The 53499-nt window shown below is 69.3% G+C and carries 62 protein-coding genes, 2 tRNA genes and 1 pseudogene (2 of these 65 running past the window's edge); 28 read left to right on the top strand and 37 right to left on the bottom strand.

The window, feature by feature from the left end; translation table 11 throughout:
- Positions 1 to 873 carry the 3' portion of an ATP-binding protein gene (locus FLX07_RS03240; protein ID WP_142567879.1) on the top strand. 309 nt of this gene lie to the left of the window's left edge, so 873 of the gene's 1182 nt are visible here — the last part of the coding sequence; the start codon falls outside the window, past its left edge; the stop codon is at positions 871 to 873.
- A gap of 105 nt (positions 874 to 978) precedes the next feature.
- On the opposite strand, the gene FLX07_RS03235 is transcribed toward FLX07_RS03240, so the two are convergent.
- Positions 979 to 1809, bottom strand: coding sequence for a MauE/DoxX family redox-associated membrane protein (locus FLX07_RS03235; RefSeq protein ID WP_142567878.1), 831 nt, complete (start codon positions 1807 to 1809; stop codon positions 979 to 981).
- Between the two features lie 3 nt (positions 1810 to 1812).
- Positions 1813 to 2811 (bottom strand): hypothetical protein, encoded by a 999-nt coding sequence (locus tag FLX07_RS03230; RefSeq protein ID WP_142567877.1) that lies wholly within the window; start codon positions 2809 to 2811, stop codon positions 1813 to 1815.
- A gap of 287 nt (positions 2812 to 3098) precedes the next feature.
- On the opposite strand from FLX07_RS03230, the gene FLX07_RS03225 reads away from it, so the two are divergent.
- On the top strand, positions 3099 to 3599 hold the full coding sequence (locus FLX07_RS03225; RefSeq protein ID WP_142567876.1) for a SigE family RNA polymerase sigma factor: 501 nt from the start codon (positions 3099 to 3101) through the stop codon (positions 3597 to 3599).
- A 6-nt stretch (positions 3600 to 3605) separates the two neighbouring features.
- Here the strand turns inward: FLX07_RS03225 and FLX07_RS03220 are convergent, their stop codons facing one another.
- On the bottom strand, positions 3606 to 4622 hold the full coding sequence (locus FLX07_RS03220; RefSeq protein ID WP_167748095.1) for a thermonuclease family protein: 1017 nt from the start codon (positions 4620 to 4622) through the stop codon (positions 3606 to 3608).
- Between the two features lie 136 nt (positions 4623 to 4758).
- Positions 4759 to 5256 carry a MarR family winged helix-turn-helix transcriptional regulator gene (locus tag FLX07_RS03215; RefSeq protein WP_142567874.1) on the bottom strand — a complete coding sequence of 166 codons (498 nt, stop codon included), beginning with the start codon at positions 5254 to 5256 and terminating at the stop codon, positions 4759 to 4761.
- A gap of 98 nt (positions 5257 to 5354) precedes the next feature.
- Between FLX07_RS03215 and FLX07_RS03210 the strand changes: the two genes are divergently transcribed.
- The 3 genes from FLX07_RS03210 (at position 5355) to FLX07_RS03200 (ending at position 8145) form a co-directional block, all read left to right on the top strand.
- The gene (locus tag FLX07_RS03210; protein ID WP_142567873.1) at positions 5355 to 5918 is read left to right on the top strand and encodes a YceI family protein; all 564 of its coding nucleotides are present in this window, start codon (positions 5355 to 5357) and stop codon (positions 5916 to 5918) included.
- A 191-nt stretch (positions 5919 to 6109) separates the two neighbouring features.
- Positions 6110 to 6199: transfer RNA gene (locus tag FLX07_RS03205), tRNA-Ser, on the top strand.
- Between the two features lie 521 nt (positions 6200 to 6720).
- On the top strand, positions 6721 to 8145 hold the full coding sequence (locus FLX07_RS03200; protein WP_167748094.1) for a serine/threonine-protein kinase: 1425 nt from the start codon (positions 6721 to 6723) through the stop codon (positions 8143 to 8145).
- A gap of 250 nt (positions 8146 to 8395) precedes the next feature.
- Here the strand turns inward: FLX07_RS03200 and FLX07_RS03195 are convergent, their stop codons facing one another.
- On the bottom strand, positions 8396 to 8728 hold the full coding sequence (locus FLX07_RS03195; RefSeq protein WP_189104861.1) for a hypothetical protein: 333 nt from the start codon (positions 8726 to 8728) through the stop codon (positions 8396 to 8398).
- A 69-nt stretch (positions 8729 to 8797) separates the two neighbouring features.
- Positions 8798 to 9700 (bottom strand): alpha/beta fold hydrolase, encoded by a 903-nt coding sequence (locus tag FLX07_RS03190; RefSeq protein ID WP_142567871.1) that lies wholly within the window; start codon positions 9698 to 9700, stop codon positions 8798 to 8800.
- A 94-nt stretch (positions 9701 to 9794) separates the two neighbouring features.
- Between FLX07_RS03190 and FLX07_RS03185 the strand changes: the two genes are divergently transcribed.
- Complete coding sequence (locus tag FLX07_RS03185; protein ID WP_142567870.1) at positions 9795 to 10400, top strand: PadR family transcriptional regulator; 606 nt, start codon at positions 9795 to 9797, stop codon at positions 10398 to 10400.
- A gap of 184 nt (positions 10401 to 10584) precedes the next feature.
- Here the strand turns inward: FLX07_RS03185 and FLX07_RS03180 are convergent, their stop codons facing one another.
- From FLX07_RS03180 to FLX07_RS03170, 3 genes are all read right to left on the bottom strand, one after another.
- Positions 10585 to 11133, bottom strand: coding sequence for an N-acetyltransferase (locus FLX07_RS03180; RefSeq protein ID WP_142567869.1), 549 nt, complete (start codon positions 11131 to 11133; stop codon positions 10585 to 10587).
- A gap of 930 nt (positions 11134 to 12063) precedes the next feature.
- The gene (locus tag FLX07_RS03175) at positions 12064 to 12585 is read right to left on the bottom strand and encodes a GNAT family N-acetyltransferase (protein WP_208762046.1); all 522 of its coding nucleotides are present in this window, start codon (positions 12583 to 12585) and stop codon (positions 12064 to 12066) included.
- A gap of 155 nt (positions 12586 to 12740) precedes the next feature.
- The gene (locus tag FLX07_RS03170) at positions 12741 to 13172 is read right to left on the bottom strand and encodes an ester cyclase (RefSeq protein WP_223853770.1); all 432 of its coding nucleotides are present in this window, start codon (positions 13170 to 13172) and stop codon (positions 12741 to 12743) included.
- An 87-nt stretch (positions 13173 to 13259) separates the two neighbouring features.
- Here FLX07_RS03170 and FLX07_RS03165 point away from each other — a divergent pair, with 87 nt between their 5' ends.
- Complete coding sequence (locus tag FLX07_RS03165; RefSeq protein ID WP_142567867.1) at positions 13260 to 13892, top strand: TetR/AcrR family transcriptional regulator; 633 nt, start codon at positions 13260 to 13262, stop codon at positions 13890 to 13892.
- 216 nt (positions 13893 to 14108) lie between these two features.
- On the opposite strand, the gene FLX07_RS03160 is transcribed toward FLX07_RS03165, so the two are convergent.
- Complete coding sequence (locus tag FLX07_RS03160; protein WP_142567866.1) at positions 14109 to 14777, bottom strand: haloacid dehalogenase type II; 669 nt, start codon at positions 14775 to 14777, stop codon at positions 14109 to 14111.
- 217 nt (positions 14778 to 14994) lie between these two features.
- Between FLX07_RS03160 and FLX07_RS03155 the strand changes: the two genes are divergently transcribed.
- Positions 14995 to 15768, top strand: coding sequence for an SDR family NAD(P)-dependent oxidoreductase (locus tag FLX07_RS03155; RefSeq protein WP_229689464.1), 774 nt, complete (start codon positions 14995 to 14997; stop codon positions 15766 to 15768).
- 191 nt (positions 15769 to 15959) lie between these two features.
- Here the strand turns inward: FLX07_RS03155 and FLX07_RS03150 are convergent, their stop codons facing one another.
- Positions 15960 to 16820 carry a helix-turn-helix domain-containing protein gene (locus FLX07_RS03150; protein ID WP_142567864.1) on the bottom strand — a complete coding sequence of 287 codons (861 nt, stop codon included), beginning with the start codon at positions 16818 to 16820 and terminating at the stop codon, positions 15960 to 15962.
- A gap of 102 nt (positions 16821 to 16922) precedes the next feature.
- Between FLX07_RS03150 and FLX07_RS03145 the strand changes: the two genes are divergently transcribed.
- Positions 16923 to 17618 carry an SDR family NAD(P)-dependent oxidoreductase gene (locus tag FLX07_RS03145; protein WP_142567863.1) on the top strand — a complete coding sequence of 232 codons (696 nt, stop codon included), beginning with the start codon at positions 16923 to 16925 and terminating at the stop codon, positions 17616 to 17618.
- On the opposite strand, the gene FLX07_RS03140 is transcribed toward FLX07_RS03145, so the two are convergent.
- The 3 genes from FLX07_RS03140 to FLX07_RS03130 all read right to left on the bottom strand — a co-directional run bounded on the left by FLX07_RS03140 (position 17587) and on the right by FLX07_RS03130 (position 18940).
- A complete protein-coding gene (locus FLX07_RS03140) occupies positions 17587 to 18072 on the bottom strand; it encodes a hypothetical protein (RefSeq protein WP_142567862.1) in 486 nt (161 codons plus the stop codon). The genes FLX07_RS03145 and FLX07_RS03140 overlap by 32 nt on opposite strands.
- Before the next feature lie 77 nt (positions 18073 to 18149).
- Positions 18150 to 18518 (bottom strand): barstar family protein, encoded by a 369-nt coding sequence (locus FLX07_RS03135; protein WP_208762045.1) that lies wholly within the window; start codon positions 18516 to 18518, stop codon positions 18150 to 18152.
- Positions 18519 to 18526: 8 nt separating this feature from the next.
- The gene (locus FLX07_RS03130; protein WP_208762044.1) at positions 18527 to 18940 is read right to left on the bottom strand and encodes a ribonuclease domain-containing protein; all 414 of its coding nucleotides are present in this window, start codon (positions 18938 to 18940) and stop codon (positions 18527 to 18529) included.
- 396 nt (positions 18941 to 19336) lie between these two features.
- On the opposite strand from FLX07_RS03130, the gene FLX07_RS03125 reads away from it, so the two are divergent.
- Positions 19337 to 19864, top strand: a complete 528-nt coding sequence (locus FLX07_RS03125; protein ID WP_142567860.1) for a DUF4142 domain-containing protein — start codon at positions 19337 to 19339, stop codon at positions 19862 to 19864.
- A gap of 54 nt (positions 19865 to 19918) precedes the next feature.
- On the opposite strand, the gene FLX07_RS38255 is transcribed toward FLX07_RS03125, so the two are convergent.
- Positions 19919 to 20041, bottom strand: coding sequence for a hypothetical protein (locus FLX07_RS38255; protein WP_263407668.1), 123 nt, complete (start codon positions 20039 to 20041; stop codon positions 19919 to 19921).
- Positions 20042 to 20463: 422 nt separating this feature from the next.
- Here FLX07_RS38255 and FLX07_RS03120 point away from each other — a divergent pair.
- A tRNA-Arg gene (locus tag FLX07_RS03120) sits at positions 20464 to 20536 on the top strand.
- 61 nt (positions 20537 to 20597) lie between these two features.
- Here the strand turns inward: FLX07_RS03120 and FLX07_RS03115 are convergent.
- Positions 20598 to 21797, bottom strand: a complete 1200-nt coding sequence (locus tag FLX07_RS03115) for a tyrosine-type recombinase/integrase (protein WP_167748093.1) — start codon at positions 21795 to 21797, stop codon at positions 20598 to 20600.
- Between the two features lie 236 nt (positions 21798 to 22033).
- On the opposite strand from FLX07_RS03115, the gene FLX07_RS03110 reads away from it, so the two are divergent.
- Together FLX07_RS03110 and FLX07_RS03105 are read left to right on the top strand one after the other, a co-directional pair.
- Positions 22034 to 22354 (top strand): hypothetical protein, encoded by a 321-nt coding sequence (locus FLX07_RS03110; RefSeq protein WP_142567858.1) that lies wholly within the window; start codon positions 22034 to 22036, stop codon positions 22352 to 22354.
- Positions 22355 to 22567: 213 nt separating this feature from the next.
- Positions 22568 to 23032, top strand: a complete 465-nt coding sequence (locus FLX07_RS03105) for a hypothetical protein (protein WP_142567857.1) — start codon at positions 22568 to 22570, stop codon at positions 23030 to 23032.
- 186 nt (positions 23033 to 23218) lie between these two features.
- On the opposite strand, the gene FLX07_RS03100 is transcribed toward FLX07_RS03105, so the two are convergent.
- Both FLX07_RS03100 and FLX07_RS03095 read right to left on the bottom strand, forming a co-directional pair.
- Positions 23219 to 23740, bottom strand: a complete 522-nt coding sequence (locus FLX07_RS03100) for a hypothetical protein (RefSeq protein ID WP_142567856.1) — start codon at positions 23738 to 23740, stop codon at positions 23219 to 23221.
- A 236-nt stretch (positions 23741 to 23976) separates the two neighbouring features.
- On the bottom strand, positions 23977 to 24351 hold the full coding sequence (locus FLX07_RS03095) for a hypothetical protein (protein WP_208762043.1): 375 nt from the start codon (positions 24349 to 24351) through the stop codon (positions 23977 to 23979).
- 514 nt (positions 24352 to 24865) lie between these two features.
- Here FLX07_RS03095 and FLX07_RS03090 point away from each other — a divergent pair.
- Positions 24866 to 25597, top strand: a complete 732-nt coding sequence (locus FLX07_RS03090; protein ID WP_142567855.1) for a DUF6461 domain-containing protein — start codon at positions 24866 to 24868, stop codon at positions 25595 to 25597.
- 139 nt (positions 25598 to 25736) lie between these two features.
- Entirely contained in the window at positions 25737 to 26537 is an 801-nt protein-coding gene (locus tag FLX07_RS03085; RefSeq protein WP_142567854.1) for an alpha/beta fold hydrolase, read from the top strand.
- A gap of 36 nt (positions 26538 to 26573) precedes the next feature.
- Here the strand turns inward: FLX07_RS03085 and FLX07_RS03080 are convergent, their stop codons facing one another.
- From FLX07_RS03080 to FLX07_RS36260, 3 genes are all read right to left on the bottom strand, one after another.
- A complete protein-coding gene (locus FLX07_RS03080; RefSeq protein WP_142567853.1) occupies positions 26574 to 26813 on the bottom strand; it encodes a hypothetical protein in 240 nt (79 codons plus the stop codon).
- 89 nt (positions 26814 to 26902) lie between these two features.
- Positions 26903 to 27415, bottom strand: coding sequence for an SMI1/KNR4 family protein (locus tag FLX07_RS03075; RefSeq protein ID WP_167748092.1), 513 nt, complete (start codon positions 27413 to 27415; stop codon positions 26903 to 26905).
- A gap of 154 nt (positions 27416 to 27569) precedes the next feature.
- Positions 27570 to 27713, bottom strand: coding sequence for a hypothetical protein (locus tag FLX07_RS36260; RefSeq protein WP_167748091.1), 144 nt, complete (start codon positions 27711 to 27713; stop codon positions 27570 to 27572).
- A 271-nt stretch (positions 27714 to 27984) separates the two neighbouring features.
- On the opposite strand from FLX07_RS36260, the gene FLX07_RS03070 reads away from it, so the two are divergent.
- Genes FLX07_RS03070 through FLX07_RS03060 form a run of 3 tightly spaced genes read left to right on the top strand, consistent with a single transcriptional unit; the run spans position 27985 to position 30919 of the window.
- On the top strand, positions 27985 to 28830 hold the full coding sequence (locus tag FLX07_RS03070; RefSeq protein ID WP_142567851.1) for a peptidoglycan-binding domain-containing protein: 846 nt from the start codon (positions 27985 to 27987) through the stop codon (positions 28828 to 28830).
- A gap of 42 nt (positions 28831 to 28872) precedes the next feature.
- A complete protein-coding gene (locus FLX07_RS03065) occupies positions 28873 to 29769 on the top strand; it encodes a peptidase inhibitor family I36 protein (protein ID WP_142567850.1) in 897 nt (298 codons plus the stop codon).
- 34 nt (positions 29770 to 29803) lie between these two features.
- Positions 29804 to 30919 carry a SpoIID/LytB domain-containing protein gene (locus FLX07_RS03060; RefSeq protein WP_142567849.1) on the top strand — a complete coding sequence of 372 codons (1116 nt, stop codon included), beginning with the start codon at positions 29804 to 29806 and terminating at the stop codon, positions 30917 to 30919.
- Positions 30920 to 30981: 62 nt separating this feature from the next.
- Here the strand turns inward: FLX07_RS03060 and FLX07_RS03055 are convergent, their stop codons facing one another.
- Entirely contained in the window at positions 30982 to 32103 is a 1122-nt protein-coding gene (locus FLX07_RS03055) for an NBR1-Ig-like domain-containing protein (protein WP_223853028.1), read from the bottom strand.
- A gap of 181 nt (positions 32104 to 32284) precedes the next feature.
- On the opposite strand from FLX07_RS03055, the gene cpt reads away from it, so the two are divergent.
- Positions 32285 to 32821: a chloramphenicol phosphotransferase CPT gene (cpt, locus tag FLX07_RS03050; protein WP_142567847.1), complete on the top strand. Its 537-nt coding sequence runs from the start codon at positions 32285 to 32287 to the stop codon at positions 32819 to 32821.
- Between the two features lie 434 nt (positions 32822 to 33255).
- Here cpt and FLX07_RS38790 read toward each other — a convergent pair whose 3' ends face one another.
- Positions 33256 to 33408 carry a X2-like carbohydrate binding domain-containing protein gene (locus FLX07_RS38790; RefSeq protein WP_373292444.1) on the bottom strand — a complete coding sequence of 51 codons (153 nt, stop codon included), beginning with the start codon at positions 33406 to 33408 and terminating at the stop codon, positions 33256 to 33258.
- A 17-nt stretch (positions 33409 to 33425) separates the two neighbouring features.
- On the opposite strand from FLX07_RS38790, the pseudogene FLX07_RS37445 reads away from it, so the two are divergent.
- Positions 33426 to 33641, top strand: a pseudogene (locus tag FLX07_RS37445) (LacI family transcriptional regulator); the annotation flags it as partial.
- A 17-nt stretch (positions 33642 to 33658) separates the two neighbouring features.
- A complete protein-coding gene (locus FLX07_RS38250; RefSeq protein ID WP_263407593.1) occupies positions 33659 to 33790 on the top strand; it encodes a hypothetical protein in 132 nt (43 codons plus the stop codon).
- Positions 33791 to 33836: 46 nt separating this feature from the next.
- Here FLX07_RS38250 and trpD read toward each other — a convergent pair whose 3' ends face one another.
- On the bottom strand, positions 33837 to 34889 hold the full coding sequence (trpD, locus tag FLX07_RS03040) for an anthranilate phosphoribosyltransferase (RefSeq protein WP_142567846.1): 1053 nt from the start codon (positions 34887 to 34889) through the stop codon (positions 33837 to 33839).
- Between the two features lie 165 nt (positions 34890 to 35054).
- Here trpD and FLX07_RS03035 point away from each other — a divergent pair, with 165 nt between their 5' ends.
- On the top strand, positions 35055 to 36089 hold the full coding sequence (locus FLX07_RS03035) for a zinc-binding dehydrogenase (RefSeq protein ID WP_142567845.1): 1035 nt from the start codon (positions 35055 to 35057) through the stop codon (positions 36087 to 36089).
- A 73-nt stretch (positions 36090 to 36162) separates the two neighbouring features.
- Complete coding sequence (locus FLX07_RS03030; RefSeq protein ID WP_142567844.1) at positions 36163 to 36666, top strand: nucleotidyltransferase domain-containing protein; 504 nt, start codon at positions 36163 to 36165, stop codon at positions 36664 to 36666.
- A gap of 17 nt (positions 36667 to 36683) precedes the next feature.
- On the opposite strand, the gene FLX07_RS03025 is transcribed toward FLX07_RS03030, so the two are convergent.
- Both FLX07_RS03025 and FLX07_RS03020 read right to left on the bottom strand, forming a co-directional pair.
- On the bottom strand, positions 36684 to 37385 hold the full coding sequence (locus tag FLX07_RS03025) for a helix-turn-helix domain-containing protein (RefSeq protein WP_142567843.1): 702 nt from the start codon (positions 37383 to 37385) through the stop codon (positions 36684 to 36686).
- A gap of 122 nt (positions 37386 to 37507) precedes the next feature.
- A complete protein-coding gene (locus tag FLX07_RS03020) occupies positions 37508 to 37960 on the bottom strand; it encodes an Lrp/AsnC family transcriptional regulator (RefSeq protein WP_142567842.1) in 453 nt (150 codons plus the stop codon).
- Between the two features lie 109 nt (positions 37961 to 38069).
- On the opposite strand from FLX07_RS03020, the gene FLX07_RS03015 reads away from it, so the two are divergent.
- Together FLX07_RS03015 and FLX07_RS38245 are read left to right on the top strand one after the other, a co-directional pair.
- Positions 38070 to 38546, top strand: coding sequence for a DUF2000 domain-containing protein (locus tag FLX07_RS03015; RefSeq protein WP_223852902.1), 477 nt, complete (start codon positions 38070 to 38072; stop codon positions 38544 to 38546).
- 480 nt (positions 38547 to 39026) lie between these two features.
- Positions 39027 to 40457, top strand: coding sequence for a pectinesterase family protein (locus tag FLX07_RS38245; protein ID WP_208762042.1), 1431 nt, complete (start codon positions 39027 to 39029; stop codon positions 40455 to 40457).
- A 67-nt stretch (positions 40458 to 40524) separates the two neighbouring features.
- Here the strand turns inward: FLX07_RS38245 and FLX07_RS03005 are convergent, their stop codons facing one another.
- The 10 genes from FLX07_RS03005 to FLX07_RS02960 all read right to left on the bottom strand — a co-directional run bounded on the left by FLX07_RS03005 (position 40525) and on the right by FLX07_RS02960 (position 49162).
- Positions 40525 to 40920 carry an ACT domain-containing protein gene (locus tag FLX07_RS03005; RefSeq protein WP_142567841.1) on the bottom strand — a complete coding sequence of 132 codons (396 nt, stop codon included), beginning with the start codon at positions 40918 to 40920 and terminating at the stop codon, positions 40525 to 40527.
- A gap of 100 nt (positions 40921 to 41020) precedes the next feature.
- Positions 41021 to 41674 carry a DUF6461 domain-containing protein gene (locus tag FLX07_RS03000; RefSeq protein ID WP_142567840.1) on the bottom strand — a complete coding sequence of 218 codons (654 nt, stop codon included), beginning with the start codon at positions 41672 to 41674 and terminating at the stop codon, positions 41021 to 41023.
- A 187-nt stretch (positions 41675 to 41861) separates the two neighbouring features.
- Entirely contained in the window at positions 41862 to 43526 is a 1665-nt protein-coding gene (locus tag FLX07_RS02995; protein ID WP_142567839.1) for a sensor histidine kinase, read from the bottom strand.
- Between the two features lies 1 nt (position 43527).
- Positions 43528 to 44202 carry a response regulator gene (locus FLX07_RS02990; protein ID WP_142568106.1) on the bottom strand — a complete coding sequence of 225 codons (675 nt, stop codon included), beginning with the start codon at positions 44200 to 44202 and terminating at the stop codon, positions 43528 to 43530.
- A 22-nt stretch (positions 44203 to 44224) separates the two neighbouring features.
- A complete protein-coding gene (locus tag FLX07_RS02985) occupies positions 44225 to 45748 on the bottom strand; it encodes a serine hydrolase domain-containing protein (protein WP_142567838.1) in 1524 nt (507 codons plus the stop codon).
- Between the two features lie 147 nt (positions 45749 to 45895).
- On the bottom strand, positions 45896 to 46411 hold the full coding sequence (locus FLX07_RS02980) for a DnaJ family domain-containing protein (RefSeq protein WP_142567837.1): 516 nt from the start codon (positions 46409 to 46411) through the stop codon (positions 45896 to 45898).
- Between the two features lie 185 nt (positions 46412 to 46596).
- Positions 46597 to 47043 (bottom strand): hypothetical protein, encoded by a 447-nt coding sequence (locus FLX07_RS02975; RefSeq protein ID WP_142567836.1) that lies wholly within the window; start codon positions 47041 to 47043, stop codon positions 46597 to 46599.
- 58 nt (positions 47044 to 47101) lie between these two features.
- Positions 47102 to 47941: a CDP-alcohol phosphatidyltransferase family protein gene (locus tag FLX07_RS02970; RefSeq protein WP_229689463.1), complete on the bottom strand. Its 840-nt coding sequence runs from the start codon at positions 47939 to 47941 to the stop codon at positions 47102 to 47104.
- A 113-nt stretch (positions 47942 to 48054) separates the two neighbouring features.
- Positions 48055 to 48189, bottom strand: a complete 135-nt coding sequence (locus FLX07_RS38240; protein WP_263407592.1) for a hypothetical protein — start codon at positions 48187 to 48189, stop codon at positions 48055 to 48057.
- Between the two features lie 487 nt (positions 48190 to 48676).
- A complete protein-coding gene (locus FLX07_RS02960) occupies positions 48677 to 49162 on the bottom strand; it encodes an SRPBCC domain-containing protein (RefSeq protein ID WP_223852899.1) in 486 nt (161 codons plus the stop codon).
- A 169-nt stretch (positions 49163 to 49331) separates the two neighbouring features.
- On the opposite strand from FLX07_RS02960, the gene FLX07_RS02955 reads away from it, so the two are divergent.
- Positions 49332 to 49820 carry a DUF5946 family protein gene (locus FLX07_RS02955; RefSeq protein WP_142567832.1) on the top strand — a complete coding sequence of 163 codons (489 nt, stop codon included), beginning with the start codon at positions 49332 to 49334 and terminating at the stop codon, positions 49818 to 49820.
- Between the two features lie 203 nt (positions 49821 to 50023).
- Here the strand turns inward: FLX07_RS02955 and FLX07_RS02950 are convergent, their stop codons facing one another.
- Positions 50024 to 51127, bottom strand: coding sequence for a L,D-transpeptidase (locus FLX07_RS02950; protein ID WP_142567831.1), 1104 nt, complete (start codon positions 51125 to 51127; stop codon positions 50024 to 50026).
- A gap of 242 nt (positions 51128 to 51369) precedes the next feature.
- Here FLX07_RS02950 and FLX07_RS02945 point away from each other — a divergent pair, with 242 nt between their 5' ends.
- Both FLX07_RS02945 and FLX07_RS02940 read left to right on the top strand, forming a co-directional pair.
- Positions 51370 to 51978 carry a cupin domain-containing protein gene (locus FLX07_RS02945; RefSeq protein ID WP_167748114.1) on the top strand — a complete coding sequence of 203 codons (609 nt, stop codon included), beginning with the start codon at positions 51370 to 51372 and terminating at the stop codon, positions 51976 to 51978.
- Between the two features lie 195 nt (positions 51979 to 52173).
- Positions 52174 to 53499, top strand: the 5' portion of a protein-coding gene (locus FLX07_RS02940; RefSeq protein WP_229689462.1) for an aldehyde dehydrogenase family protein. The gene runs 105 nt beyond the window's last position; 1326 of the gene's 1431 nt are visible here — the first part of the coding sequence; it begins with the start codon at positions 52174 to 52176; its stop codon lies beyond the right edge, outside the window.

The following is a 53499-nucleotide window of genomic DNA, read 5'->3' as shown; positions in this document are numbered from 1 at the left end:
CGCGCCCCCGAGCGCATCGAGGAGTTCCTCGGCGTGCTCAAGGCGTTCGCGATGCGCGATCCCGCCGCGGCGAAGGGCACCTCGCACTGGTCGCCGGGCATCGACGTGCCCGCCGCGCGCGGCCGGGCCGACTCCGGCGACCTGGAGATCGACCTGACCGAGCTGTTCGTCGACGCCGCGGGCGTGGCGACGGACCTCGGCGTCGGCATCGCGCTGTTCATCGACGAGATGCAGGACGTGCAGGCGCCGGACGTCTCGGCCCTGTGCGCGGCCTGTCACGAGCTGTCGCAGAACGGCGGCCCGCTGATCGTCGTCGGCGCCGGCCTGCCCCACCTGCCGAGCGTGCTGTCGGCGAGCAAGAGCTACTCCGAGCGGCTGTTCCGCTACGCGCGCATCGACCGGCTCGACCGGGACGCCGCAGACCTGGCGCTCATCGCCCCCGCCGCTCGCGAGGACGTCGAGTTCACCCCCGACGCGCTCGACGCGTTGTACGAGGCGGCCGACGGCTACCCCTACTTCGTCCAGGCGTACGGCAAGGTCGCCTGGGATCTCGCCCCGCGCAGCCCGATCACGGCCGAGGACATCAAGGTGTCCGCCCCGGAGGCCGAGGAGGAGCTCGCGGTGGGCTTCTTCGGCAGCCGATACGAGCGGGCCACCCCCGCGGAGCGGGACTACATGCACGCCATGGCCCAGCTCGGCGACGACCCCGTGCCGACCGCCGAGGTGGCCGAGACGCTGGGCCGCAAGCCGTCGAGCCTGTCCCCGGCCCGTGACAGCCTGATCAAGAAGGGCCTGATCTACAGCGCCGAGCGCGGCGTGATCGGGTTCACCGTTCCGCATTTCGGGAGGTTCCTCCGCGCGCAGCCGCTGTGAGCGGCGCGCCCATCGACCTCTCTACGGCTTTCTAGAGGGGAAGCTAGAGAGCCGTAGAGAGCTGAAGTGAAAGTCCTCGATGCGGGAATCTACGCATGTATAGCGTCAGGCCGATACAGGCGTAGATTCCCGCAGAGAGGCATCGCCGTGATCGTCGGACCCGGCGATCCGGCCGTCGGCGCCGACCACGACGGCGCGTACGGCGGGACGCCGGCCGCCCAGATCCACGGCGAACACGACCTCCGCGTCGCCCCGGGCGGGGAAGACGAAGAAGCGCCAGCACAGTTCACGCCACATGTCGGACGGCTCGTCCGCCAGCAGCGACCCGGCGTGCGCCCGCCACTCCGCGCTGCCCCGCAGCCGCGACAGCGCCCGCGCGGGCGGCATCGGCCGCTGCTCGCACGGCACCCGGCGACGCAGGCGGGAGACGACCCCGTCGATCTCGGGTGAGCAGGCGAGCAGCAGGGCGAGGCCCCCGCCGATCCAGGGCGCCGTCTCCACCGTGACACGAGGTAGTCCGGTGACGCCGTCAGCCCCGACGAGGGCCGCCATCACGGTCAGCGCCGCGGCCCGGCCGATCGACCGCAGACCGACAGGGGCGTCGCTCACGTCTCCGAAGCAGCCGCACCCCGCGTCCGGCCGCCGCCTGCGCAGATCCCACAGGACATACGTCGCCAGGGCGAAGAACACGCCCGGCAGCCACCGGGCGACCGGGTGATCCACGACCAGCAGACCGGTCGCCAGCACGAACTCGACCAGGGAGCACGCGATCATGGCAGACCTGGCGAAGCGCTCGGGCATGAGCACCGCCGGGCCGAGCCGGGCCAGCGCGCCCGGCGACGTATCGCGCCCGACCGTGGCCAGCTTGGCGACGCCGCCCAGCGCCAGCGTCACCACGAGGATCGGCAGCGCGGCAGCCGCGATGGTCGAAAGCACCGGTCACCCCAATCCGACGCGGGCATTGAAGCAGCCCTTGGTCAAGTCTCCACCGAGCGCGACGTACGAGCACGCGGCGAGTTCCACGATCCTGCCGCGCGGGGACGTGCCGCATTCCAGGCATCGGTCGCAGAACCGGCCCGCGAGGCACCCGCACGCGACGATCGGGAGCGTGTTCGCCCGGCCGTCGCACACGTTCCGTACGCGCAGCAGCGAGCCCAGCGCGAGGTAGGGCAGGCCGGCGCAGGAGACGCCGGCGTCGTCGCAGCCGGTGTCCTCGCGTTCGAGCATGGGATAGGCGACGCCCTCCGTGATGCCCCCCTCGGCGAGGCCCGCGAGGTCCGGGAGGTCTGGGAGGTCCGGGAGGTCCGCGAGGTCCGCCCACACGGCGCTGCCCGAGACGCCCGCCGCGTCGCCGCCTCCGTACGCGACCGAGGGCGGGGGCACGGCCGCGGCCCGATAGGGCGGCTGCGAGGTCGCGGGGAGATGCGCGAACGACGTGCCCTGGTCGAGCAGCCCGATCGCGTCGAACAGGTAGCCCGGCTCCAGCTTGGGATGTCGCACCCGGATCCGCCCGGAGGAGCGGTAGGGCACGACGATGGAGCGTTCCCGCCGATGGGGCCCGCAGTCGAGCTCTACGGTGAGGTCGCGCCGGCCGCCGACCTCCCGGATGACGCCGGTGATCCGGGTGATGTCGGCCCAGATGCGCTCGGCGACCGTGCCGCCGCGCAGCGCCCGGACGACGACCCGGGCGCCGGCCGGCAGATCGGCGGGCGCCACCGCGCCCCCGCGCCACGCGGTCGCCCACGGCGCGATCACCAGGCGCCGCTGCTCGCCGTCGGCGGTCTCAAGGATGATCAGGTGCGGGCTCACGTCGAGGATGTCGCCGCTGACCACGTCGAACGGCTCCGTCTCCTCCGGCGATCGCGGCGCGGGCCCGGGGTCGCGGCCGAGAACAGCCGCCGCCAGCTTCCGCCTGCGCTCTCCGGCCCGGTATGGCATCGCCCCATCCACGCTCTCCAGCCTCACATGCCGGACGGGGATGGAGAGGCGGTTTTCCGGGCGATGGTGGCGTCCGGGAGCAATATTCCTCCTCTCGGTGCAAGGCGTTGCCACCTGTTGCGGGCAAACCACCGCCCGGCAGGACGTACGGCACGCGTGACGGGGACGCCACCGGCTTGCCCGCTCTTTGCCCAGGCAGGTGCGAAACCTGAATTTCGGTTCAGCCGGATCCGGGAGCGCGGCTGCGATTCTGGCACGAGATGCCTCTCTGGCCGGGTTGGTGATCCCTGATCGTGAACCATGAGGAGTTCCGCACGTACGTTCAGTCTCGCGGGGCGGCCCTGCTCCGCGTGGCCAACCAGTTGACCGGCAACCCCAGCGATGCCGAGGACCTCCTGCAGACCGCCCTCGCGCGTACGTACCTCGCGTGGGACCGCATCCGCGACCGGTCGTCGCTCGACGGCTACGTGCGGCGGGCGATGGTGAACATCAACATCTCCTGGTGGCGGCGGCGCAAGCTGGAGGAATACCCCTCCGAGGAGCTCCCCGACGTACCGGTGCAGCAGGACGCGCGGCACCGGTACGACGAGCTGGAGCAGGCGCTCGACCGTCTCCCCGCCCGGCAGCGCACGGCGATCGTGCTGCGCTACTACGAGGACATGACCGAGCCCGAGATCGCCAGGACCCTCGGGATCAGCGTGGGCACGGTCAAGAGCTCGGTCTCGCGCGGCATGGCCAAACTGCGCGGCGACCTGGTCATACCCGACGCTTGCAAGAGGGTCAACTGACCGTCTTTATTCGCAGACCTCGCCGTCGCTGTCGGCGTCGATGTACCAGTCGTACTCGGGGTCGGTCCCGCGGTAGTACGGGCCGTGTCCCGCGGCGTTCGCCTCCGCGCAGGTGCCGTACCTGGTGTCGGTCGAGCCGCCGGGGCTGGTGCTCGGGCTGGGGCTGGGAGTCGGAGAGGGGCTGACCGCGACCGATCCGGTGGTGTTTCCCTGCGGGATGGGCTCGGGGGAGTACGTCGTACCGGGCGGGGCCGGGGACGCGTCCGCCGGCTCGATCGGCGCCGGAGTCAGGGCGTCGCCGCCGGTCCCCGACGGGACCTGGACACCCGAACGCTTGTCGTAGGTGTCGGCCGCCCAGCAGCCCGACCACAGTCCCAGCTTGTCGGTCTGCGCGCGGACCTGCTCCCAGTATTGCCACTCGGTGTAGCTGTGCTCCGGGAAGGAGTTCACGGCCTGGGCGAGGCCGATCCTGACCATGTCGCCGTTGACGTAGACGCCCGTGGGCGACCACAGGTAGATAAGGATGCGTCCCTTCTCGGGCACCTGCTCGGCGGCCCGGACGTACGCGGGCTTGCCCGGCGGGAGCAGGGTCATCAGCCGGGCGAACGCCTCCTCGGACCAGCAGGCGCCCTTGCCGGGGGCGTCCGCCTCCAGCAGGCCGATCCGTACGGTCCGGCCGCTTTCGGTGACGACATCGGCGGTGTCGCCGTCCACGACCTTCTTGACGGTGACCTGGACGGTGTCCTTCGGCACGGACTTCGGCCGGGTCGTCTTCGTCGTCGGGGTTTTCGTTGTCTTGGGGGTCGCCTTGGGGGTGATCGTCTTGGTGACGGTGACCACCGGCTGGGGGCTCGGGCTCGTCGCGGCGGCTGTCTGCGTCTGCGTCTGAGTGGGCGTCGGGCTCGGGCTCGGGTTCGGGCTCGGTGAGGCCGCGGCCGCGGCGAACGCGGAGGTGGAAGCGGCGACGGGAACCGCGAGGGCCGCGGCGGCGAGGACGGCGAGTGCGTGCGAGGGGAAACGCACGGATGCTCCATTGGCTCGGGTACGGGGGGCTGCGTCGGCTGTCGGAGAGCCGTTACCTGAATTACGGAGTCCACCAGAAATCGATCGTTAACGCCACCCCGTCCGGTCAGTTCCCAGGAATCACGTTCGGTAGGTATCAGCCCGTCTTGGCCCGTGGTGCCCTGCTCACCTCCCGTACGCCCGCGGTCGCGCAGGGCCGTACGACGTCGCGGATCACGCGCAGCGCTCCGAGGAAATCGGCGAGCTGGTTTTCGGTCAGCAGCCCGGTGAACCAGGCCTCGATGTCCTCGATGTGCTGGGGGAGCAGCGCCCGCAGGCGTTCCGCCCCCGTCTCGCTCAGCACCGCGTAAGAGGCGCGGCGGTCACTGGCGCAGGCGCGCCGCTCGACAAGCCCGTCGCGTTCCAGGCGGTCGACCACGCGGGTGATCCCGCTCGTGGACAGCGAGGTCTGGGCGGCGAGGTCGCTCATCCGCAACTGCCGCTCGGGCGAACGGGCAAGGCGAAGCAGGGTCTCGAAGTCGACCTCGGAGAGTCCGGCGCCGGCCAGGGTCGCGCCGGTCTTGCTCGACAGTCCGGTGTAAACCTCCGCGAACAGGCCCATCGCCGTGAGCCGGGGGTCGTCGAATGGGTCCATGAGAGCAGTCTACGGCACGATAGTTGACGTGAGGAATATTTGTCGGGTAGACATTTGCTTAGTGAGACATCCGCACAGCAACAATCTGGGGAGTAGCCATGAGCATCCGTGAGTGGGAGGGCCTGAAGGTCCCGACGGCCGGCGAGTTCGCGCTGGACAAGGCGCACACGCGTGTCGGTTTCGTCGTCAAGCACATGATGGTCAGCAAGGTCCGCGGCCACTTCGCCGACTTCGAGGGCAAGATCGTCATCGCCGAGAACCCGCTGGAGTCCAGCGTGGACGTCGTCATCAAGGCGGGCACGATCGAGACCGGTGCGGCCGACCGCGACGGCCACCTGCGGAGCGACGACTTCCTGAGCACCGACAAGTTCCCCGAGGTCACCTTCCGCAGCAAGCGGGTGAGCAACCTGTCGGGCGACAAGTTCACGCTCGTCGGCGACCTCACGGTCCGTGACGTGACCAAGGAGGTCGAGCTCAAGGTCGAGTTCAACGGCGCCGCCACCAACCCCTGGGGTCAGGAGATCTTCGGGTTCGGCGCGGAGACCGAGATCGACCGCGAGGAGTACGGCCTGACCTGGAACCAGGCCCTGGAGACCGGCGGCGTCCTCGTCGCCAAGAAGGTCAAGATCGAGATCGAGGGCGAGGCCGTCCGTCAGGCGTAGCCTGTGCCGACGCTGAGGCGGGTTATCCACACTGCGTGCACAGTCCTTGTCCCTATCCTGTGGACAAGGACTGTGCATCGATCCAAACGCCCTGCGGATTGGATCCTCAACGTGATCCAGCGCGGCACTCGGCAATCCGCTTTGCCGCCTTGGACGATCGCCGGTACGCTGTGCTGAGCAACGCGCTACCAGGAGGCTTCGCCTAGTCAGGTCTATGGCGCCGCACTGCTAATGCGGTTTGGGTCTACAGCCCATCCGGGGTTCAAATCCCCGAGCCTCCGCAGTTCAAAGCCCCTCTCGCTGACTTCAGCGAGAGGGGCTTTTTTGATCTCCACAGGGCCTCTAGTTGCAGTTGGGCGTGTTCCGTGATCCTGGCGTCAGGCGTGCGAAGCAGGGTTTGTGTGCAGGCCGATGCGTCTGCCACGATCATGGGCAATTTTGGATCTTTGACCGGTGGGGACCCACCAAGGACAAACGTGCTGGCCTTCCTCTTCCGCGACGGGGACCAGATGCGTCGCGGTGGCCCTGCGGGGCAGTCCGGCAGCGGGCGATCTTGAGGTATGGAGAGGGCTCCGGATCGTTGACGTCATCCCTCTGGACGCGGACGGCTCGTGGGTCTGGAAGCCGGCACGGCTCCCCTCGACCGGCCCCGACGGTGGAAGCGGCGATCACACCGGCGGGTTCCTCTACGGAGCGGGATCGTATTGACCGGATCCCGTCCGCGTTAACGATCGTTTCGTGTCGGAAGAACCACCAGCTCCGGTAATGTCGCCTCCGTTTCCGCGTACCCGTGGAGGATGAATTGCAAGGGTCGCAGCAGCTTCGCGCGGATGATCCCCGTCAGGTCGGTGCGTACCGGATCGTCGGTCTGCTCGGTGAGGGCGGCCAGGGCGTGGTGTACCGGGGCGTGGGGGTGAACGCCGAGCTTGTCGCGGTCAAGTTGTTGCACGCGCGGTTCAGCGGGGACGCCAAGGCCCGAGCGCGATTCGCGGCTGAGCTGGCGCACGCCGGAAAAGTCGCCGCGTTCTGTACGGCACGCGTGCTGGACGCGGACGTGGAAGGCGACAGGCCCTACATCGTCAGCGAGTTCGTGGACGGTCCGGCGCTCTCCCAGGTGATCGCGGCCGGCCGGGCGCCTCAGGGGCCCGCACTGGAGAGGTTGGCGATCGCGACGGTGACCGCGCTCGCCGCCATCCACGAGGCCGGGATCGTGCACCGCGACTTCAAGCCCAGCAACGTCATCATGGGCGCCGATGGGCCACGCGTCATCGACTTCGGCATCGCGCGCGCCCTGGACGCGACCGGCACGTTGTCGAGTGCGATCGTCGGCACGCCCGCTTTCATGGCACCCGAGCAGGTCGAGGGGGGCGAGGTCGGCCCGGCCGCAGACGTCTTCGCCTGGGCGTGCACCATCGCCTACGCCGCCAACGGAGTCACGCCGTTCGGGCAGGACTCGATCCCCGCGGTGATGCACCGCATCCTGACCGGCGAGCCCGACCTCGGCCGGCTTGTGGGAGCGCTGCACGGCATCGTGACCGAATGCCTCGCCAAGGACCCTGCCGGGCGCCCCAGCGCACGCGCGATCCTGCTCCGCCTGCTCGGCGGGACGCAGTCCTCATCGACACCGGAGACGTTGCTCATCGCGGGTGCGCGGGCCTCGGCATCAGGCACCCTGCTTTCCGCTGAGCCCACCCGGCCGGTCGGGGAGCCGCCTACCCGGCAGGTCGCGCGACCGGCGGCGCCAGGCGGCGAGCGGGCCGGTGCGGGCCGCCGGGCGACGGCATACGCGGTCGCGGCCGCGGCCCTCTTCTTGGGCGCCGCGACGTTCCTTCCCTGGGGAAGGGTCGGCAAGCTGCTCGGGTCGATCACCCTGCCCATCGACAATGCCGACGTCGCCGGTCTCGCGACACAGTGGGGAGCCATCACCCTGGTCATGGCCGTGGCCGCGATGGCCGTCGCCGTCACCGACGCGCTCACCCGGCGTCTGTCCGCCGCCTGGGCGGTCGTGCCCGGCGGCGTCGCGGCCGCGTCGATGGCCGTGTTCTGGATTCGCCAGGACGACCTGCACTCCAAGCATCCCAGCGCGGGGATGTTGACGGCCGATGATCTGCGCGAACTCGGAACGAGCTTCCACGTCTCCATCTCCTACGGCTGGTACACGGCGATCGCGCTGGCCGCGGTCCTCGTGGTGCTGTCGCTGGTCTCCCTGCTGGTCCGCCGATCCTGACGACTCAGCCATGGGCGGCCTCGGTGACGGCCTCCCACTCCTCCCGTACCGTGACATCACACCCGATCTCTCCAATTATGATCATGTCTCTCGTGGCGTCGACCATCGAGGCGAGGCCGCCTCACGGCTGATGACCAAGTCGGAGGTCCAGAAGTATCGGCCGTTGAGGCATTCGCCCGTGTCCTGCCAGCGCTCCATGACCCTGCTGACAACTCCGAGGGTCATGAAGGTGGCGAAGCGGCGGGTGCCGTCAGGAAGCGTGATGGTCGCGTCGGCCTCCCTCTGCGGTTTCAGGGTCATGCTCTTCCCAGCGAGGGATCAGCATCTCGAAGCCAGGTTCGCTGGGATCGCCCAACGGCAGCGAAGAGATGAACGGGAGGAGGAGGTCGAGTAGGACCAGGAAGGGCGTCCAGACCTTGACGCGGCGGACGACGGCGAGCTGGACGACGAGCGCGAGCTGGCCGATGTAGAAGAGGAACGGACCGCCGTCGTGGACGGCGATGGAGACACCGGGGACGGCCTGGATCTGATCGGCGAGGACGCCCATACCGGCATGGTCGGCGGACAGGAAGCCGGCCGCCACAGCTCCCCCCACTCCTTCCGAGGGCAGCGAAGCCGGAGCGGTCGACAAGATGGTCCCGAGGCTCTGGCCTTAGGCGGCCGACGTGAAGAAACGCCGCAGTTCGGCCGCCACGATCTCCGGACGGCCGGCGGGGTTGCGCTTGCTCACATCTCCTGACGCGTCATGGTCGAGTCCGGGGAACTCGATCCGTTCGACGTGGGGAATGGTCTTCTCCAGACCGGACAGCGCGGGCTTGAGGAAGGGGAGTCCCTTACTTCCGCCGAGCAGGAGTACTTCAGCCTGTATGTCGGCGAAACGGTCCAGGGTGTCGGCCAGCTCGGCCATCAGCATGCCTTCGTAGTGCAGAGTCGGGGCGAGCATGCGCATGGTCGCATCGCCTGGCTTGGCATTCTTGTCCTCGCTCTTCGTCAGCAGGCCGGTCAGCCAGGTCAGTAGCCCTCGAGGCATGACGTTCATGATCGGCGGCCCAAGTCGAAGTCCGAGCATGCTGGTCACCAATGCGGCTGCCACCTTGCCTTCGGCCATCTCCCGGTCGAAGCGGTCGATCCACCCGGTCAACTGAGGGATGTCCTCCAGAAGCAGTGCCGGTTCGTACACGGCGACCTTGTGAATCGCCGGTAGCGTGCGTGCCGCCTGGAGCACGGCGACGCCGCTTGCGCTGACGCCGAAGACGTAGTGGGCACCCGTCTCCTTCAGAACCGCGTCGAGGTCTTCCACTTCCTTCCGCACGCTGTAGTCGTCCCCGTACGGCCCGCTCTGGCCGCGGCCGCGGCGGTCGGGCAGGTGGACGGTGAACGCGTCGGCCAGCTCTTCGGCCATGGTCACGTGATTCCTGGCCGTCTCCATGGAGCCGTGCAGCAGCACAACACCGGGTCCGCGCCCGATGGTGTGGAAGGCAATACGGGTGCCGTCGTCAGAGGTGACGAAGCTGGTGGCGAGCTCTGCCGCCTGCGGCCGTTCCTGGATGGTCATTGTGGAGTCCCTTGGGTCGCTGCGAACCGACTCTCCGGATAGTGTCACGGTAACTAGTTTCTAGTCAACTAGTGTCCGGTGTTAGTGTGGGGGAATGACCACTCCTCGTACCGGCTCGCCTCTCGCCCTGACCGTCCTGGCGCTGTTGCAGTACAAGCCGTTGCACCCCTACGGCATCCAGCGGCTGATCAAGCAGTGGGGAAAGGACAAGGTGGTCAACGTGGGCCAGCGAACGAGCCTCTACCGGACGATCGACCGCCTCGTCACCGCCGGCCTGATCGGTGTGCGAGAGACCGAGCGCGACCAGGCGTATCCCGAGCGAACCGTCTATGAGATCACCGATACGGGACGCGCGGTGGCCCGCGAGTGGCTGCTGGACATGCTGGCCATGCCCAAGCAGGAGTTTCCGGAGTTCCCGGCGGCGTTGTCCCATCTGCTGATGCTCGCCCCTCAGGAGATAGGCGATGCCTTGGATCGGCGTGTCAGAACGCTCAGCGAAGCACTGGCCGGGCTAGAGGCCGAAATAAGCGCTGAAACCGGACACGGACTCCCTCGCATCACCATGCTGGAAGCCGAATATCTGCGCGTCGTGACTGCGGCGGAACTGCAGTGGCTCCGCTCGGTCGTCGACGAACTGCGCAACGGTGAGCTGGCCTGGTCGGCCGCTGACCTCGTGGCCTTCGCGGAAAGCCCGGAGTGAAGTTGGCACCGAAAGCAGCACATACGACGGATCCACGCCTGTCGGCCAAGACATGCGGTCAGGCACGGTTCCGGCCTGGCACGAACGCCGCGATCGCCACGGCCGCCTGCTCGGCGAGCTCCTCCGCGACCGATGTGCACAGGTCGGAGGTGAACGCCGCTGTCGCGTGACCGGCTTCTCCTGCCTAACGAGCAGGAACTCGGTTGAGCACCATGGCGTCCACCACAGGCGCATCCGGCGCCGGTTGCACGGTGCCGGCCTTCCGCCAACCCCACCGCTCGTACCGGGCGTGTGCCGGCGCGGCCGGGTGCGCGAGCAACGTCGCCCACGGCTCGGACCGCCCGGCCAGGAACGTCTCCAAGAGCGCCTTGCCGTGCCCGCACCCCCGGTACGCCTTGCGCAGGACCAGCTCGATCACCGCGACCTTCTCCACGGTGATCACGTCGGTGGGCGGCTCGGACGTCTCGCCGCCCCACCAACCGCCCTCAGGGAAACAGAACCCGAAACAGAACCCCGCCAGCGCCTGGGTGCGGGCGTCGACGGCGGCCAGCAGCTCGAACCCCGGCCGGTATACCTGCCGCCCCGTCCGCTCCAGGAACCGCTCCCGCGAGTACAGCGGCCCCGAGTCGTAAGGCGGCTCGGCGTAGATTTCGGTGTAGGCGTCGGCGTACTCCTCCGACAGGGCGCGGGCTGCCTCCGGGCCTCGGTAGTGGACGAATTCCACATCACCCATGTGTCATGCCTCCGTGGTCGGGTGGGCGGGGGAAGCGCCGGCCGCTCCCGGTACTCCTCTACCGCTGGCGTGTGCGCGATCTCTACCGCTGGCACCGACGGTCGGCGCGGACGTGGGGGGACCGCTCGTCCTCCTGGTCGTAGGCGAGGAGTTCGGCAGGGGTGAGGAGCCGTGCCGATCGGCGGCCAAGGGCAGCAGGTCCTCCTATACCGCAGGTACCGCCCGGTCAGTGCCCCAGAACGAAATCCGCCGGTTGAATGACTTCCCAAGGTGGTGGAAGAAGGTGCCACCGAATTGCAAGTCCGCACATGAAAATCGCTCGATGTGCACCTCTCAGGACTAATCTTCTGGAAGTGGAAGGGCCTCCTACCTGCTGAAGGTGACGCCCGGCGCCGGTAGGAGGCCCGACCACCCCTTACGAGGTGCGGTGGGATTCGACCACGATCCAGATGATCCAAGAGATCATCCGGAGCGCTGCGAGTGCCGTCCGGAGCTTCCGCTCAGGGCCGCGCTCGTTCTCACCGTGACAGCGGCATGACATCGCTGACTCCTCTCCCCAGCCGGAGCGTTCGTCCGGCGGATCCGGTCCGGACGACCTCGGCGAGGGAGGCTTACCTCGATCGGGTGTGGTGCTGAGCTCCAACCTAGAAGGTGGCGTCAGGGACGTGCGATGCGGAGATTGCGGCGGATTGAGGAGAACCACCTTTAAGTGATGGATTCTTCCACTGGATGTGGAAATCCTTCATCGTGGATGTGCGTCGAGGCGCGTTGTCCTTCGCCGGCTGCCACAGGACCCGATCCCAGCTGTCGAGCTTCGGGGCCGTTCGGCCATGTCCTCGTGGCCCGCGACCAAGCTTCCGCGAGAGTGCGACGTTCGTCGTGACCTCGTTCCGGCGTACGGCGATCTTCAGGGCACGTGACGAAACGTGGTCAGAGCTCAAGCACCATAAGGATCTCGTCGCGATCATCGCCGGGGGCGAGCCGTAGCGCAGCGGGCCACCGGCCGATCTCTTTCCAGCCAAGCCGCCCATAGAAGTCTTCGAGCCCCACACCGCCCCGGGCGGCGAGGCGCAGTTGCTCGAGTCCCATCTCTTCGCGGGCCACCTGGCGCACCTGGCGCATCAGCGCAGCGCCGATGCCCCTGCCACGGAAGCTCGTGTGTGTTTGGACGTGATGAACCGTGCCCCAGTGAGCGATCAGCGGGTCGACGTTCCTGCGTACGTTCAGCCAGCCGGCGAGAGTCCCGCCGACGAGGGCCAGGAGTAACCGGCCGCGCTCCGGGTCGAGGCTGGCGATGAGCTGATCGGCCACAGGCGCCACCTCGTCAGAGGTGACAGGAGGGAAGGGAAAGCCGGCCGCGCCCCCGGCGTTGGTCACCGTCACCCAGCACTCGACCAACTCCTGCCGCAGGTCGGGAGACATCTCCCGTCCGTCGGTGATCTGCGTGAACACCGGAACACTCTTATTCATCACGGCCCAGCTTGACAGAGCCCTCCGACAGACTGGAGAAATGGTGCGTGCCCCTGGACAACCGGATCAGGGGAACGGCGCCGGCGCCGAGCTGGACAGCGCGGGCCGTGACCGGCTGAGGTGGCAGCCCGAGCAGGTCAAGAGCCCGATCTGGCGGTCACATCCTCGGGGCTGGCTGCGGGCGGAAATCCCGTACTGGCCCCCCACATCTCCGCGAACCGGCCGCCCTCGATGCGGAATATCTCGAACAGCATGGGCTGCGCGTCACCGTCCGGGGCCGTGATCCCCTCGACGGTCGAGCGGACGGCGGCCTTGTCGCCGTCGACCAGGATGTCCTGGGCGACGACACGTACGCCGGGAAACCTGGCGACGAGCGCGCGCCAGGCGTCTTTGCCCGCCTCGAATCCGGGTGTGCCGAGCGGATGGCTGAAGAAGCCGGGAGTGTGCAGGTCGGCGGCCTGGTCGAATCGCCGGCTGTTGAAGCACTCCTGCATCCGCCGCACCAGGGCGGTCGCGTCCTCGCGTGTGGTCATCGGCCTGGTCCCCTCGTGGCTGGTGGATCCGGTCATGATGAGCGGCGTACAGCCGTAACCGGTGCGACGCCCCGGTTGCGGCCATACTATGCGGTGCGGCGCCCCGATTATGCTGATATCGACATGTCCAGCCAGCCGCCTCAGCCGCCTCAGCCGGCCCCGGCGAGCCCGACGGCGGCTCACGGGAGCGACCGGGAGCTGCGGGCCGACGCGCGCCGCAATCGCGAGCGTGTCCTGCGAACCGCGCAGCAGTCGTTCGCGACGGAGGGTCTCGGTGTCTCGCTCGATGAGATCGCCCGCCGCGCGGGCGTTGGCCCCGGCACCGTGCACCGGCACTTCCCGACGAAGGAAGCGCTCTATCTCGCCGTCGCGACAGACCAGCTCAGGCAACTGGTGGCGGACGCACAGGCACTTGCCGCCACCAGCGATCCCGCGGCCCTGTTCACGCTGCTGTCCGCGATGATGGCCAGCGGCGCGGAGAACGTGGCGGTGAAGAGCGCGCTGGTGGCGGCCGAGTTCGACCTGCGTACCGCCGCCCCGGACGTCGCGGCGGATCTCACCCGCCATGTCGCGGACCTGCTGGATCGCGCACACGCGGCCGGCGCGGTACGCCCCGATCTCACCGTCGACGAGGTGATGGCATTGGTCGCCGGCGCCTTCGCCGCGATCCGCCACGCCGGCGCGGAAACCAGCCGCGAGCGCTCCGCGCACATCGCCCAGCTCATCCTCGACGGGCTACGACCCCGGCTCCGGTAAGCAGCACCTGGCTTGTCGTGTGACGCGCACGTCGTATTGATCCGGTGTCTTAAGGGCATGGCCGAACCTCCCAAGATCGGCGGCTGCGCAGGAACGGCCCGGCCAACTACCTGCGTATGCGCGCCGATGTCGACACCGCCCTGGTCAACTCCCGTCCGGAGTTCGCGGAACGGATTCGGCTGCTCCAGTCGGTCCGCGGCTCGTAGACGACCTCTGTCAAACGTCTACGGCCAGGATGCGATCGGCCACCGCGGAAAGGTCGGCACCGATGATGTCGGGCCGGCGTCCGATCGGATTCAGCACCATGCCGGGACGCGCGACGAACGCGGCGGCGCACCCCGCCGCCAGCGCGCCGGACACGTCCCACCAGTGAGCGGCCACCAGCCGCACCTCGCCGATGCCGACGTCGAACGCCTTCGCCACGGCCAGGTACGGCTCCGGGGCCGGCTTGAGTCGTTTCACCGAGTCGGCCGAGATGACGGCATCGAAGTGCCCCCGGATTCCGCTGCCGGTCACCTGTGCCTCGGCGATCGGTCCAGGCGAGTTCGTCAACGCCACCAGCGTGAGCGAGCTCTGCCGCAGCCTTCCCAGCGCGTCCGCCACCTCCGGGTGAGCCGGCAGCGAGGACATCAGGCTCACCACCTCCGTCACCTTCTGGGAGGTCACGGTCAGGCCCTGCCGTTCCGCCAGCATCGACAATGCGGCTTTCTGGGCGGTGCTGAAATCCACGTAGTCGCCGGTCAGCCCGCCCACGAAGGAGATCTGCAGCATCTGCGCGAACCATTGCGCGCGCAGACCCCCCAATCCCAGGCGGTCGAACGCGAGGTCAAGCGGTCGCAGGTCGAGCAGGGTCTCGTTCACGTCGAACGCGATGACCTTCACCATTGCCCTCCTCGCCGTCAGGCCGTCCATCCCGATCGGTCCCCCGGCTTCCGGCGTTCATGCGGCCGGGCGCTTCTTCGGACAGGCGGCCCCCTTGTACGGCACCTGGCGCCGGCCCTGTTCTCTTCGGGAAAGATCACCTGGTCGAGGACAGCTCGCCGGTCGTCGGGGTACGTCGTTCATCGGCCACGCAGATCTCGATCAACGAAAAGGGGCGGATGTGGGCTCTTCGTACGTTGTGACCGGGGGTGGCCGCGGCGTCGGACGTGCGCTCGTCGAGCGACTCCTTCACGACGGCAACAGCGTCGTCGTGATCGAATTCGACCCGTCGGCGCTGGAGTGGACCCGCACCCACCCGGCGGGTTCCCGGGTCATCGCGGTGGCCGGTGACGTCGCCGACGAGACCGTCACGGAGCGGGCCGCCGACCTGGCGCAGGCAGCGGGCCCGCTCGCCGGCTGGGTCAACAACGCCGCCGTGTTCCGCGAGGCCTCACTGGACTTCCCGTCCGCGCGCGAGGTCCTGGATCTCATAGGCGCGAATTTCAACCCGGCGGTCGTCGGATGCATGACCGCGATCCGCCGCTTCCTGAGCGCCGGTGCGGGCGGGGCGATCGTCAACGTCTCCTCCCACCAGGCGCAGCGGCCGGTGCGTGGCTCCCTGCCGTACGCGACGGCCAAGGCCGCTGTCGAAGGACTCACCCGTGCGCTCGCCGTCGACTACGGACCGCGCGGCGTCCGGGTCAACGCCGTCGCCCTCGGCTCGATCGGCACCGAACGCTATGAGGCGTTCCTCCGCAACCAGGAGCCCCCGGCGGCCGCACGCGTCGAGAACGAGATGAGCCTGCTGCACCCGGTCGGCAGGGTGGGACGCCCGGAGGAGGTGGCCGCGGCCGTCGCCTACCTGCTGTCCGACGAGGCGAGCTTCATCAACGGCGCGACCGTTCCGGTCGACGGAGGCCGGTCGATACTCGGACGCGACCCCGAAGAAGCCTGAAGGTTCGGCTCACCCGCGGTGATCAGCGGCCGAAGCCGGCGTCCCCGGCGCGGACGGCATCTCCGTGCCGGACGTCGGGTGCGGCCCACCTGCTCGCGGACCACGCCGCGACCGGCCTCGTCACCGTGACCGGCCTCGTCACCGCGATCCGTCCCGAGCTCGTACGCTCCGAGGGCGCGACGACGGGGCCGTCACCATCCGGGGGCCGTGACACCGGCAACGCGGGTGAGGTCGAGCTTGGTCTCGTCTTCGCTGCCGGGTACGGCCGTGTAGACGACGATCTTCAGGTCGGTGTCCGAGTCGGAGAGCACATCGCAGTCGACGGTGATGTCCCCGACCGCCGGGTGCCGGATCGTCTTGCGGTCCTCCGCGTGGGTGCCGACGGCGCCGGAGTGCCACAACCGGGCGAACCGCGGGTTGCCGTCCAGCTCCCGGCGGATCAGCCCGCTGAGGCGCGCGTCCCGGGGATAACGGCCGGAGGCGCGGCGCAGATCGGCGACGATGGCCCGATCGGTCGCCTCCGCGTTCTCCGAGACGACGGGCCACGCCGCGAGGCGCCCCCGATCGGACGGAACAGGAAAACGCGAGCGCACCAGATTCCGCTCCTCCGGCGCGAGCACGGAGGGGTCGCCGAGGAGCGCCGCCCAACTGCGGTTCCACCACACCAGCCGCCAGTCGGCGGCGAACACGGCGACCGGCGCGTCGCCCAGCCGGGTGAGCACCCGCTGCATCCCGGGCGGAATGTGTTCGTTGATCACATCGTCCGGGGGCGGCTGCAGCCCGGCGAGCCGATAGAGATGATCGCGCTCGGCGTGGTCGAGCCGCAGGGCCCGTGCCAGTGCGGCGGCGACCTGCGCCGACGGTGTGGTCGCCCGCCCCTGCTCCAGCCGTACGACGTAGTCCACCGACACGCCCGCGAGGTCGGCCAGCTCCTCGCGGCGCAGCCCGGCGGCACGGCGTACGCGGCCGGCGGGCAGGCCGACAGCCGCGGGGGACAGCCGGTCGCGCCAGGCGCGGATCGTCGCGCCGAGGCTCGTCTCGTCCGTCGTCATGCGCCCATTCTGCGTCGGTGGCGGGACGCCAGGGTGGTACTGCCTGTCCTACCGGCGAGCTCTCCCTGGCTGCCCGCGCCCGGAAGGCCGACGCTCGGAAGCATGACCATCACCTTCATCACCGGGGCCAACAAGGGCCTCGGATTCGAGACCGCCCGCCGCCTCGCCGACCTCGGACACACCGTCGTCCTCGGTGCCCGGGACCCCGAGCGAGGCCGGGCGGCTGCCGAGAAGCTCGGCGTACGCTTCGTGCGGATCGACGTCACCGACGCCGCGTCCGTGACCGCCGCGGCAACCGACGTCGCCGCGCACGAGGGCCGCGTCGACGTTTTGATCAACAACGCCGGGATCCTCGGCCCGCACGTGCCCGCCGACGAGTTGACCGCGGACCAGGCCCTTGAGGTCTTCCAGACGAACGTCGTGGGCATTGTCCGGGTGACCAGCGCCTTCCTGCCTCTGCTCCGCAGGTCGGCGCACCCGGCGATCGTCAACGTGAGCAGCGGCACGGGGTCGTTCGCGCTGACCCACGACCCGCAACGGGTGGAATCGACGGTCGTGGGGCCGCTGTACACGTCGTCGAAGGCCGCGGTGACGATGCTCACGACGCAGTACGCGAAGGCGTTGCCCGGAATCCGGATCAACGCCGCCGACCCCGGCTACACCGCGACCGACCTCAACGGGCACAGCGGCCCCCAGACCGTGACGGAGGGGACCGACGCGATCGTGACGCTCGCGACCGAGGGAGCCGACGGCGGAACGGGCCGGTTCATCGACCGCTTCGGCCCCGTTCCCTGGTGAGGCGATCAGGGCCGGAGCGGAGAAGGGAGCTATCGGATAAATGGATGTTGTTCGGTGATCCGTCCTCCCGGAAGGGCAGCAGGACTCCTGACGTGGGGACTCGCCACCACGACTCGCCCGGCGCGTACGGCACGCACTCCTCGGCGGCTTCGCCTCGCGACGCCAGATCATGCAGCAGCGTGTCCTTCGCGGGGGCCTCGATCATCCGGGGACGCATCGGTGCAGGCAGTGTGATGCGGGAGCCGGATGGTTCGATCGCGATGTGCCACACGACGTGGTGCCCCGAGAGCCCGATCTGGAGGTCGTCGTAGCACCACATGACGGGCTCTCCCTCCGGCTGTCCCGTGGTGCCGTCGGGTGGACCGAGTTCGGCGAGGAGTTCCGATCGATGCATGCCCAGTCTCAGGGGGCCGAGGGCTCCCCGTGCGGCGAAGTCGGTGATCGGATCGAGCATGGCCCCGTCCTCCCCTGTGGCCCGGGTGGGGATCGTACGGGCGATCAAGCAGGGCGTCGATCAGAACAGCGTGTCGATCAGGGCAGGGCGTCGATCAGGCGGTGACGGAGCCGGGACGTGTGGGCGGGGTCCGTGTGGAGGGTCAGAGTCAGCCCGGCCTCGGCGGCGCCGGCGAGGACGGCCAGCAGGGTGGCGAACTGCCCGGGAGGTTCGGCGTCGAGCAGCTCCTCGGCGTGCCGCACGGCCAGGTGGACCGGCCCGATGTCACGCAGGGAGTCGGTGAGGGCGTCCCAGTTGTGGCCGAAGTAGGCCGGGAGGCCCAGGGCCCGTGCCACCTCGTCGAAGAAGGCGGCACGGGTCCGGCAGGCCCGCCCGTCGACGACCGCCGGGCCCGGATCGGTGGTCATTGTCAGCCACGGAGGCAGCGGACGCGCGGCGGAGGTCATGAGACGTCCTAGAGCCTGTAGAAGTCGGTGTAGTGGTTGGGCGAGAACCAGGTCACGCCGGTGCTGCGGTTGACGACGATCCGGTACGCGTCACGCGAGGCGCCGCGCGCACGGGAGTAGACGTCGTACTCGTTGTAGGTGGCGCCGCTCGGGAGCTGGCCCTCCCGGTTGTAGAAGCGCCCGCCAGTGTAGTTGTACTTGCCGTCCGGCCAGGAGTACCAGCCGCTGCTGGTGGGATACCCCTTCCCGGCCCAGATCGCGTTCGCCGAGCGGGCGTCGGCGCAGCGCGAGATGGTGCAGGAGCTGTAGACCGACGCGTGGGCGGGGACGGTGCCGGTCACTCCGGTGAGGGACACGATGGCGGCGATCACGACGGTGAGCCGTCCCGGCCAGGACGGCCGGGAGCGTCGCGGAGTCTGCACGAGACCTCCTTGTGGGGGCGAGGGGACAGACATTCGCCAGCATCACCTCGAAACCGGGACGAACCAAGGTAGAGATTGGTGAATTTCCGTTGTCTTCTTCCGTATGCCCCGGGGTGAGCTTCGTTTTTCTATAGGTCGATCCAGGATTGACGCTTGAGCGCAGCCCCAAACGGTACGTACGCGCCGGGCCCGGCGACGAAGGCCGGCCACGTGCCGGAGCGGGTGGGGCCGTTCCGAAGAAGTTCGTGGTCGGGCTACGTGAAGGTTGTCGGCCCATGACGGATTGAGCCGTACCCGAGGCGCGTTGGTGGGTATGAGGCATTTGAAGCGTTATGCCCGGATGGTCGAGGCCGATCAGCCGGTGCTCGGCCGTCCGGTGAAGGATCGGGGGATCTGATGCTGAGATGGCTCATCGTGCTGGTGGCGGCCCTCGCGGCGGCCCTGGTCGCGGCGCTGTCAGGGGTCACCGCAGGGTACGCGGCGCCACCGCATGTCAGTGACCAGGACAAGGCATTCCTGATCGGTGCGCACCAGGACAACCTCGCGGAGATCCAGGGCGGGCAGCTCGCCGAACGGCAGGCCGGCAAGCAATCGGTGAGAGACGCCGGCAAGAAGTTCGTGGAGGACCACACCTCCCTCGACGAGCAGCTCAAGCGGGTGGCCGAGAAGCTGAGCGTGGACCTGCCGAGCCGGCCGAGCGAGGAGCAACAGGCCGAACTGCGACGGTTCGCCGCCAAGGGCGGCACCGAGTTCGACCGCGCGTGGATCGACGCGCAGGTCAAGGACCACCGCGACACCCTGAACTTCCTGGACAAGGAAATCTCGACCGGTTCTTCCCCGGATGTGAAGAACCTGGCCCATGACGCCAAGCCGGTGGTCCGGGAGCATCTCAACCTGGTCGAGAGCATTCAGAGCGGCGAGTGACGACCGGTGCCGGCCGGGGCTGGTCTCCGGCCGGCACGTCCCCTCCCAGCGGGCTCACCCGAGCAGCTTGACCAGCAGCAGGATGATGAGCGCCCAGAAGACGAGACCCGCGGCCACGACCGCGATGAGCCCGCGGAGTCGATACCGTTTGCCGGGTGGGCCGGGTCGCTCGTCCACGTCTCCTCCACGTCGGGGTGTGTTCCGGCGTGCACCCCGCGTTGTGCTGATACCCCGCAAGCCATGACTCGTCCGTCACCCACGGTGACGTACATCTTGCCGTTGGTGGTAAAGCTCGCTCGCCCCCCGATGGAACCAGTGTGGACGGCGGCGCGCTTCGAGTCCCCCGATTCGGCCGGTCCCGGGTTCGCATGAACAGGTGCGGTCATGCGGATCCTCACGAACCTCGCCGAACTCAAGGCGAGCCTAGAGCGAGCATCTCGGGTACGGCGACTGGCGAGAGGCCGGTCGGTTCGCCCTCCCGCCGTGCTGAGGAGTCGGCCTGACCGGGGGCGGAACGACTCTCTATTGGCGCAAGCGGGGGTGACGGGTCTGGTAGAGTTACACCTGTTGCAGGGCACCGCAGGTGAACAGGCAGCAAAGCGGCCGTAGCTCAATGGATAGAGCATCTGACTACGGATCAGAAGGTTAGGGGTTCGAGTCCTCTCGGCCGCGCACATCACAGAAGGCCCGTGACCAGGGAAAATCTGGTGACGGGCCTTAGTGTTTTTCGGCTTCACGCGGTCTCTTCCGTGTCTGTGGGAGCCACCTTGGGAGCCACCCGTTTCGGTCGGCCCAATAGAGCGCTCGAAATGGCCTCCGTCGCCGCCTGTTTGTCGCCCTCCATGAGGTGCCCGTACACGTCCTTGGTGATCGCGATGCTCGCGTGCCCGAGGACGTCGGAGACGACGTGGAGAGGCGTCCCCTGGGCGAGCATCAGCGAGGCCCCCGAGTGCCGGAGCTCGTGTGGGTGCCAGTGCCCGAGCCCCGCCTTCTGAGCGAGCTTGGAGAACAGGTGCGAGAAGGTGTCCGGGTCGGACGGATTGCCGAATGCAGTGGGAAAGATCAGCCCGTGCTCGGTCCACTCCGCGTCGGCCTGGAGGCGTTCCGCGTTGTGCGCGCTCCTGTGACGCTTGATCGCGTCGACCAGTTCGGGAGTGAGGGAGAGGGTACGCCGTGACTTCTTGGTCTTCAGCTCGTTGATCACGAGCTTGGTCTTCCGGGCCGCATTCGAGTCCCGGTTCTTAATTCGCTTCACGGCATGGGTGACACGGAGAGTTCCGGCGTCCGGATCGAATCCGCTCCACATGAGCCCCAGCGCTTCGCCGCGACGCAGGCCGAACACGAGGGCCAGGAGGACGATCACGCCCATCCGGTGCTCTGCGACCTCCCGCTCTGCCTGCCCGAGGGCCTTGCGGAGTACAGCACGCATGATCCGGATGCTGTTGGCGCTGTAACCCTTCTCCCGCTTGGCCTGCCAGAGTGCATCGACGTGAGCGACCGTGAGGCCGGTCAGCTTGTGCCGGCCGAGGCCCGGCTTGAGGTGCAGCCGCACCGTGTCCTCGTAGTCGTCCAAGGTCGAACGGCTCACGTGGCCGGGCAACGTCGTCAGCCACCGATCGAGGAAGACCCCTACGGTGACCTTGTCGTCAGGCACGGGAAGGCCCTTGCCGAGACCCTCACGGATCTTGCGGATCTTCTCGGCGACCTCGGCCCGTGTCTTGCCCGACACCTTCTTCCGGACCCGCTTGCCGTCCGGCCCGTAGCCGAGCGAGATCGCCCCACGCCACCGATCGCCGTCCTTATCAAGGGCGGCGCTCCGCGCCGCCTCGCGGCCCTGCGCCCGCTCGGCGGCCGGGCATGCGGCCTGGGGGCCGGTCCCGTCCGCCAGCCTCGCGGGCCGCCCTCCGACTGGAACGCACCTACAAATAACCATTCCATCGGCTGAGCCGCGACCTGCAATGCCAGGTCGCCCCCGGTGCCGGTGCTGTAATGACAGTGAGCCCCTGTTCCTGGCACTCTGCCCGACCATGGGAGTCTTCTTCGACTACTTCAGGGCAGCCACGGACGACGAAGCTGCAGACGTCTACGACTGGCCAGCAGGTCCCACCTGCCCGCCCCCCCCGCATAGAGCCAAAAGACAGCGTCGAACTCAAGAACATCGACCCGCACGTGATGATGGGAACCCTGGAAGCACTGCTCACCGGCAGCCGATACGAGGACATCACCACACGGCCCAGACACGCCGCCACGCTGAAATTCAGCGACGACGGAGCACAGGGAGTCCTGACCGTCACCGACGAGTTCACCTCAGCACTCGCCACCACCACCGACGACCAGATCCGCGCCGTAGCACACCCCTGGTCGCAGACAGAGGAGTTCTGGGGCCTCGCAGACCCGGCCGACCTCACCGAGCTACTCCAAGACCTACGCGACCTGGCAGTACGAGCCACCCAGCACCAACACCACCTGTACTGCTGGACATCTCTCTGACGCCACAGCAGATGCAGCCTACGAACGCCTCCGGCGGGATCACCAAGGGCCTGCCCATCGTGGCCGGCCGTAGCTGGCTGAGGTAGGGGACCTGATCACCCCGCCCGCCATCGACCCGGCGGCCTTGGCCCGCTTCCCCTTCGGGCGGGTCGACGGCACACGGGGTGATCAGGCAGGCGGAGGCTTGCGCGCCGCGCATGAGAAAGTGACCTCGTGGTCGACGATCCTTCCACCCTCATCAACTACTGGCTCAGCGTCTGGGAGCTGAACAGCTTCTACGCCCATCAACCCGAGCAGGGCGAAGGACAGCGAGTGTGGGCAGAGACGGCCATGTATGCGATTGGCAGAGCCGAGGCTGCAGGTCTAGATACGACCAGCGCCAATGCAAGCCGCTTCTACCTGCGCGCAGGTTTGATCAACGACCTCGGCCCCATGGGCTCATCCCTGTGGAACCCCGACGCACTCGCCGCGGACATCCTGGCGGCCCTCCCTCTGCAACTGGAGCAAGCCACAGAGTGGGCCACTAACTGGCAACAGCGGCCTCGGACGGAGATCCTGGCCCTCCGCCGGTGCAAGAACCTGCTGGGGCCAGCCCAGTACATCCGGGACTATTTGTCGACGACGCCGACGGCGAGAAGGCTTGACCAGTGGCTGACGCTCCGAGAGCAACTTCCCTAGCTGATCGAACAGCAACGAATGCACTTGATCAGCATGCAATCAGCGTGCAATTAGACAGGGTGACGAGGGGCAACCACGGTCACTCATGACCCGCCTCACGTCCAGGTTAGCGCCCGTACGGGTCGTGATCCATGCATTCCCAAGCTGAAAATGCAGATCGTTCTATTCCACGCAAACTTGACTAGATCATTTAGGGTTCAGCCAATATTGAAAGGACGAACTCGTTGATTTGAGCACGGTGGGATCACGTGGCGGTTCAGGCCAGATCTGCAGGAAGTAGTGATCACCTACCTCGATCGCGATTTCTTCGTCCATGCCTCTGACGTGATATCGCAACCGATATGTTCCGGGACCGGCGGACAGCGGAGAAAGAGGATACGTCCCTCCTCCTCCCCACTCCTGCAGTGAAAGCCGGCCCGATAGGGACTCGTAGCTGATCTCGACGATGTCTTCGTAGCCATCAAGGTCAGCACCCGGATCCCGATCGGCAACAGCCACCGTGAACTCCACCGGTCCCCACTGAGGTCCCACAAACAGGAGGGCACTGCCTTTCTCCACTCGGATGATCCCCACAGGGTGGCCCGGCACGTCATCAAACTGGCCGTACGCGTCACACCCCTCATCCACGAGATAAACCTGGCCGTAATCCACCTCCACCTCCACATCCATCTGCTTTATCTGCACGGCAGGAGTCTTATCTCTGGTCATGGACGGAAAGCATAGACTCCGCTACCGACAAGATCGGCTATCAGAGGAAGCACAACCAGGCTGCCGTCAAGTGATGGACAATGAGCGGGTTTCCCGTGCCAGATGCGTGCCAGAACAGGCGGGGAACCACGGTCACTCACAGGGAATCACGGGGACTCGACGCGCCCTAGCCTGCAACCCTGTTTTCCCAGCTCAGCACGGCAAGGTCAGTAGCCTATTCTCAAGCTGACAGCGCATTACGCGGGGTAGTCGGTGTTCCATGGGTAGGCGAGGTGCTCGGGCGACACACCCCATGCCTGAAGCCGCACTACGAGCCCTGCTTCATCCTGAGCCAATGCCTGCTTGATCTCGCTGCTCCCCATGTCGTAGTCCCAGCTGTCGAGGTACTCGGCGACGAACTCACGATGCACAAGTCGGAAGGCGCGTCCCGCATCGCTTCGCGTCCATCCCTCCCGTCGAGCGGCGGCATCGGCCTCCGTCAGGATCGGGCGGATCTCGACCCATGCCCGGCACCCCGGCCGACTCGTCTCCACCTCGGCGACGAGGAGTCGGCCGAGCCGAAGCGCATTCAGCTTGTCCGAGGGAAGCGCCTCGGCAAGATCATCGGTCATCCAGCGCTCTCCAGCTACACCGTCAGTACACCTCTGATACCGCCGAGCCAGCAGATGTCCTACCCATCCTCCGGGAGCCGCCTTGGGAGCCACGCAAACGGACGATCATGAACCGAGCCGGACGGATCTGAACGGCCGGAGTCCCGTCGACCAGCATGGCGAACGACTCTGAACGATCCTGGAGGCCGTTCAGGGACCTATGGATCAGAAGGTTAGGGGGTTCGAGTCCTCTCGGCCGCGCCACATGAAGAAGGCCCTTGAACAGGCGATACGCCGTTCAGGGCCTTCTTGCTTTCCAGATCATCCCAGCTCGTTGCTAACACCCTTGCTAACAGGGTGGCTCCCTGGTGGCTCCCAACCGTTCTCGCGATGCCCTCTTCCGTGATGGAGCCGGGCCGCCGGCCGTTCCCGGCAGGCGCGTGATCGTGAGAGCCTCGGCGTGGCGTCGATCAAGGAGCTGCCGGGGATGTCTGCTTGAGTCGCCCCCGGAACGATGCACGGGCAGGGAGCGGGAATGCGGCAGTCGGAGCGCCTTTGGCATGTCGTCCGGTCCTATGGCATGGGCGAGTGGTTCATGGCCGCGTGGGTGGAGGGCTTGGAGGTGTGGGAGGCCGCCCGGCGTCTGGGGGTGTCGGTCGCGGATGTGGACGACTCGGTCGAGTGCACCTGGACCGATCTCCTGCGCGAGCGGTATTCCGACGGTGAGGGGGTCGTCTGGGCCGGTCGGCTGACGGCGGACTGGACGCAGATCATCCAGGTGCAGGGGTTCGAGTGCGAGCGGGCATTGCGGGAGCTGTCGTTCGGCGGGCGGGCGCTGCTGGTGGGCTGGGATCTGAACGGGCCGCGTGATCTCGAATACGCGGTCAACGGTGAGTACGTCACTGGACTCAGCGTCACCGTCCCCGGCAAGCGCTGGGGAAGCGACCCGCAGGCGCTCGATCCCTACCTGCAGGGGTTGCAGTTCGACTGGGGCGACTCCAGTTGGGAGGACGACCCTGATCTGCCGGCGGGATGGCTGGAGTACTGCGCGTGGGAGGAGGCCCGCCTGGAGAGCGGGGAGGACTACGGAGAGGCGGAAATCCCCGACGAGTGGCAGGACTTCATCGGACTCGCCTGCAACGGGTACAGCCCGCCCCTGGCGACCTGCCTCACCTCTGCCCTGGCGCTTGTCGGCCGGGTGACGGGCCGGGAGATCGACAGGGAGTGGATGTACGGGGCTCACACCCGCTACGTGATCCGCGAGTGACATGACGGCTGCTAAGCGACCCGCGATTCTCCGGCCTGACCAAAGAGGAAGGCGGGCTGTCAGCGGTTGGTGTGCCCATGGTCAGCGGGCGCGGACAGAGTGCTGTTCATCGAGACAGACACCTGACGGAGGTTCGATCATGAACGGCACCGGCGTCACCGCGATCCGCGGCGAGCTCCACATCGACGGCCGCCGACTGTCCTACCTGGACTTCGGTGGACCGGGCCGGCCGCTGCTGGCCCTGCACGGTCACCTCTACGAGGGCCAGACCTGGGCGCAGCTGGCCCAGGGACTAGCGCCGCAGTGGCGGGTCATCGCACCTGACCAGCGCGGGCACGGCGACTCCGACCGGGCCGCCTCCTACACCCGCGACGACTACGTCGCCGACGCGATCGCCCTCCTGGACCACCTCGGGATCGAGGAGGCCGTGACCCTCGGCCACTCCGGCGGCGGCATCACCGCCTTCCAGATCGCCGCCCGGCACCCCGAGCGTGTGTCGGCCATCGTCAACGTCGAGGGCCCGGTCTGTGATCTCGACGATGGCCCCAGCGCACTGTCGTTCGTCCTGTCGATGCCCTACACCGCCCCCGACCGGCAGGCGCTCCTGGACGCCATTGGCCCGCTGGCCCCGATGCTCGGCGACAAGCTGCGCTCCACCGCCGACGGCGGCTGGCGTCTGCCGTTCCACCCGCAGGACACCATCACCTCAGAACAGGGAACGCACGGCGACCACTGGGCCGACTGGACCTCCACCGAGTGCCCCGCCCTGTTCGTACTGGCCCGCGACAGCCAGGTCATCACCCCCGAGGACGGCCGGGAGATCGTCGCCCGCCGCGCCAACACCGGGCTCGCCGAACTCCACGGCGACCACTTCGCCCACACCACCGACCCGGATGGCTTCGCCGCAGCCGTCAAAGACTTCCTGAACACCCTCAGCTGACCACCCGAAGACCGGCAGGGCCCTGCCGATCCCCGCTCACGGCGCAGCCCGTCCGCCGGCAATGCCGGTCCAGCGACCGCGGCCCGAGCCGAAGCGCTGGGGTCGGCCGGTCCGCCGATGACGCGCCTTGGCGTCGCGCGCAGAGGCGATGACGGCCGAACCTGTCCGCACCAGCAGCCACCGATCCTTGGCGGCGAGTCGGACGACCCGGCTCCCCACCGCAAGCTGCTTGGCCGTGCCAGCGCTGTCGTCGCCGGGCATGTCGATCCACGACATCGTCGGGACCCCGGGCAGGTTGGGCCTGCGGGAGAACCGCGGCGGGCGGCCCGGACCCGAGCCGGCGAAGCTCAACGACGAACGGGACGTCAGCTCGGGTATCGCAATCTCAGCTCGTCCATCGCGAGGTCCCAGAAGGACCTGTAGCGCTTGGCACCGGGGAGCCATGGCGCGAGATACCAGGCTTCCCACTCACCTTCAGCGGTGCTGACGTGGGGATTGAGGAGAACGGCTCCATCGTCCCAATATCCGATCAGAAGGGTGTCGGGCACATACTCCCCTCGGTAACGGATGGAGTCCTGCTCCGGTCCGTAGACGAAGTAGAGCTCGTCGGGCACGCTCCAGGAGTTATCCGGCTTGGGTGCTGACCAGCTCTCGGCGATCGGGGGATCGACATCGCGGAGCCAACCGACTTCTTCGATGCGCAGCAGGCGGCAGTCATCGTCGCTGCCCCACCCGTTGGCGAACAGGAGAAACTGCCGGTAACTCGGCGGCAGCTCCACACCCAGCCCCGCTTCAAGCTCGCGGACCTCGGCTTCGGTAGCCGGAGGGTACAGATCGCCCAGTGGACTGACCGCCGGGTGATCAGAACCCTTGGTCACGGGAGGCCCCGCAGGGAAGCGTTCATACCATGCGTATCGGGCACTCATTGTGAAGAACATCCCCGTTTCGAGTGGCTGCTGCACGTGCGGCACAAAGCCAGACGTGTAGCACAAAGCCAGACGTGCAGCACAAAGCTAGGCGTGTAGCACGAAGCTAGGCGCGGGTCGGGTTGCCGCCGGTCACGAGGGTTGTCTGCTGTACGGCGCGCAAGTGCAGCAGCGCCGTCACACAGGACCGGGCCACCTCGCACACCAGCACTTTGCTGACCAGCCAGACAAACCCTCGACCACGGTCCACGCCGCAGTCCACCGCAGGCGAAGCCCATTCCCACCGGCCCGAGCAACCTCACCGCGGCTGGACGCGTCCGCGTCGACCTGCCCGACCACCGCCCCGCGTCAGGCTGCGGGGCTCGCTCGCCCTGGGATCACCTGTCAGGCGGCGCGTACGCCTGTACGAGGCGCCTGCCGTACAGGCTGACAACACGATCTCCTTGAGGACAGCGTGAGCGATCCGAAACCGTGGATCTGCCGCAGGAATCACCTGCCGGCGTTCGTCACCAGGAGAAACGATGAAGCTGCCTCCATGCGCCGCCGCCCCCGTGGCGGCCGTCCTGCTCGCCTGCCTGACCGGAGTGTCCGGGACGTCGGCGGCACAGGCAGCCGACGCCGCCGCCCTTCCGAGCGTGGACATGGAGGCCACGGTCAAGGCGGCACAGATCGACCCGAGGAGGTCTGACGACACGCTGACCCCGGGCGCCAAGGCCGGCGTGCTCCTCGTCGAGCGGGCGCTGCGCGACCGGCACCTGCTCGACGCGAAGTGGGTGGACGGATACTTCGGCACCACGACGGTCGCCGCCCTCGCGAAGTTCCAGAGGTCGCTCGGCTTCACTGGTCTCGCCGCCAACGGCCTTCCGGGCAAGGTGTCGCTCACCAGGCTCGGAGCCGGCCGTTTCACGGTCACCCACGTCATCGGGCCGGGTCCCCGGGTGTCCGTCGGCGGTGCCGTCGTCGACACCCGTACGCAGAGCATGCTGGTCGAGGCGAAGCGGCTGCTCGGCCGCGATCTCGTGCTGTTGCAGGGGTCGTACAACCGGGGCGGCGACCCCACGTCCGCGGGCACCCACGACGGTGGCGGCGTCGTCGACATCTCGGTCAAGGGGATGGACTCCGCCACCCGCACCGCCGTCGTCCGTGCGTTGCGACGTGTCGGCTTCGCGGCATGGCTGCGCAACCCCGATCAGGACGACTGGCCGTGGCACATCCATGCCGCCGCCATCAACGACACCGACCTCTCCAGCCAGGCCCAGCACCAGATCGGTGACTACTACCTCGGCCTGAACGGGCTCGCCGGCCGTGGCCCGGACGACGGCCCGAAGGTGACCATCCGCACCTGGGAGGAGTACCAGGGCCGCTGACCATCCGAGAACCCAGGCCGCACAGACACGAAGGAGAACACCATGGGAACGCTCAACAAGATCCTCACCACGGCTGCCACCGCGACGGTGCTCGGCGGGATGGTGCTCGCCACCGCCTCGCCGGCCTCGGCGGCCACGCGCAACGGCGTGTGCGAGACCGGTGAGTTCTGTTACTACTTCAACAGCAACAACCAGGGATCGCTGTCCGACTTCACCGGGTCGGTCGGTGACTACGGCACCCGGCAGCCCTCCTGTTTCGACTTCAAGGGGCCCGGCGCCGGTAAGGGCAAGTGCGTCAAGAATGCCGCGGCCTCGGTCTGGAACCGTAGCGGCAAGACCGTACGCGTCTACTTCAACAGCAACTACGGCGGCAGCGTCTACCAGGACTTCGCACCCGGCGCCAGGGGCAACCTCAAGCCCGGCCTCAAGAACGAGAACGCCTCCCACCAGTTCGGCCCGTCGTCATCGGTGCGCGTCAACATGTCGTACGCGCTGTACAAGACCGGCGGCGGTCACATCAGCTGCGGCTTCGACGGTTACGTGCACACCTCCGGCCGGCATGAGGGCATCGACATCGCCCGCAGTGTGGATTCGGATGTCCACGCCCTGGTGAGCGGTCAGATCATCAACCTCGTGCGCGGGCGCAACGGCGGCTCGGGACTGTCCACGATCGCCGTCTACAACGCCTCGCTGAACAAGACGATCATCTACCTGCACTCCGCTCCGCTGTCCTCGCTGCGTGTGGGCCAGCAGATCTCACGCGGTCAGATCATCGCCGACGAGGCGTGGCACGGAGTGTCGTCCAAAGGGGCCGCCCACACCCACGTCGAGATGCGCCCTGGACGGCAGAAGCTGGCCGCCAAGAGCGTCGGCGACTCGACTCTGAGCAATCCGAACCCGACCTCGTTCTGGATCTCCCAGGGCTACAACGTCCGCTGACGCGCCGCGGTCTCTGATGGAGAGGAAGGCAACGGTGTTTCCACGAACTGCACGGCTGATCTCGCCTCTGGCCGCGGCGGCCGCCGCGCCGGTGCTCGGCAGGACGGTGCTCGGCAGGGCGATACTCGGCAGGGCGATACTCGGCAGGACGGCGCTCGGCAGGACGGCGCTCGGCAGGACGGCGCTCGGTAGGGCGGCGCTTGGCAGGGCGGCGCTCGGTAGGGCGGTGCTCGCCGCGACGGTGCTCAGCGGGATGATGCTCGGCGGGGTGGTGCTCGCCACCGCTTCGCCGGCCTCGGCGGCCACGCGCAACGGCGTGTGCGAGACCGGTGAGTTCTGTTACTACTTCAACAGCAACAACCAGGGATCGCTGTCCGACTTCACCGGGTCGGTCGGTGACTACGGCACCCGGCAGCCCTCCTGCTTCGACTTCAAGGGGCCCGGTGCGGGCAAGGGCAAGTGCGTCAAGAATGCCGCGGCCTCTGTCTGGAACCGTAGCGGCAAGACCGTACGCGTCTACTTCAACAGCAACTACGGCGGCAGCGTCTACCAGGACTTCGCACCCGGCGCCAGGGGCAACCTCAAGCCCGGCCTCAAGAACGAGAACGCCTCCCACCGGTCCCTGAGCTCCGCACCGCCGACCGGGTGCAAGACCGACGGCACGTACACCAAGCTGCCCACGACGATCCTCGTCTACCGGAAATCCCTCAATCGGGTGGATCGGGTGGATTTCAAGACCTACATCAAGAACGTCCTGCCCAACGAGTGGCGGTCGTACTGGCCGAGGGAGTCTCTCAGGGCCGGGGCGATCGCGGTCAAGCACTTCGGCTGGTACTGGGCGCTGAGGTCGGCGAGCAAGACGCCGAGCGGCCAGTGCTACGACGTCTCCGACAACACGTCCAGCCAGGTCTACAAGCCCGGCTCCGCGACGGCGGCGACGAACGCCGCGGTGGACGCGACATGGGGCATCCGGATGACGCGCGGCGGGAAGGTCTTCAAGGCCCAGTACTGCTCCACGACGACGGCGTGCCGCCACTGGGCTACCGGCGACTGGATGTCGCAGACCGGCTCCCGCGACAAGGCCGAGGCGGGCTGGAGCTACTCCAGAATCCTCAAGTACTACTACAAGGGGATCGCTCTCGGACTCTGAACCCCTGGCGATCGTCAGCCCCTGGTTCCCCGTCGTGTCATGCACGGCGGGGAACAGGTGTGTCAGCCGACGATGACCTGGAAGTTGAGTGGCCGGCCCCCGGGGAATGCGACCTGCCCCGAGCCCTCCATCATCTTGAACCGCACGTAGCACAAGCCCGGCTTCTTCGGCGTGGTGATGTCGGTGCGGATGTCGACCATCTCTCCGGGCCGCGTGTCCATGATCGGTACGTCGGAGACGGTCTGGCATTGATCGGGTTGCTGCGGGAGGTCGAGGCGATGTAACGAATATCCCCTCCACGGCACGGTCCCGGCGTTCTTGAGCCGCCACACCTTGGTCACGGTCTGGCGGGGGCCGACGCGCGTGCAGTCGGGCAACGTGATGTCTCCGATGAACTTCGCCGAATCACCCTCGTGCGCAGGCGGGCTCCACGGAGGGTTGGTGGGGTGCACCGGGCAGTCGGCTGCCGACAGCGAGGTCGTCGACGGGCTCCCGGACGCGTTCGCGCTGTGCCCGTCGGTCCCGGAGCCACGATTGACGGCGACCGCGACGAGGACCACTGCCGCCACGCCGACGGCCGCTACCGCGAGCGCGGCCACAGCCGGGCGGGCCGGCCGGAATCGCCCGCGACTCCCTGGCGCAGAGGGGATCGGCCGGACGTCGCCCGCGATCTCGCCGGGCGGTGGCGGCGGCGTGGGCAGAGATGCCGGGGTCTCACCAGCAGGCCGTAAGGCATGCGACCCGGTGGCGCTGTGCACGGTGGCGCTGTGCATATTGGCGCCGTCCACGGTGGCGTTGTGCACGTTGGCGTTGTGCACGGTGGCGTTGTGCACGGTGCGGCCTTCCGCGACGTCCGCGACGGAGGCTTCGAGTCCATCAGGCGGACGGGCCGCGAAGGCGCCCGCGCGGTTCGAAGGACCTGCGGCGCTCGATGACCTGACCGCCAAGTTGGCGCTGTCCCAGCGTTCGCGGTACGCGGCCGGGTCCGCGCCGCACGCCTTGACGAACTCGACGGTGGTCTCCCAGCTCGGAAGCCGGTTGCCTTTGGTGGCTTCGTGCAACGTCGTGTGTGAGATCGCCCCCGACCGGCCCGACATTTCTCGAAAAGGTGGGTTGCCGACCGTTTTGCGAAGTTCTCGCAGTGCCGCCGCGAAGTGCTCGATCGCCTCCGCCCGTGCACGCATGTCGTCCACCGGGTGAAGCTAACAGCGCTCACGGTAACCACTCAAGCTTATGGAGCATCTCGCCCCTCGCCCGGCGGCCTCCGGCGCCGTCAGCGGACGGCCCCGGAGACCATCGGCGGACGGTGGGATGGCCACCTGAAAATCGTTTGAGACGTACGCGGCCGCCCTCTAGCGTGACGCGGTGGCGACAAACGTGATTGTCCTCAACGGCGGCTCCAGTTCGGGCAAATCCGGGATCTCCCGGTGCTTGCAGGCGGTCCTGCCGGATCCGTGGCTTGCCCTATCGGTCGACACCATGGTCGAAGCGATGCCCGCCTCCATGCGGGCGTCGGATGCGGGGATCGAGTTCGCCCCCGACGGGCGGGTCCTTGTCGGGCCGGCATTCCTGACGCTGGATGCGGCGTGGACGGCGGGCATCGCCGCGATGGCCCGCACGGGCGCTCGGGTCATCGTGGACGACGTGTTCCTCGGCGGGGCGGCGTCCCAGCAACGCTGGCAGAAAGTCCTTGCCGGGCTGGAGGTGCTCTGGGTCGGGGTGAGGTGCGACAGCGCGGTCGCCACAGGACGAGAGATCGCCCGGGGCGACCGTGTCCGAGGGATGGCCGCGTTGCAGGCGGAGGTGGTTCACGAGGGCGTGGTCTACGACCTCGTGGTGGACACCACGCACACGGAGTCCCTGGTGTGCGCGCAGACCATCGCCACCCGGGTGCGCCGCTGACGCCGGCGTCCTTCGCAGTTCGGCGAACGACCGCTGCCGCCGATCGCCATAGGACTGCTCGGCGACCCGCCGAGCACGGCGATCGACGCTCGAACGTCTCCACGTCGCCCTGACCGCCGAACCCGGCGCAAACTGACCTCATGGTCGATCACCCTTCCGGATCCATCAACCACTGGCTCGCGGTGTGGGAGCTGAACAGTTTTTACGCTCGGCGGCCCAAGCAAGGAGACGGACGGCGAATGTGGGCGGAGACGGCCATGTACGCGCTCGCCAGAGCCGAGGACGCGGGCCTCGACGCCGTCGCCGCCAACCTGAACCGATTCCTCCTGCGCGCAGGGATGATCTCTGATCTGGGCCCCACGGGCTCGCCCCTCGTGAACCCCGATGCCCTCGCGGCGGACATCCTCGCAGCCCTAGATGGTGGCGTTCACGCCTTAGGACCGGTTCCCGGCCAGCCGGGTGAGGGCCGCCGCGGTGAGGGTCAGCGTGTTGGCGGAGACGGTGTAGTCAGCGCCGTTGGCGAGGTTGACACCGTTCTGCCGCAGGCCCGGGAACGAGGCGCCGTTGAGCGTGAGCGACTTGCTGATGATCGCTGCCGGACGGCGTGCCCTTCGTCGGCGCGACGAACTGCGCGGGTGGCCGGTCGGCCACGCGCCACCTGATCGAGCTTCGACACCGCCGGATTGCGATGATCGCCGGTCCGGACCGGGTCCTGTGCTGCCGGGCCAGGCTGGACGGGTATCGATCCGCCCTGGAGGCCGCCGGCCTTTCTGCCGACCCCGGCCTCGTCGTCCGCACCGACCTCACCAAGGAGGATGGGCGGACGGCTGCGCCGAGATGGCCGCGGCCGCCACCGAGCTGGCACTCGCCCTGGGACGGGGAGAGGAGATGCCGCAGGTGGGTGTCGAACTGGCCACCACCCTCACGGTCCGGGAGAGCACCTCCCCGCCGACCGGACCGTCTGAGTAGAGGTCCGGCTGGGTGGAAGGCCGGTCGGGCGGAAGGCCGGTCGGCGCTACCGGCCGGCCAGGGACGACGCGAGCTTCAGCCAGCTCTCGAGGATGGTGGCGGCGGCACCGCTGTCGAGGGCGCGGCGCGCGTCCTCCAGGCAGGTCGTGAAGGCGTCGCGCAGGCTCCCGCCGAATCCGCGGTGAGCGGCGAGGGCGCCGGCCGCGTTGGCGAGGACGGCGTCACGTGCGGCACCCGCTTCACCGGCCAGGACCCGGTGGACGACCGAGGCGTTGTAGGCCGCGTCACCGCCCCGGAGCGCGTCCTGCCCGCTGCGGGCCAGTCCGAAGTCGGCGGCGTCCAGCGTCTCCTGCCGGACGCCACCGCTCTCGGTGATCCAGACGCTCGTGGGCGCGGCGGTGGTGATCTCGTCGAGGCCGTCCTGCCCGCACACGACCAGGGCGCTCGCGCCCCGTTCCGCGAGGACGTTCGCCAGGACCGGGGCGAGGGCGCGGTTGGAGCAGCCGACGAGGGCGGCACGGGGACGGGCGGGGTTGGTCAGCGGCGCCAGGTAGTTGACGGCGGTGGGGACGCCGAGCGCCTTGCGCACCGGACCGGCGTAACGCAGCCCCTGGTGGAAGCGCGGGGCGAAGGTGAAGCCGATGCCGACGTCGCGCACGCACCGGGCGACGTCGTCAGGCGTGAGATCGAGCGGCAGGCCCAGGGCTTCCAGGACGTCGGCGGCACCGGCCTTGCTGGACGCCGAGCGGCCGCCGTGCTTGACGACCGGGGCGCCGGCGGCGGCCACGACGATCGCCGCCATGGTGCTCACGTTCACGGTGTGGGCGCCGTCTCCGCCGGTGCCGACGATGTCGACGACCTCCGCGCCGTCGACGGGCAGGGGCACGACCCGTTCCATGAGGGCGTCGAGCATGCCCCGGAGTTCCGCGGTGCTCTCACCCTTGGCCCGCAGGGCGACCAGGAACCCGGCGAGCTGGGCGGGGTCGGCCGCGTCGTCCATGACCTGCCGCATGGCCCATCGGGTGTCTTCCGCGTCGAGATCGTGCCCGCGCAGGAGCGTGGCGAGCAGGCGTGGCCAGGATCGGGACGGCTCGGTCATCAAGGTCCTCTCGGCATGGGCACGGCGGCCGCTCGGTGCTCCCAGCGTAGTGACCGGTATCGTCGGCCGTTGGCACGAACCCGACCTATCCCGACCTGCACGGATCCGCGAATGTCGGCCGTTCCCGGGTAGCGATGACACGAACGGGAGAAACGGAAGGCTGTCATGCGAGCGACCCTGATTTACGGCGCCGGCGACGTGCGCGTGGAGAACGTGCCCGACCCGGTGATCGAGCAGCCCACGGACGCCGTGGTGCGAGTGCTGCGGGCCTGTGTCTGCGGCAGCGACCTGTGGCCCTACCGGTCGCGGGCCGCCACGCGGCACGGCGACCGCATCGGTCACGAGTTCCTCGGCGTGGTCGAGGAGACCGGCTCCGAGGTGCACGGGCTGAAACGGGGCGATGTGGTGGTCGCGCCGTTCGTCTGGTCCGACAACACCTGCGACTTCTGCCTGGAGGGCCTGCAGACGTCGTGCCGGCACGGCGGGATGTGGGCCAGGAACGGCGTCGACGGCGGCCAGGGCGAGGCCGTGCGGGTGCCGCAGGCGCAGGGCACGCTGGTGAGGTTGCCGGTAGGCGAGGACTCGGCTCTCCTGCCGTCGCTGCTCACCCTGTCCGACGTGTTCCCGACCGGCTACCACTGCGCGGTCACGGCCGGCGTGAACGCGCGTACGACGGTGACCGTGATCGGCGACGGCGCGGTCGGCCTGTCGGCGGTGCTGTCGGCCCGGCGCCTGGGCGCCGAGCGGATCATCCTGATGGGACGGCACAAGGACCGCACCGACCTCGGCCGCGAGTTCGGCGCCACCGATGTGGTCGCGGAACGCGGTGAGGAGGGCGTCGAGAGGGTCAGGGAACTGACCGGCGGCGACGGCACCCACGCGGTGCTGGAGTGCGTCGGGCTGGAGCAGGCCATGGACACCGCCTTCGGGGTGGTCCGCGACGGCGGTGTGGTCGGCCGGGTCGGCGCCCCGCAGTACGAGAAGGTGTCGATGGGGTCCCGGGAGTTCATGAGGAACATCACCCTGACCGGCGGCGTCGCACCGGCCCGCGCCTACATCGAGGAACTCCTGCCCGACGTGCTCGACGGCACGATCGAGCCGGGCCGCGTGTTCGACCACACCGTGCACCTGGAGGAGGTGCCCGACGGCTACCGCGCCATGGCCGCCCGCCAGGCGCTGAAGGTGCTCATCACGCCCTGACCCGTCCCCGTGCCGTCCCCGGTTCCGCGGGGGTAGCGTGGCCCGAAGATCGAGTTGAGGGGGAGCGGGACCGGTGCTGCCGATCGGCGAGATGCTGCGGGTGCTGAACGCGCTGGAGGCAGCCGGATGCGAGGTCTGGGTCGCCGGTGGCTGGGGGATCGACGTTCTGATCGGACGCGTCACCCGGGAGCATCATGACCTCGACCTGCTCCACCGCGCCGAACAGGAGCCGCTGGTGATCGGCGAGCTGGAGTCGTCCGGGTACGCCGAGCGGCCCGGCGCGGTGCCCGGGCGGCCGGCCAGGTTCGTCATGACCGACGGCCGTGGGCACGAGCTCGATCTCCATCCGCTGCACATCGCCGGGGACGGCTCGGCCGTGCAGCACCTGGACGACCGCGGCGCGGCGTTCCACTACCCGGCCGCGGCCTTCGTCACGGGCACGATCGAGGGCGTGCGGGTGCGCTGCCTGTCCGTCGATCAGCAGGTCGCCTTCCACCAGGGCTACGATCCCCGCGACCGCGACCTGCGGGACATGGCGAGCCTGCGCGCGGCGTTCGGCGTCACCACGCACTTTTGACTGTGCCGGGGGAGCGGTCAGGTCGCGTACAGGAGTGACAGCGGCCGCGCCGGCTTCCGATCGCCCAACTGCGTGGCGGTGCGCCCGATGTAACGGCTCAAGGACCGGGCCAGGTGTGGTTGGTCGAAGTATCCGAGCCGGTGGATCACGTCGTGGACCGGCACGCCCTCCTGGATCAGGACCGCCGCACGCCTGGCGCGGTCGATCTGCCGGACCGCGCCGCGGGTGAGCCCGGTCGCCGCCAGGAAACGACGCTGCACGGTGCGTTCGGACACGTCCGGCGGCGCGCCGCTGAGCACCGCGGCGACGAGCGGGTCGCGCTCCACGACACCCGCACGCACCAGCCGTCGCACGAACGCCTCGGCGTTGTCCCAGTCGGGCAGGTGCCAGGTGGAACCCTTCAGCCAGAAAGACCTGGGCGTCGGGTCGGGAATCTCCGCGGACCCGTCCACGAGCCGGCCGAGGGGAAGATGGGGCATCGCGGTGCCGAGGGAGAAGCTGATCCCGAAGAACGTGGCGTCCTCGGGAACGGGGGCCTGGCTCGCCCTCGTCTCCGGTCCCTGGACAGAGGCGCTGACCTGGCCGCGATGCGTCCAGAAGACGAGATCCCAGTGGGCGGTCGCGACCGCCGTCATCTGTTCCACGTCATGGCTGCTGCTGCGCCAGACCCGCTCGATGTAGGGCGAGTCGGACGATCGGCTCTCGATGTCCAGGCCCATCCGGGCAGCTCCCCCCTGACTCACGGACCATGGTCCTGCGGCCGGTCCAGGCCGTTCACCCGGTCATGGTACGTCCCCTGACGACGGGCGAGATGTCCGAAGGCCAGGCCCCATGCCGCCTTTCAGGCCGGGTTGATCCGGGTGTTGTGGATGTGCTCGTAGACGATCGACGTGCGGACGTCCGCGACCTCGGGCCGTTCGGTGAGCCTGTCGATCACGAAGGCGTACAGGCTGGCGTTGTCCGGCACCGCCACGTGCACGATGAAGTCCTCCGTGCCGGTCGTCACGTAGACGCCCAGGGTGTCGGGGAGCGCGCTGACCCAGTTGCGGAAGCCCTCGATGTTGCGCCGTGATGGGGGACGCACGCGGATGGCGATGAGGGCCTGGACCGGGCGTCCGATCTCCGCCAGGTCGACGTCGAGGATCGCTCCCCGGATGACGCCGCGCTGACGGAGCGCCCGCGTGCGGTCGAGTGCCGTGGTCGGCGAGACCCCGACCGAGGCGGCGACGTCACGGTTGGTCTTCCGTGCATCCGACTGCAGTTCCGCCAGGATCGCCTTATCAAGTTCGTCCATGCCCGCCTCCACGCTCCTGATTCCGATACAAATACGGATTCCTTGCAGGTCAATCGTACGGGTGCCTAGCATCTACGGCATACGTCCGAACGCATGAACAGGAGGCAGGATGATGGCCGATGAACAGCCAACCTCGGATGTCGGGTTCGCCCCCGAGGAGATCGACCCGGCCCTCCCGACCCGGGCGGCCCGTCTGAAGTGGGTGATAGTGGTCGACCGCGACCTTCCCGCCGGCCGTGCTGTGAACGCCGCCGTCTGCGTGGCCGCGGCGACCTCGACGACGGTGACCGGGCTCCTCGGCGACGACGCGGTGGACGCCGACGGCGGCACTCACCCCGGCCTGCCGTGGGCGGGCTGCTCGGTGCTGGCCGCGGACGCCGCCACGCTGCGCGTCATCCGTGCCAAGGCCGCGTCGTCCGCCGGGTGCTTCGTGGCGGACATGCCCGCCGCGGCCCAGCGGACGCGGGTCTACGCCGACTACCTCGCCACGATGAAGGAGACCGCGGCCGACGACGTCGAGTACTGCGCGGTCGGCGTGGTCGGGCCGCGCAACCGGGTGGACAAGATCGTGGAAAACTGCCCCTGATGCCGTGACCCGGCTGTCGTCATCCGGTCTGCGTCATCCGGTCTGCGTGACCCGGTCTGCGTGACCCGGTCTGTCGTGATCCGGCCCGCGTCATCCGGCCTGCTGTGACCCGCCTCGCGTGACCCGCCCCACGTGATTTGGACTGCCGTGACCGGGGCTGTCGTGGCCCGGGCTGCCGGGATGGTGCCGGCGGGCGAAAGCTGTCGGCGGACGGCGCGGTGCGTCCTGACTTTCCGAGATTCCCCCTGAACGTTTCAGCCGGTCCCGGAGTCCCGTCCGTCGGTCTCGCGGTCCCTGTGCAAGTGGGAGTGGTCGTACGCGCAGCGGTGTTGCGGCGTGTCGTTGACCGGTGATTTGCGTGCTCGTAGCGTGATCCGCGACGTTCCTGTGGATGAACGTGGTTCAGGTGGATGAAACCCTTGTGGGGCCAGGAGCAAGTCCTCGGTCAGGGGCCCTGCACGACCTGCGAGGAGCTCGGGCGTGAAAAGCAGAACCACAACGGGCACCGGGATGATCAGCGCGCTCGCCGGAGTCGTCGCCCTGACCGGCCTGGCCACCGCCGGAACGGCACAGGCCGCGACCGGATGCGCCGTGACCTACACCACCAACGATTGGCCGGGCGGCTTCACCGCCGCCGTCACGATCCAGAATCTGGGCAACGCGATCAACGGCTGGACCCTCGGATTCACCTTCCCCGACAGCAGCCAGAAGGTGGACACCGGATGGTCGGCCACCTTCAGCCAAAGCGGACAGAACGTCACCGCCACGAACGTGGACTACAACGCCGCCATCGCCACCGGCACCTCGGTGTCCATCGGCTTCAACGGCACCTGGTCAGGATCCAACTCCCAGCCCGCCGCCTTCACCCTCAACGGCGTCACCTGCACCGGCACCACCACCAACCCGTCACCCACGCCGTCACCCACACCCTCGCCTTCCCCCACGCGCTCTCCCTCACCGTCGCCTTCGCCTTCGCCCACGCGCTCTCCCTCACCTTCGCCGTCGCCTTCCCCCACCAGCGGGAAACCCACAGTGGCCGCCGACGGGACCGGCACGTACCGGACCGTTCAGGCCGCGATCGACGCTGTGGCCTCGGGTAACTCCAGCCGGAAGGTGATCACGATCAAGCCGGGCACGTACCGGGAGATCGTCACGATCCCGGCGAACAAGCCGTACATCACTCTGCAGGGCCTGGGCTCGTCGCCCGGGGACGTCGTGATCGTCAACAGCCACTACGCCGGGGGGAACGGCGGCACCTTCAACAGCGCCACCGCGTTCGTGAGCGGCCACGACTCCGCCCTCACCAACCTGACGATCTCCAACGACTACGTGGAGGACGGCACGACCGTCAACCAGCAGGCCGTCGCGCTGAACCTCAACGCCGACCGGGCGGTCCTGTCGAACGTCCGCCTGCTCGGTGACCAGGACACTTTTTTGATCAACGACTCCGCCCGCACCTACGTCAAGAGCTCCTACATCGAGGGCACCGTCGACTTCATCTTCGGCGGCGGCACCGCGGTTCTCAACGACTGCGACATCTACGAGAAGCGCAGCAGCGGCGCCCCCATCACGGCCGCCAGGACCGACGCCGCCAAGACCTACGGCTTCCTCGTCTACCGGTCCCGCATCACCGGCGCGACCGGAAACACCACCCAGCTGGGGAGGCCCTGGGGCCCGAGCGCCCAGGTGCTCTACCGGGAGTCGTCACTCAGCTCGACCATCAAGACCTCCCAGCCCTGGACCGACATGTCCGGCAACTCCTGGAAGAACGCCCGCTTCTTCGAGTACAAGAACACCGGCGCCGGCGCCACGGTGAACTCCAACCGCCCGCAGATGAGCGACTCGCAGGCGGCCACCTACACCCCGCAGAAGTATCTGGCCGGATCCGACGGCTGGAACCCGATCGGCTGAGGCCCGGCCGGGACAGCTCCGGTTCGCATGCCGTCCGGGACACCCGGAGGACCGACCCCGTCGGGAACTACGAGCCGGGCGTGCGCAGGTGGCGGGTGTCCACCCGGTGTCCCGCCTCCTCCAGGACGGTGACCGCCTGCTCGATCCTCGGCTCCGGCACGAGGACCAGGTCGGCGTGGAACGTCGAGGCGACGAACACCGGGATCGCCGCCTCGGCCAAGGGGCCCACGATCGCCGCCAGCATGCCCGGGACGTCCAGTTGGTGTCCCGCGCCCCCGCCGTACAGACCGATCCACCGGTCGCCCGAGCCCGTCGGCCAGGTCTCGCGGATCACCGTGAGGCCCTCCGGGGCGCGGACGAGCGCGATCCAGTCGTCGTCTTCGGGGAATGTCGCCTGAGGCAGGTGCTGGACGGCGAACACGGACGGCACGATGCCGAGCTGCTGGGCGGCGGGTGAGGTCATGAAACGTGTGTAGCAGAGCCCCCCGACGGAATCGCCGCGCCAAGACGCGAAGACGCCAAGACGCGAAGACGCGAACGCGAAGACGCCAAGACGCCAAGACCTAGTCCTGGGACCACCCGGTGATGGAGGCGACCAGCAGCGGCCCGTCGAAGGAGTCCGGGGTGACGGTCACCCCCGTGATCCTGGCGGCGAGGGCGAACGCCCTGGGGAGCGCGTCGTCCCACCGCGTGTCCCAGGCCGCCTTGCCGGTCGTGGCGGTCGACGGCAGCCCGACCCTGCGCATCGGCTCCTTCAGCCGATCCGGGTCACTGCCCCAGCGGGTGACCGGCGCGTGCGGCGTGAAGGCGACGACGATCTCGCCGTCCACGGCGTAAAGGAAGCTGTGCTCGCCGTAGTCGTGGCGTCCAACGGCCACCGCCTCGCATCCCTGCGCGAGGCGTGCCAGGTTCTCGCCCCGCGCGGTGTGCCAGCCACACGGTTCGACCGCCATGCTCCACTCGCCGATCCGGGTGATGCCGACGTATCCACCGCCGTCGCCGCCGTCGGTCTCCTCGACGAACTCCGCGACCTCGTCGTCGAACTCGCCGAGAGTCATCGAGCGGACCGCCGCTCCGGAGGGCTCGAAACGGGCCGCGACATCGGCGGGCTCCACCTCGTGGAAGAACGACAGGGTGAAGACGTCGCCCAGCGGGTTGCGCACGTTGTCCGTCGCCGGGGCCGTCAGCCACCGGAAGGGGGCGAGGGGATCGGGCACCTGGGCTCCCATGGTCGTTTCGCGACATCGTGGCAGCCGCCGCCGACAAAACCGGGGCCGTCGCCGTTCGCCGCGTTCCTGTCCTCCGGCAGCACAACGCCGCCGATCGGCAGCGGGAGGCCGCCGATGCCGAGAGGATCGCGGCACGCTCTTGGAACCGGCTTGGATCTTGTTGAAACCCGCGTCGTCACGGGGTGGGCACGACGGCCTTCGAGACGAGCCGGTCGCGGGCGAAGCACAGGCGATAGGCGCGGGCCGAATCGGTCTTCATGGTGTAGTAGACGCAGTCCTGGCCCCGAGGCGGATCCGGAGTGCCGTCCGGCGGGCCGTCCCTGGTGAACACGGGAAGCCGGGACCGCACATCGTCGCGTGGTTCGCCGGCCTTCAGCCCCTCGTACGTCGCCGGGTCGAGGCCGGAGAACGACGAGCTGACGAAGCTCAGCGGGATCAGGAGCGCGAAGATCCCGGTCAGTACGGCCGCGGGAATCCCGGCCGCCTCCGCCAGCCGCCGCCGCACCCGCCGACGGGCGAGGTCCAGCTCCCGGGCCGCCGTGGTCTCGGACGTGCCGAGGCCGGCCGCTGTCCGCACCTGCTCGTGAGCCGCCCGGAGCCCGGTGACGGGCAGTTCGGCGACGACCTCGAAACCCCCGCCGGGAGCCGGGCCGGCCCGCAGGACGCCGCCCGCCAGGCGCACCCGTTCCGTCAGCCCGACGAGCCCGGAACCGCCCGAGGCCACGCCCGTCGAGGCTGCCTCCGGGGCGGGGTCGTTGACAACGCGGAGGGTGACGACGCCGTCGCTTGAGGCGAGCCGGACGCGTACGGTCGCGCCGGGAGCGTGCTTGGCGGCGTTCGTCAGGGCCTCCTGGAGCACGCGGCGCACGGCGAGCGCGGTCATCGGGGGCAGCCCGTCGATGTCGCCCCAATGGTCGCCCGGCTGGTCGCCCGGCTGGTCGCCCCGGTGGCCACCCGGCTGGTCGCCCGGCCGGTCGTCCCGGTGGTCGCCGTGCTGGTCGCCTGAGTGGTCGCCCGGGTGCTCGACGACGATCGGCACTCCGGAGTCGCGGGCGCGCTCGACGAGCGTTTCGACGCTCTCCTCACGCGGCGGCACGGCGGTGTTTTCGTCGTCGTCCGCACGCAGCACCCCGATGATCTCGCGCAGCCGTTCGGTCGCGGCCGCGGCGGCCTCACGCAGCTCGCGTACGGACGCCTGCTGGCGCGGGTCCAGGCCGGGGTCGAGCTCCAGGGCGCCGGCGCGCACCGCGAGGAGCGTCAGGTCGTGGCCGAGCGAGTCGTGCATGTCGCCCGCGATGCGCGCCCTCTCCCGCAGGCGGGCGCGGTCGGCGACGGCCCGCTGCTCGCGCTCCAGGCGGTCGGCGAGCAGCCAGCCCGTGCGGACCAGTTCGGCGTGCTGGCGGCGCCAGCGGCCGAGCAGCCAGGGCACCACCACCGCGAGCAGCAGCGTGATGAGCTGCGTGGGCCAGCCCCACAGGTCGCGCAGGACGAGCGCGGACAGCGGCAGCCCGGCGAGGGCGACGGCCGCGAAGAACCACAGCGCCGGACGGGCGGTCGCCATCCGATGCCCGGCCAGATAACCGAAGACCACCAGCGCGGCCCACGTCTCCGCCAGAGGGCCGAACATCTGCACGTCCAGGGCCAGGCTGACCGCCACCGGTACGGCGAGCGCCGCCAGCGGCCACCTGCGGCTCATCGCCGTGGCGGCCCCGAACAGCGGCACGGCCACGGCCGCCGCAAGCACCCGCCGGGCGTCGCCGTCGTCGAGGGCCAGGGCGACGGGCGGCGCGCACACTGACAGCCACAGCCCGAGGTCGAGCAGACGGGACGGCCGCACCATCTCACGCCCTCCGGTCGGGCGGAGCCTCGGCCACGAGATTCGCCTCGTACGCGAGGATCGCGGCCTGGACGCGGTTGCGGAGGCCGAGACGGGTGAGGATCTGGCTGACATACCCCTTGACCGTGCCCTCGACGAGATGCAGGCGCCGGGCGATCTCGGCGTTGGACATGGCGGCACCCACCAGGGCGAGCACCTCGCGTTCGCGGTCGCCGAGTTGGTCCACGAGGGCGCGGGCGGCGGCCTCCGTGCCGAGCGGGCGTGCCCGGAGCCGGGTGATGACCCGCCGCGTGACGGCGGGGGAGAGATAGGCGCCACCCGCGGCGACGGCGCGGACCCCCGCGATCAGTTCGCGTGGATCGCCCGACTTGAGGAGAAAACCGGACGCGCCGGAGCCGAGCGCGCTCGTCACGTAGTCGTCCTCGTTGAACGTCGTGAGCATCACGACGGCGACCTCGGGGAGGACCCGGCGCAGCTCGGCGGCGGCCCTGAGCCCGTCGAGCCGCGGCATCCGGATGTCGAGCAGGCAGATGGCGGGACGGTGCCGCAGGGCGAGGTCGACGGCCTCGCGCCCGTCGGCCGCCTCGGCGACGACCTCGATGTCGCCGGCCGTGCCCAGGATGCTCGCGATGCCGGCCCGGATCAGCGCCTCGTCATCCGCCAGCAGGACGCGGATCATCGCGTTTCCCCCGAGATCCGGCTTATCGCGCATTGACTGCTGATTCGCCCGCTTCGCTCGCGCATGCGTGGACGTTACCAACGGCCCGTCGCCGCAGGCGTACGGCGTGGACGAGGCGGGCGGCCACGACGGCGACGGCGGCCAGCGCGCCGGTGGCGGCCCAGACGTACAGCGCGAGCCAGACGTAGGTGAGCTGGTCCAGCGTGCCCACCCGGTTCAGCAGCAGCCCGGCCAGCTCCGCCAGCCCCAGGTAGAACGCGACCGGCAGCGCGTACGGCACCAGCCGCGCGATCATCCGCCAGGCGCGTCGCTCTGCGCGGCGGGCCGCCCAGCGGCGGGAGCGTAGGACCCCGGTCAGGCCGAGGGCCAGGTTGAGCAGCGACAGGCCACCCAGCCAAGGGTCCGTCTTCATGGTGAAGGGCGCGGCGCCCGCGTCGGGCCGTCCCTCGATCATGTCCACCAGGCCGTCACTGATGATCAGGGCGTCGTCGCCGGAGATCATCCCGGTGTTGGTGACGACCGCGATGCCCCACCCGCTCCCGGGCAGGAGGGTCTGCGCGGAGTTGTGCGTGAGCAGCCAGCCGGTGTGCCGCAGCATCGGCGCCCCTCCGGCCGTCCGCCCGGCCGACCACCCCATGCCGTACGTGCTGCCGTCCACGCCGGATGGGGTCTGGGTGGCTTTGACGAGGTCTCGGGGGAGGACGTCGCCGTGGCCGTTCTGCGTGATCAGCCATTTGGCCAGGTCGCCGGCCGTGCTGACGACGCCGTAGGAGCCGTTGACGAACCACTTCGGGTGCGCGCGCTCGATCACCTTGCCGTACGCGCGGATGTATCCGGCGCCCGCGCCGCGCAGTTCCTCCGTGGTGTCCACGGTCCGGGTGGACGTCATGCCGAGCGGCGTGAACACCGTGGCGGCCATGAAGTCGGCGAACGGCGTCCCCGACACCACCTCGGCCAGCCGCGCCGCGACCGCGTAGTTGGGGTTGTGATAGATCATCCTGGTGCCGGGCGCGGCGGCGAGCGGTGCGGTCCTGAGCATCGCGACGGCGCTCTTGAGATTGTCCGGCGCGGGGAGCGTCAGCTCGGGGAAGGTCCGGTCGCTCATGCCCGAGGTCTGCTGGAGAAGCTGCCGTACGGTGATCTTCTCGGCTCGGGCGTCGGCCATGGTGAACTCGGGCAGGTAACGCCGGACCGGCGCGTCGAGGTCGATCCTGCCCTCGTCGGCGAGGCGCAGCACCGCCACGGCCGTGAACGACTTCGACAGCGAGGCGAGCGGCATGGGCGTGTCCGCGGTGATCGCCTCGCCGTCGGCCGTGTGACCGTGCCCGGCGGCGTACACGACCCGGTCGTCCTTGACGACCGTCACGACGGCACCGGGCAGGTCCGTGCGCCGGATGTAGTCGCGTACGTAGCGGTCGACGGACTCCGCGGTCAGGCCGGGCCGTCCGTCCGGGGGCGCCGCTCGCGTCGTGGCGGCCACCGCCGTCGTTCCCGTCGTGAGCAGCAGCACACCGGCCAGGCCGGCGGTCGCTGCGATCCTGCGCATGCGCACCGTGTTTCCCTCCGAGCTCTTTCCGTTCGCAGGTCACGAACGGTAGGAGCGGCGGGAGGGGCGGCACAGCGGGCGATCGGAAGGCCCTCACCTGACTTTCGTCAGGTCGCCCGGCTCCGGCGGGTCAGCGGAGCCGGCGGGTCAGCGGCGCCCGAACCAGCGGAGGAAGGAGCGCTTCGGCCGCTTCGGCTGTTCCGGGTCTTCGAGGTCTTTCGGGCTTTTCGGGTCTTTCGGAGGGGCGGGCTTCTTGCCGGCGGCCGGGTGAAGGGCCCGCCACTGTGCGGCGATCTCGTCAACGTCGATGAGCGGCTGCACGACGGGCGGACCGGACAAGGGTGTGCGGTAACTGTCGCGGATCTTGTCGTTCATCTCCTCGACGATCCTGCGTGCCTCGGCCTCGGTGCGCGCGCCCAGCGCCTCCGCCCGCGCCTCCTCGGCCTCCTTGCGCAGCGCCAGCGTCCCCGGCAGCGGGAACGACAGGTTCTCCGCGCGCATCTTCTGCTTGATCCACCACATCTCGTCGTACGGCTTGCCCTGGCCGGGGATGGGCTTGCCGGCGCCCGGCAGGTCGTCGAACTCGCCACGCTCCGTGGCCTCGCGAATCTGCCGGTCTATCCACGACTCGAAACTCACGCCGAGGGGCTTGCGTTCGGTCACGGCCTCACCTCGCAATCCTCTTGTGAGGATAACTTCCGGCGTGGGCGGCAGGGGGCAGGGGGCAGGGGCAGGGGCAGGGGTCAAGGCGCCCGCAGCAGGTCGCCCTCCATCCCTTCCGCTCCGCCCCCTCCGCTGAACGTTCGTGGACCGGTGGACCGGTGGACTGGCGGACGGGCATCCGGGGTTCACGGGGTGGTCTCGTGGCCGGGCTGCCCGGGCGTGCGCCGCTGCTGCTTCAGCTCGGCCTCGTAGAGGTGACGGCGTCCTCCGGCCAGTTCGGTGCGGGCCTGGCGTTCCAGCTCCTGGAAGGCCGCGTAGTAGCCGTCGTCGTACTCCTCCACGATCTGGAAGGTCCAGCGGCCCTGGATGACGTTGCGGCCGATCAGCTCGCGTTCGATCCGGTCGGCCCACTTGTCGTGCCCGGCCTGCCGCAGCAGCCGTACGGCGCTGTCCAGCTCGAAGTCCGCCGTGCCGGTGAGCTGGTGGAAGGAGTACAGATGGCCCCTGACCCGGTGAATCGTCTCCAGCGCCTTGCTGAGCCTGCCCAGCGCGTCGACCGTGACGTCGTCCAGCCCCTCGGGGCGGCGGTGGTCGGGATCGGGCAGGGCGGCGGGCTCCTCACGTTCGGTCATGCCCCACCGCTACCCCTCGCGGCGGCACCTCTATCCGTGTGAGCAGTGGTGCGGACGCTCAACCGGCGGCCGTCCGGGAGGAGGACGCTTCGGCGGGCGAGCGGATCGCGGCCAGCGCGCGGTTCAGATCTCGCGACGACAGCAGAAGCTTGTACATGATGAGGGCCTCGAAGAGGAGCAGCAGGGCGGCCGCGCCGATCGTGACCGGGACGACCGCGCCGAGCAGCGGGCCGACGATGAACACCGCCATCTGGAACTCGATGCCGCTGACCAGGTGGGTGCGGATCCGGTGCTCGCGCAGCCACTCGCGCATACCGGGGTACCAGGAGAAGCGGCTGCGGAACTCCTGCTGCAGGTCCACGGTCTGCGTCAGGCGGACCCTGATCTCGTCGGGGTCGGCGTCGAGGTCCTCGCACAGCAGGGACGCCGGCAGCGCGGCCGCACCGCCGGACACCGACTGTTCGTAGGTGTTCCGCAGCGTGCGGCGCATCTGACGCCGGACCTTCGCGATCTGCAGGGCGTCGACGTAGCGCAGCATGTCGAGGAACACCACGGCGATGCCGAGGAGCAGGTAGATCTCCTGCCCGGTCGCGCGGTACTGCCCCCACATGAGCGCGGCGGTGCAGGCCAGCACCCGGATCCGGTCGAATACGTAGTCGAGCCAGCCGCCGAGGATCGTCCCCGTTCCCTTGAGCCGGGCGATCTTCCCGTCCATGCAGTCGAGGACGAAGCTCACGTGGTAGATGGCGGCCCCGGCGACCAGCCACGACCACTCGGCCTGGAGGAAGCACCAGGCCGAGCCCAGGCCGAGCACGAAGGCGCCCCAGGTGATCTGGTTCGGGGTGATGGACGTGCGGTTGGCGGTCGTCACCACCAGCCGGCCCGCCAGGGGATCCACCAGGAAAACGGTCCACCAGGCGTCGCGCGCCTTATATGTCCGAGAGCGTACGTCATGAAGCGTGAACGTCATTTGGGGGCTTTCTCGATTGTGGGGGGATTTCAGGGGAAGCGTCAGAAGTCGTCGTCCAGATCCTCCGTCTCGTCCGCATCGTCATCCTGATCAAGAGCGTGCGCGTCGTCGCCCATGTGCAGGTCGTTGTCGGTGTCGAGCAGTGTCGCCATTTGCTGGAGAAGCATCTTAAGCATGTCTTTGCCCTTTGACCGGCGTTTGTTTCGCTACTGCTCATCAAAGCATCGCCCGGCGTCGCCCGTCGACTTTTTCCACAGGCCCTCCAGGCATGCGGAATCCTCCAATAAAACCGAATTTCGGCTTTATCGGTATATCTGCTTCTTGTGGCTTGTTGTCCATCTCCCGCTGCGGGTCGAGCGCGTGATGCTCGTTCGTCTGCCTGATCCGTGCCGTGCCACGCGGCCCAGGTGAAGCGGTGCCGGGGAGGCGGCAGTGCGGCCATCAGCCGGGCGCGGGGCCATGTCGGAAGAGCGCGTCGAAGGCCGCGTCGAAGGCTAGGTCGAAGGCTGGGTCGAAGGCTGGGTCGAAGGCCGAGGCGGTGGGCGGGCAACCGCCGGAGCTCCCGGGCGAGCGGGCACTCGCGAGGCGTCCCTTCTGTGGGTCGTCACCTCTACTCCGCGGCAGGGCCCGGCTTGCTCCTCCGGCTCCGCGGGCCGGGGCCGCTCAGGCGGTCGCGCGGGCGAGATCCGAGAGCCACCGCTCGTGGTTGGCCCGGAGCATGGACTCCCGGTAGAAGAGCGGCAGCAGCGGACCGGCGAGCGACTCTTCCACGGTGATCCTCGTGCGTCCGCCCTCCAGCGGTTCCAGGACGTGCCGGTCCACCGCCCGATAGCAGCCGAGGAAGGTGCCCGTCCAGGTGAGTTCCCGCTGGGGGTCGACCACCGCGAACCGCGACCGCAGGGGCACGCCGTTCAGGCGCCACCGGAAGGGCGCGCCGGGGCGTACGTCGCCGAGTTCGAGGATCCGGATGCCGGAGGCCCATGACGGCCAGGCCCGCAGGTCGCCCATGACAGTCCAGACCCGGTCCACGGGCGCGTCCACGACCAGCCGGGACGAGGAGGTCAGCTGGGCGTCGGGGTCGACGCGTCCCCGTGCCGCGTACTCGTCGTGCAGGACGGCTAGAGACGGACCTGAGTAGAGCAGCGACATGGACAACTCCGGGAGACTAGTGCTCAACGACGAGAGCAATGCTCTCCCTTCGGGAGGGGCATGTCAAGAGCAGTGCTCTCGTACGCGAGATCGTGGAGTTGGGGCCGTCGGCGGGGCCGGGAGGAAATGCCGTCGACACGGCTGTCGCCGGCTGCCTATGGTGCGGGCCATGACGGACAGCTCCGATGCGGGTCGGTGTGAGTGCGGCGCGGCCGCCGGCCCGCTGGGCGAGTGCGTGGACTACTACCACGCGATCCTGGCCGAAGAGCAGGCCGACCCTGAGATGTACAGGTGGCACACGGTCGTGGTCTGCGCCTATCTCCTGCAGCACCCCGCCCGGGCCCACGACAGGCACCTCGACGGTCAGTTCCGCATGCTGCAGCTCTACCTGGACAAGGGCCTCGACGCCCTGCTCCACGTGGCGGCGCATCAGGTGGGGCGGAACAGGCGCGGGGCACGGCCGGGCTACGACATGGCCCCGCTCGCGGAGTACGCGCCACTTCTGCAGGGCGGATCCCCCGGGCCCTTCCGCGACGGCTTCTGCGGGTTGCCGTTCAGGGACGGCAGCCTCGTTTGCGACGGATATCCGGCGTACGGCCGACGCGTAGGGAGCATCGCGGCAGCGACCGTGGAGTCCTGGAGAAACCTCACGACCTGACGCTCGATCTCCCGGCCGTCAAGAACGGCGCCGGAAAGCAGGTGGCGCTCCCGCTCCCCGGCCGTGTGGACGGGGGACGAGAGCGCCGTGTGGAAGTGGACCGGGGCGAGAGCGCCGTGCGGACCGGGAACGGGAGCGCCGTGTGGACCGGGGCGAAAGCGCCGTGTGGGCCGGGAACGGGAGCGCCGTGTGGAGTGGAAGGCCTACCCCTGCAGACCGGCCTGGCCCGCGGACGGGGAGGCCGAGGGTGAGGCCGCAGCCGAGGCCGAGGCCGCCGCCGCGCCGGCGGGCAGCGCGCTGCCGCGCTTCCACTGGGTCCAGTTCAGCTGCCAGTAGCTCCAGCCGTTGCGCCAGTCGAGCTTGCGCTTGGTGCCGGTGACCTGGATGACGTCACCGCGCTGGCTGATGCCGTAGAACCACTTGGCCCCCGCGGGGGTGGCGCGCACGCAGCCGTGGCTCTGGTTCGACTTGCCGAGGAACTGGTAGTCGCCCGCGCTCTGGTGGACGTACTCGCCGCTGTCGGAGATCCGGACCGCCCAGGGGATCTCCAGCTTGTAGTAGAGCGGGTCCTTGGGGTCGGTGACGCCGAGCCAGGACGAGGTCATCGTCTCGACCCGCTTCTTGCCCATCGCGAGGTGCACGCCGGTGGTCGTGAGATAGACGTCGACGCCGTTGCGGGGCAGGCCGCCGCGGCCCGCGCTGATGGGGATGGTCTTGGCGAGCTTCCCGTCGCGGCGCACCTTCATCACGTGCCTCTTGGTGTCGACCACCGAGATGTTGGCGGTGCCGACGGCGAAGCGGCGCGAGACGTCCTTGGCGGCCTCGTTGCCGGGAATCAGGCTCAGCCTCGCGGTGAACAGGACCTTCTGGTGCGGCTTCCAGTAGGTCTTGGTGCGGTAGACGACCTTGCGGTCGGAGACCCAGCGCCATGCGCCCTCGACGGGCTTTTGGGCCTGGACCTGCAGCACCGCTTCCGCGGCCGCCCTGTCGCGTACGGCGCGGTCGAAGGTGACGATGATCGGGAAGCCGACGCCGACCCGCTCGACCTTCTCGCCCATGGGCGTGATGTCGGCGATGCCGAGCTTCGGCTTTCCCGCCTTGCGTGCCGTCTGGGACGCCGCGCGCGGGGCGAGTGCCGCCGCCGCCTTCGCGTCCGGGGCCTGAGTGGCCGGAGCCTGAGTGGACGTACCGGCCGCACCAGTGACTGATGCGGCGGGAGCGGTTGTGCCTCCCGCCGAGCAGGCCGTAGCGACGGCGATGGCGGCAACGGTCAGTGTGACGTGGGCCGCCCGCCGGAGGGTATTCACGGTCTACTCCTCATTGGGGGTTTCACAGGGATTTGCACTGACTTGGAACGTGTGAAACCACTGTTTTGTGCGGCCGATTTCGTAACGATCAAGTAACGCCGCTGTGGGCGGCGACGGGTCGTTCGCGGCCTCCCGGGCCGTCGTGATCGCCACGGCGCGCGGCCTCGACGTGCGCCGGCGGCCCTTCCGGCCAGGCGCGGACCCGCCGGCCGCCCTGCCGTACGATCGGCCGCGTGCTGCTGATGACGCTCGACGCCTACCCCGGCGGCCCCGGGCTGTCCGCCCGCGACGACGAGGAGGCGCTGCGGGTCGCCGCCGCGACCTTCCCTGGCACGGATCCCGTCGTGGCGGTGGACGAGGACGACCCGGGCGCGCCCCTCCGCTTCCTTCGCCGGGACGTCTCCGGAGCGTTCGTGGCGATCCAGGCGCGTCCTCCGATCGCCGAGGCTCTCGGCCTGCTGCCCCACCCCGAGGGTGGGTGGTATCGCGAGACGTGGCGCGCGGCGGTCTCCGTCGAGCCGCCCGGGTACGGCGGCGCGCGGGCGACCGCGACGGGCATCTACTTCCTGCTGGAGCCGGGTGAGGAGTCGGTCTGGCACGCCGTGCGGTCCGACGAGGTGTGGCTGTGGCACCGGGGCGGTCCGCTGACGCTCGTGCTCGGCGGCGCGGGCGAGCGACCCGGCCGTGAGCACGTCGTCGTCCTGGGGCCGGACGTGGAGAACGGACAGGTTCCGCAGGCGGTGGTGCCGGCGGGCACCTGGCAGGCGGCCCGTCCGGCGGGGGCCGAGGGCGTGCTGGTGAGCTGCGTCGTGTCACCCGGCTTCGACTTCGCCGACTTCACCGCTCTCTGAGCGGCACCGCGGCGCCCGGCCCGTCGCACGTGTGCCCGGCCCGTCGCGCGTGTGCCCGGCCGTCGCATCCGAGAAGTCGGAGAAGCCGGGTGATAACCGTGCGTGCCGGGGGGTAGCGAGCACGGGTGGAGCGAGCACGGCGGCGTGAGCACGGCGGCGTGAGCACGGCGGCGTGAGCAACGGGAGGAGATCGGGGTGCGGGACAGGGATCGCTGGGTGCTGACCGACGGCGCGTGGACGGCGAGCGCGAGCGAGCGGCACCGTACGGTCGCCGACCCGGCGACCGGGGAGCCGGTGGGCGACTTCCCCGCCGGGTGCGCCGAGGACGTGGAGCGGGCGGTCGACTCGGCCCGCCGCGCCCAGCCCGGCTGGGCCCGTACGGCTCCCGCCGAGCGGGCCGCGTGCCTGCACCGGATGGCCGAGCGGATCGAGGCCCGCGCGGACGAGCTGGCCGAGCTGGTGACCGGGGAGATGGGCAAGCCGATCGGCGACAGCCGCGGCGGTGTGGCGGCGGGGATCGGCACGCTCCGGCAGTACGCCGAGCTGGGGCCGCTGCACCGGGGACGGAGCCTGCAGGGCGGCTGGGACGCCACCGACCTGATGGTTCACGAGCCGCGCGGCGTGGTCGCGGTGATCACGCCGTGGAACGACCCGGTGGCCATCGCCTGCGGGCTCCTCGGCGCGGCCGTGGTGACCGGCAACACGGTCGTGCACAAGCCGTCGGAACGCACGCCGCACACCGGGGCGCTGCTCGCCGAGCTGATGGCGGCGGAGCTGCCGCCGGGGGTGCTGACCATGGTGCCGGGCGACCGGCACGCGGGCGAGGCACTGGCCGCGCACCCGGGCGTGGATCTCGTCGCGCACGTCGGCTCGACCGCCGCGGGCCGGGCCATCGCCGCCGTGGCCGCGCGCACCGGCGCCGCGACCCTGTTGGAGAACGGCGGCAAGGACCCGCTGATCGTGGACACGGGTGTGGACGTGAAGTGGGCCGCGGGGCAGGCGGCGACCGGCTGCTTCGCCAACGCCGGGCAGATCTGCACCTCCGCCGAGCGGATCTACGTCCACCGCGACGTCGCCGAGGAGTTCCTCGCCGCGCTCGTGCAGCGGGCCGAGGAGCTGCGCGTGGGGCCCGGCAGGGACGAGGAGACGGCACTCGGGCCGCTCGTCGACCGGGCCCAGCGCGACGTCGTGGACCGGCACGTACGCGGCGCGATCGAGGCGGGGGCGCGGCTGCTGACCGGCGGATACGTGCCCGAGGGGCCGGGGGCGTTCTACCCGCCGACCGTCCTGGCCGACTGCACCGAGAACATGGACGTCATGCGCGAGGAGACGTTCGGTCCTGTGGCGGCGGTGCGGGTGGTCGAGTCGTTCGACGAGGCGCTGGAGCTGGCCCGCGAGTCGCGATACGGCCTGGCGGCCACCGTCCTCACCCCGTCGATGGCCAACGCCCAGCGGGCCTGGCGCGAGCTGCTGGTGGGCACAGTGAAGATCAACGCAGTCTTCGGCGGAGCGCCCGGCGGC

Source organism: Microbispora bryophytorum (genome assembly GCF_006874465.1).
In the GTDB taxonomy this organism is placed as follows: domain Bacteria; phylum Actinomycetota; class Actinomycetes; order Streptosporangiales; family Streptosporangiaceae; genus Microbispora; species Microbispora bryophytorum.
This window is presented reverse-complemented; position numbering and strand designations above follow the sequence as displayed.

What these genes read in the sequence shown, in the direction of transcription:
- FLX07_RS03230 (WP_142567877.1), bottom strand. Translation starts at nt 2,811, where the DNA reads ATGCCATACCGGGCCGGAGAGCGCAGGCGGAAGCTGGCGGCGGCTGTT.
- FLX07_RS03215 (WP_142567874.1), bottom strand. Translation starts at nt 5,256, where the DNA reads ATGGACCCATTCGACGACCCCCGGCTCACGGCGATGGGCCTGTTCGCG.
- FLX07_RS03210 (WP_142567873.1), top strand. Translation starts at nt 5,355, where the DNA reads ATGAGCATCCGTGAGTGGGAGGGCCTGAAGGTCCCGACGGCCGGCGAG.
- FLX07_RS03190 (WP_142567871.1), bottom strand. Translation starts at nt 9,700, where the DNA reads ATGACCATCCAGGAACGGCCGCAGGCGGCAGAGCTCGCCACCAGCTTC.
- FLX07_RS03185 (WP_142567870.1), top strand. Translation starts at nt 9,795, where the DNA reads ATGACCACTCCTCGTACCGGCTCGCCTCTCGCCCTGACCGTCCTGGCG.
- FLX07_RS03180 (WP_142567869.1), bottom strand. Translation starts at nt 11,133, where the DNA reads ATGGGTGATGTGGAATTCGTCCACTACCGAGGCCCGGAGGCAGCCCGC.
- FLX07_RS03170 (WP_223853770.1), bottom strand. Translation starts at nt 13,172, where the DNA reads ATGACCGGATCCACCAGCCACGAGGGGACCAGGCCGATGACCACACGC.
- FLX07_RS03165 (WP_142567867.1), top strand. Translation starts at nt 13,260, where the DNA reads ATGTCCAGCCAGCCGCCTCAGCCGCCTCAGCCGGCCCCGGCGAGCCCG.
- FLX07_RS03160 (WP_142567866.1), bottom strand. Translation starts at nt 14,777, where the DNA reads ATGGTGAAGGTCATCGCGTTCGACGTGAACGAGACCCTGCTCGACCTG.
- FLX07_RS03150 (WP_142567864.1), bottom strand. Translation starts at nt 16,820, where the DNA reads ATGACGACGGACGAGACGAGCCTCGGCGCGACGATCCGCGCCTGGCGC.
- FLX07_RS03145 (WP_142567863.1), top strand. Translation starts at nt 16,923, where the DNA reads ATGACCATCACCTTCATCACCGGGGCCAACAAGGGCCTCGGATTCGAG.
- FLX07_RS03140 (WP_142567862.1), bottom strand. Translation starts at nt 18,072, where the DNA reads ATGCTCGATCCGATCACCGACTTCGCCGCACGGGGAGCCCTCGGCCCC.
- FLX07_RS03135 (WP_208762045.1), bottom strand. Translation starts at nt 18,518, where the DNA reads ATGACCTCCGCCGCGCGTCCGCTGCCTCCGTGGCTGACAATGACCACC.
- FLX07_RS03125 (WP_142567860.1), top strand. Translation starts at nt 19,337, where the DNA reads ATGCTGAGATGGCTCATCGTGCTGGTGGCGGCCCTCGCGGCGGCCCTG.
- FLX07_RS03115 (WP_167748093.1), bottom strand. Translation starts at nt 21,797, where the DNA reads ATGGTTATTTGTAGGTGCGTTCCAGTCGGAGGGCGGCCCGCGAGGCTG.
- FLX07_RS03100 (WP_142567856.1), bottom strand. Translation starts at nt 23,740, where the DNA reads ATGACCAGAGATAAGACTCCTGCCGTGCAGATAAAGCAGATGGATGTG.
- FLX07_RS03095 (WP_208762043.1), bottom strand. Translation starts at nt 24,351, where the DNA reads ATGACCGATGATCTTGCCGAGGCGCTTCCCTCGGACAAGCTGAATGCG.
- FLX07_RS03090 (WP_142567855.1), top strand. Translation starts at nt 24,866, where the DNA reads ATGCGGCAGTCGGAGCGCCTTTGGCATGTCGTCCGGTCCTATGGCATG.
- FLX07_RS03085 (WP_142567854.1), top strand. Translation starts at nt 25,737, where the DNA reads ATGAACGGCACCGGCGTCACCGCGATCCGCGGCGAGCTCCACATCGAC.
- FLX07_RS03080 (WP_142567853.1), bottom strand. Translation starts at nt 26,813, where the DNA reads ATGTCGTGGATCGACATGCCCGGCGACGACAGCGCTGGCACGGCCAAG.
- FLX07_RS03070 (WP_142567851.1), top strand. Translation starts at nt 27,985, where the DNA reads ATGAAGCTGCCTCCATGCGCCGCCGCCCCCGTGGCGGCCGTCCTGCTC.
- FLX07_RS03065 (WP_142567850.1), top strand. Translation starts at nt 28,873, where the DNA reads ATGGGAACGCTCAACAAGATCCTCACCACGGCTGCCACCGCGACGGTG.
- FLX07_RS03055 (WP_223853028.1), bottom strand. Translation starts at nt 32,103, where the DNA reads ATGCGTGCACGGGCGGAGGCGATCGAGCACTTCGCGGCGGCACTGCGA.
- FLX07_RS38250 (WP_263407593.1), top strand. Translation starts at nt 33,659, where the DNA reads ATGGCCGCGGCCGCCACCGAGCTGGCACTCGCCCTGGGACGGGGAGAG.
- trpD (WP_142567846.1), bottom strand. Translation starts at nt 34,889, where the DNA reads ATGACCGAGCCGTCCCGATCCTGGCCACGCCTGCTCGCCACGCTCCTG.
- FLX07_RS03035 (WP_142567845.1), top strand. Translation starts at nt 35,055, where the DNA reads ATGCGAGCGACCCTGATTTACGGCGCCGGCGACGTGCGCGTGGAGAAC.
- FLX07_RS03025 (WP_142567843.1), bottom strand. Translation starts at nt 37,385, where the DNA reads ATGGGCCTGGACATCGAGAGCCGATCGTCCGACTCGCCCTACATCGAG.
- FLX07_RS03020 (WP_142567842.1), bottom strand. Translation starts at nt 37,960, where the DNA reads ATGGACGAACTTGATAAGGCGATCCTGGCGGAACTGCAGTCGGATGCA.
- FLX07_RS03015 (WP_223852902.1), top strand. Translation starts at nt 38,070, where the DNA reads ATGATGGCCGATGAACAGCCAACCTCGGATGTCGGGTTCGCCCCCGAG.
- FLX07_RS03005 (WP_142567841.1), bottom strand. Translation starts at nt 40,920, where the DNA reads ATGACCTCACCCGCCGCCCAGCAGCTCGGCATCGTGCCGTCCGTGTTC.
- FLX07_RS02995 (WP_142567839.1), bottom strand. Translation starts at nt 43,526, where the DNA reads ATGGTGCGGCCGTCCCGTCTGCTCGACCTCGGGCTGTGGCTGTCAGTG.
- FLX07_RS02990 (WP_142568106.1), bottom strand. Translation starts at nt 44,202, where the DNA reads ATGATCCGCGTCCTGCTGGCGGATGACGAGGCGCTGATCCGGGCCGGC.
- FLX07_RS02985 (WP_142567838.1), bottom strand. Translation starts at nt 45,748, where the DNA reads ATGCGCAGGATCGCAGCGACCGCCGGCCTGGCCGGTGTGCTGCTGCTC.
- FLX07_RS02975 (WP_142567836.1), bottom strand. Translation starts at nt 47,043, where the DNA reads ATGACCGAACGTGAGGAGCCCGCCGCCCTGCCCGATCCCGACCACCGC.
- FLX07_RS38240 (WP_263407592.1), bottom strand. Translation starts at nt 48,189, where the DNA reads ATGCTTAAGATGCTTCTCCAGCAAATGGCGACACTGCTCGACACCGAC.
- FLX07_RS02960 (WP_223852899.1), bottom strand. Translation starts at nt 49,162, where the DNA reads ATGTCGCTGCTCTACTCAGGTCCGTCTCTAGCCGTCCTGCACGACGAG.
- FLX07_RS02955 (WP_142567832.1), top strand. Translation starts at nt 49,332, where the DNA reads ATGACGGACAGCTCCGATGCGGGTCGGTGTGAGTGCGGCGCGGCCGCC.
- FLX07_RS02945 (WP_167748114.1), top strand. Translation starts at nt 51,370, where the DNA reads ATGACGCTCGACGCCTACCCCGGCGGCCCCGGGCTGTCCGCCCGCGAC.